This is a genomic window from Streptomyces sp. NPDC004610 (assembly GCF_040609715.1).
Lineage (GTDB): Bacteria > Actinomycetota > Actinomycetes > Streptomycetales > Streptomycetaceae > Streptomyces.
Map to the genome: position 1 here is coordinate 1 of NZ_JBEXLA010000012.1, position 57,671 is coordinate 57,671.

43 protein-coding genes, 1 tRNA gene and 2 pseudogenes (1 of these 46 running past the window's edge) are annotated in these 57,671 nt (G+C 72.0%); 24 read left to right on the plus strand and 22 right to left on the minus strand.

Annotation, left to right across the window (positions count from 1 at the left end; all coding sequences use genetic code 11):
• The first annotated feature begins 419 nt into the window (after positions 1-419).
• Positions 420-1,343, plus strand: a complete 924-nt coding sequence (locus ABZX40_RS15400; protein ID WP_355747909.1) for a radical SAM protein — start codon at positions 420-422, stop codon at positions 1,341-1,343.
• 6 nt (positions 1,344-1,349) lie between these two features.
• The gene (locus ABZX40_RS15405; protein WP_355747912.1) at positions 1,350-2,159 is read left to right on the plus strand and encodes a protein kinase; all 810 of its coding nucleotides are present in this window, start codon (positions 1,350-1,352) and stop codon (positions 2,157-2,159) included.
• A 69-nt stretch (positions 2,160-2,228) separates the two neighbouring features.
• Here the strand turns inward: ABZX40_RS15405 and paaN are convergent, their stop codons facing one another.
• The gene (paaN, locus tag ABZX40_RS15410; protein ID WP_355747915.1) at positions 2,229-3,923 is read right to left on the minus strand and encodes a phenylacetic acid degradation protein PaaN; all 1,695 of its coding nucleotides are present in this window, start codon (positions 3,921-3,923) and stop codon (positions 2,229-2,231) included.
• Positions 3,924-4,107: 184 nt separating this feature from the next.
• On the opposite strand from paaN, the gene ABZX40_RS15415 reads away from it, so the two are divergent.
• The 4 genes from ABZX40_RS15415 to ABZX40_RS15430 all read left to right on the plus strand — a co-directional run bounded on the left by ABZX40_RS15415 (position 4,108) and on the right by ABZX40_RS15430 (position 16,633).
• Positions 4,108-5,625 (plus strand): 3-hydroxyacyl-CoA dehydrogenase, encoded by a 1,518-nt coding sequence (locus tag ABZX40_RS15415; RefSeq protein ID WP_355747918.1) that lies wholly within the window; start codon positions 4,108-4,110, stop codon positions 5,623-5,625.
• Positions 5,622-6,212 (plus strand): TetR/AcrR family transcriptional regulator, encoded by a 591-nt coding sequence (locus tag ABZX40_RS15420; RefSeq protein WP_355747921.1) that lies wholly within the window; start codon positions 5,622-5,624, stop codon positions 6,210-6,212. Before ABZX40_RS15415 ends, ABZX40_RS15420 begins: the two co-directional genes overlap by 4 nt.
• A 153-nt stretch (positions 6,213-6,365) precedes the next feature.
• Entirely contained in the window at positions 6,366-6,506 is a 141-nt protein-coding gene (locus ABZX40_RS15425; RefSeq protein WP_355747924.1) for a hypothetical protein, read from the plus strand.
• Between the two features lie 236 nt (positions 6,507-6,742).
• The gene (locus ABZX40_RS15430) at positions 6,743-16,633 is read left to right on the plus strand and encodes a hypothetical protein (protein WP_356009003.1); all 9,891 of its coding nucleotides are present in this window, start codon (positions 6,743-6,745) and stop codon (positions 16,631-16,633) included.
• Between the two features lie 145 nt (positions 16,634-16,778).
• Here the strand turns inward: ABZX40_RS15430 and ABZX40_RS15435 are convergent, their stop codons facing one another.
• Entirely contained in the window at positions 16,779-17,264 is a 486-nt protein-coding gene (locus tag ABZX40_RS15435; RefSeq protein WP_355748054.1) for an Lrp/AsnC family transcriptional regulator, read from the minus strand.
• A 358-nt stretch (positions 17,265-17,622) separates the two neighbouring features.
• Between ABZX40_RS15435 and ABZX40_RS15440 the strand changes: the two genes are divergently transcribed.
• From ABZX40_RS15440 to ABZX40_RS15460, 5 genes and pseudogenes are all read left to right on the plus strand, one after another.
• The gene (locus ABZX40_RS15440) at positions 17,623-18,759 is read left to right on the plus strand and encodes a thiamine pyrophosphate-dependent dehydrogenase E1 component subunit alpha (protein ID WP_355747930.1); all 1,137 of its coding nucleotides are present in this window, start codon (positions 17,623-17,625) and stop codon (positions 18,757-18,759) included.
• On the plus strand, positions 18,756-19,766 hold the full coding sequence (locus ABZX40_RS15445; protein WP_355747933.1) for an alpha-ketoacid dehydrogenase subunit beta: 1,011 nt from the start codon (positions 18,756-18,758) through the stop codon (positions 19,764-19,766). Before ABZX40_RS15440 ends, ABZX40_RS15445 begins: the two co-directional genes overlap by 4 nt.
• Positions 19,766-21,274, plus strand: a complete 1,509-nt coding sequence (locus ABZX40_RS15450; RefSeq protein ID WP_355747936.1) for a dihydrolipoamide acetyltransferase family protein — start codon at positions 19,766-19,768, stop codon at positions 21,272-21,274. The genes ABZX40_RS15445 and ABZX40_RS15450 overlap by 1 nt, the downstream gene beginning before the upstream one ends.
• 90 nt (positions 21,275-21,364) lie before the next feature.
• Positions 21,365-22,219 (plus strand): annotated as a pseudogene (locus ABZX40_RS15455) (NTP transferase domain-containing protein); the annotation flags it as partial.
• 356 nt (positions 22,220-22,575) lie between these two features.
• The gene (locus tag ABZX40_RS15460; protein WP_355747939.1) at positions 22,576-23,919 is read left to right on the plus strand and encodes a molybdopterin molybdotransferase MoeA; all 1,344 of its coding nucleotides are present in this window, start codon (positions 22,576-22,578) and stop codon (positions 23,917-23,919) included.
• A gap of 98 nt (positions 23,920-24,017) precedes the next feature.
• On the opposite strand, the gene ABZX40_RS15465 is transcribed toward ABZX40_RS15460, so the two are convergent.
• Positions 24,018-25,133 carry a potassium channel family protein gene (locus tag ABZX40_RS15465; protein ID WP_355747942.1) on the minus strand — a complete coding sequence of 372 codons (1,116 nt, stop codon included), beginning with the start codon at positions 25,131-25,133 and terminating at the stop codon, positions 24,018-24,020.
• A gap of 154 nt (positions 25,134-25,287) precedes the next feature.
• On the opposite strand from ABZX40_RS15465, the pseudogene ABZX40_RS15470 reads away from it, so the two are divergent.
• Positions 25,288-25,974, plus strand: a pseudogene (locus ABZX40_RS15470) (NAD(P)-binding protein); the annotation flags it as partial.
• Positions 25,975-25,985: 11 nt separating this feature from the next.
• On the opposite strand, the gene ABZX40_RS15475 reads toward ABZX40_RS15470, so the two are convergent.
• Both ABZX40_RS15475 and ABZX40_RS15480 read right to left on the minus strand, forming a co-directional pair.
• Positions 25,986-26,834: an ABC transporter permease gene (locus ABZX40_RS15475; protein ID WP_355747945.1), complete on the minus strand. Its 849-nt coding sequence runs from the start codon at positions 26,832-26,834 to the stop codon at positions 25,986-25,988.
• Positions 26,831-27,877: an ATP-binding cassette domain-containing protein gene (locus ABZX40_RS15480; RefSeq protein ID WP_355747948.1), complete on the minus strand. Its 1,047-nt coding sequence runs from the start codon at positions 27,875-27,877 to the stop codon at positions 26,831-26,833. The genes ABZX40_RS15475 and ABZX40_RS15480 overlap by 4 nt, the downstream gene beginning before the upstream one ends.
• 515 nt (positions 27,878-28,392) lie before the next feature.
• Here ABZX40_RS15480 and ABZX40_RS15485 point away from each other — a divergent pair.
• Positions 28,393-29,376: an NAD(P)H-quinone oxidoreductase gene (locus ABZX40_RS15485; RefSeq protein WP_355747951.1), complete on the plus strand. Its 984-nt coding sequence runs from the start codon at positions 28,393-28,395 to the stop codon at positions 29,374-29,376.
• A gap of 17 nt (positions 29,377-29,393) precedes the next feature.
• Here ABZX40_RS15485 and ABZX40_RS15490 read toward each other — a convergent pair whose 3' ends face one another.
• Positions 29,394-29,516, minus strand: a complete 123-nt coding sequence (locus ABZX40_RS15490) for a hypothetical protein (protein ID WP_355747953.1) — start codon at positions 29,514-29,516, stop codon at positions 29,394-29,396.
• Between the two features lie 584 nt (positions 29,517-30,100).
• On the opposite strand from ABZX40_RS15490, the gene ABZX40_RS15495 reads away from it, so the two are divergent.
• The gene (locus tag ABZX40_RS15495) at positions 30,101-30,637 is read left to right on the plus strand and encodes a bacterial proteasome activator family protein (RefSeq protein ID WP_355747956.1); all 537 of its coding nucleotides are present in this window, start codon (positions 30,101-30,103) and stop codon (positions 30,635-30,637) included.
• Positions 30,638-30,833: 196 nt separating this feature from the next.
• Here ABZX40_RS15495 and ABZX40_RS15500 read toward each other — a convergent pair whose 3' ends face one another.
• Complete coding sequence (locus tag ABZX40_RS15500; RefSeq protein ID WP_355747959.1) at positions 30,834-32,474, minus strand: protein kinase; 1,641 nt, start codon at positions 32,472-32,474, stop codon at positions 30,834-30,836.
• A gap of 422 nt (positions 32,475-32,896) precedes the next feature.
• On the opposite strand from ABZX40_RS15500, the gene ABZX40_RS15505 reads away from it, so the two are divergent.
• Positions 32,897-34,498 (plus strand): protein kinase, encoded by a 1,602-nt coding sequence (locus ABZX40_RS15505; RefSeq protein ID WP_355748057.1) that lies wholly within the window; start codon positions 32,897-32,899, stop codon positions 34,496-34,498.
• Positions 34,499-34,591: 93 nt separating this feature from the next.
• Here ABZX40_RS15505 and ABZX40_RS15510 read toward each other — a convergent pair whose 3' ends face one another.
• Positions 34,592-35,068 carry a pyridoxamine 5'-phosphate oxidase family protein gene (locus tag ABZX40_RS15510; RefSeq protein WP_355747962.1) on the minus strand — a complete coding sequence of 159 codons (477 nt, stop codon included), beginning with the start codon at positions 35,066-35,068 and terminating at the stop codon, positions 34,592-34,594.
• A gap of 118 nt (positions 35,069-35,186) precedes the next feature.
• Positions 35,187-35,846 carry a response regulator transcription factor gene (locus tag ABZX40_RS15515; protein WP_355747965.1) on the minus strand — a complete coding sequence of 220 codons (660 nt, stop codon included), beginning with the start codon at positions 35,844-35,846 and terminating at the stop codon, positions 35,187-35,189.
• A 320-nt stretch (positions 35,847-36,166) separates the two neighbouring features.
• On the opposite strand from ABZX40_RS15515, the gene pdhA reads away from it, so the two are divergent.
• From pdhA to ABZX40_RS15530, 3 genes are read left to right on the plus strand one after another with little or no spacing between them, the layout of a single operon-like run.
• Positions 36,167-37,345 (plus strand): pyruvate dehydrogenase (acetyl-transferring) E1 component subunit alpha, encoded by a 1,179-nt coding sequence (pdhA, locus tag ABZX40_RS15520; RefSeq protein WP_355747968.1) that lies wholly within the window; start codon positions 36,167-36,169, stop codon positions 37,343-37,345.
• Position 37,346: 1 nt separating this feature from the next.
• Positions 37,347-38,327 carry an alpha-ketoacid dehydrogenase subunit beta gene (locus ABZX40_RS15525; protein WP_355747971.1) on the plus strand — a complete coding sequence of 327 codons (981 nt, stop codon included), beginning with the start codon at positions 37,347-37,349 and terminating at the stop codon, positions 38,325-38,327.
• A gap of 10 nt (positions 38,328-38,337) precedes the next feature.
• Complete coding sequence (locus ABZX40_RS15530; RefSeq protein WP_355747974.1) at positions 38,338-39,690, plus strand: dihydrolipoamide acetyltransferase family protein; 1,353 nt, start codon at positions 38,338-38,340, stop codon at positions 39,688-39,690.
• Positions 39,691-39,769: 79 nt separating this feature from the next.
• Here ABZX40_RS15530 and ABZX40_RS15535 read toward each other — a convergent pair whose 3' ends face one another.
• Both ABZX40_RS15535 and ABZX40_RS15540 read right to left on the minus strand, forming a co-directional pair.
• The gene (locus tag ABZX40_RS15535) at positions 39,770-40,348 is read right to left on the minus strand and encodes a hypothetical protein (RefSeq protein WP_355747977.1); all 579 of its coding nucleotides are present in this window, start codon (positions 40,346-40,348) and stop codon (positions 39,770-39,772) included.
• Between the two features lie 115 nt (positions 40,349-40,463).
• On the minus strand, positions 40,464-40,886 hold the full coding sequence (locus ABZX40_RS15540) for a hypothetical protein (RefSeq protein WP_355747980.1): 423 nt from the start codon (positions 40,884-40,886) through the stop codon (positions 40,464-40,466).
• 635 nt (positions 40,887-41,521) lie between these two features.
• On the opposite strand from ABZX40_RS15540, the gene ABZX40_RS15545 reads away from it, so the two are divergent.
• On the plus strand, positions 41,522-42,865 hold the full coding sequence (locus ABZX40_RS15545; RefSeq protein WP_355747982.1) for a tetratricopeptide repeat protein: 1,344 nt from the start codon (positions 41,522-41,524) through the stop codon (positions 42,863-42,865).
• Between the two features lie 37 nt (positions 42,866-42,902).
• Positions 42,903-43,649 (plus strand): GntR family transcriptional regulator, encoded by a 747-nt coding sequence (locus tag ABZX40_RS15550; RefSeq protein ID WP_355747985.1) that lies wholly within the window; start codon positions 42,903-42,905, stop codon positions 43,647-43,649.
• A gap of 105 nt (positions 43,650-43,754) precedes the next feature.
• Here ABZX40_RS15550 and ABZX40_RS15555 read toward each other — a convergent pair whose 3' ends face one another.
• The 9 genes from ABZX40_RS15555 to ABZX40_RS15595 form a co-directional block, all read right to left on the minus strand.
• Positions 43,755-44,441: a contact-dependent growth inhibition system immunity protein gene (locus tag ABZX40_RS15555; RefSeq protein WP_355747988.1), complete on the minus strand. Its 687-nt coding sequence runs from the start codon at positions 44,439-44,441 to the stop codon at positions 43,755-43,757.
• Between the two features lie 13 nt (positions 44,442-44,454).
• Positions 44,455-44,754, minus strand: coding sequence for an RNase A-like domain-containing protein (locus ABZX40_RS15560; protein WP_355747991.1), 300 nt, complete (start codon positions 44,752-44,754; stop codon positions 44,455-44,457).
• Positions 44,755-44,769: 15 nt separating this feature from the next.
• Positions 44,770-45,333 carry a hypothetical protein gene (locus ABZX40_RS15565; RefSeq protein ID WP_355747994.1) on the minus strand — a complete coding sequence of 188 codons (564 nt, stop codon included), beginning with the start codon at positions 45,331-45,333 and terminating at the stop codon, positions 44,770-44,772.
• A 14-nt stretch (positions 45,334-45,347) separates the two neighbouring features.
• Positions 45,348-47,093, minus strand: coding sequence for an RNase A-like domain-containing protein (locus ABZX40_RS15570; RefSeq protein WP_355747996.1), 1,746 nt, complete (start codon positions 47,091-47,093; stop codon positions 45,348-45,350).
• Complete coding sequence (locus ABZX40_RS15575) at positions 47,093-47,404, minus strand: WXG100 family type VII secretion target (protein WP_355747999.1); 312 nt, start codon at positions 47,402-47,404, stop codon at positions 47,093-47,095. The genes ABZX40_RS15570 and ABZX40_RS15575 overlap by 1 nt, the downstream gene beginning before the upstream one ends.
• A 73-nt stretch (positions 47,405-47,477) precedes the next feature.
• Positions 47,478-47,897, minus strand: a complete 420-nt coding sequence (locus tag ABZX40_RS15580; RefSeq protein ID WP_355748001.1) for a WXG100 family type VII secretion target — start codon at positions 47,895-47,897, stop codon at positions 47,478-47,480.
• 45 nt (positions 47,898-47,942) lie between these two features.
• Positions 47,943-50,381, minus strand: a complete 2,439-nt coding sequence (locus ABZX40_RS15585; protein ID WP_355748003.1) for a hypothetical protein — start codon at positions 50,379-50,381, stop codon at positions 47,943-47,945.
• A gap of 2 nt (positions 50,382-50,383) precedes the next feature.
• Positions 50,384-50,455: transfer RNA gene (locus ABZX40_RS15590), tRNA-Tyr, on the minus strand.
• A 138-nt stretch (positions 50,456-50,593) separates the two neighbouring features.
• Positions 50,594-51,490 (minus strand): D-alanyl-D-alanine carboxypeptidase, encoded by an 897-nt coding sequence (locus ABZX40_RS15595; protein ID WP_355748006.1) that lies wholly within the window; start codon positions 51,488-51,490, stop codon positions 50,594-50,596.
• A 220-nt stretch (positions 51,491-51,710) separates the two neighbouring features.
• On the opposite strand from ABZX40_RS15595, the gene ABZX40_RS15600 reads away from it, so the two are divergent.
• Positions 51,711-52,451: a GntR family transcriptional regulator gene (locus ABZX40_RS15600; RefSeq protein ID WP_355748009.1), complete on the plus strand. Its 741-nt coding sequence runs from the start codon at positions 51,711-51,713 to the stop codon at positions 52,449-52,451.
• An 80-nt stretch (positions 52,452-52,531) separates the two neighbouring features.
• Entirely contained in the window at positions 52,532-53,812 is a 1,281-nt protein-coding gene (locus ABZX40_RS15605) for an MFS transporter (protein WP_355748060.1), read from the plus strand.
• 205 nt (positions 53,813-54,017) lie between these two features.
• Here ABZX40_RS15605 and ABZX40_RS15610 read toward each other — a convergent pair whose 3' ends face one another.
• Positions 54,018-54,842 carry a maleylpyruvate isomerase family mycothiol-dependent enzyme gene (locus ABZX40_RS15610; RefSeq protein WP_355748012.1) on the minus strand — a complete coding sequence of 275 codons (825 nt, stop codon included), beginning with the start codon at positions 54,840-54,842 and terminating at the stop codon, positions 54,018-54,020.
• Between the two features lie 223 nt (positions 54,843-55,065).
• On the opposite strand from ABZX40_RS15610, the gene ABZX40_RS15615 reads away from it, so the two are divergent.
• Positions 55,066-55,860: a carbon-nitrogen family hydrolase gene (locus ABZX40_RS15615; protein WP_355748015.1), complete on the plus strand. Its 795-nt coding sequence runs from the start codon at positions 55,066-55,068 to the stop codon at positions 55,858-55,860.
• Positions 55,861-55,977: 117 nt separating this feature from the next.
• On the opposite strand, the gene ABZX40_RS15620 is transcribed toward ABZX40_RS15615, so the two are convergent.
• Positions 55,978-56,472, minus strand: a complete 495-nt coding sequence (locus ABZX40_RS15620) for an LURP-one-related family protein (RefSeq protein WP_355748018.1) — start codon at positions 56,470-56,472, stop codon at positions 55,978-55,980.
• Between the two features lie 74 nt (positions 56,473-56,546).
• On the opposite strand from ABZX40_RS15620, the gene ABZX40_RS15625 reads away from it, so the two are divergent.
• Positions 56,547-57,671, plus strand: partial view of an NHL domain-containing thioredoxin family protein gene (locus tag ABZX40_RS15625; protein ID WP_355748021.1) — the 5' portion only. Its footprint extends 735 nt past the window's final position; the window shows 1,125 of its 1,860 coding nt (coding positions 1-1,125); its start codon is at positions 56,547-56,549; its stop codon lies off the right edge, out of view.

Here is a 57,671-nt window from a genome sequence, read left to right on the forward strand (position 1 = left end):
AGGCGCTTTCGGGATTTCGCCGCAGCGGTCACCGGACCACTTCTGATCGCCGTGCTGAGCGGGTCCTGCGGATTCGCGCTCTGCATGGTGCTCCGCACCTAAGTTCCCCCCCACGAGTGTTGGCAGCGAGCCCATGAACCAAGGCCGGTGCGCGTCCACCGAACGGCCACACCGGCGAGTCCGGCCCGGTGCCGGACATAGGCATCCCCCCTTGTAGCTCAGTGGTAGAGCGCGAGCACCTCGCACAGCGCCGGCTCCCCGCTTTCGTTGCCGTTCGCAGGGAGCTTCGAGGCTTCGAGGCCCCGGTTCGATTCCGGGCAAAAGGTCTGCCCGCCCTGCAAGGGCACGGTCCAGGAACACCCGAGCGCCACCAGGGCGGGCGCCCGATGCACCACAACTCTGATCAGAGGAGTGAGAGCGTGACCGCACCTTTTCTTGAGGCGCCAGCCGACGGAGACGCCCCAGTGGCGCCCCGGTTCCTTTGGCTGGACCTGACCCGCAACTGCCAGCTCGAATGCACCCATTGCTACAACGCCTCAGGCCCCTCGGGCAGTCACGGCGACATGAGCCGTGAGAACTGGCTGAGCGTCCTGGACCAGGCTGCGGGGTACGGCATCCGACTCGTGCAGATGATCGGAGGCGAGCCGACCATGCACCCGCACTTCGCGGAACTGGTGGGGCACGCGCTCGACGTCGGCCTCAAAGTCGAGGTCTACAGCAATCTCGTCCACGTCGCGGCCGACTGCTGGCGGCTGCTCCAACGTGAAGGCGTGAGCCTCGCCACGTCCTATTACGGGCCTCCGGCCCAGCACAACAGCGTCACGAAACGGCCCAGCCACGCCCGTACGCTCACGAACATCAAGCGGGCCGTTGCGAAGCACATCCCTCTCCGCGCATCCGTAGTCGTCCTGGACCCCTCCGAGACCGGAGCGGAGGCCACGGCGGAGTTGCACGCGCTTGGCGTGACGGACGTCCGCGTGGACCACACCCGGCCGTTCGGCCGGGCAGCCGAGGGGCGGAAGCCGCACATCGGTGGTCTGTGCGGGCGATGCGGCGACGGGCGTGCATCCATCGGACCGGACGGACAGGTCTCCCCCTGTGTCTTCTCCACCTGGATCGGCGTGGGCAACGCCCGGCGCACCCCGCTGGCCGCTATCCTCGGCGGGCCCGAAATGGCGGACGCCCAAGCGGCAATCCGGCAGGGACGGGGGCTGACCCGTTCGATGAGCTGCGGGCCTGACAGCCCGTGCGGCCCCGATGACCAACGGCCTCCCTGCGGGCCCGAAACCGACGACGAGTGCACCCCCGGATACCCGGGAACCGAGTGCAACCCGAGGAACTGAAGGATCATGAGCGCCGAGCCCGAGCCCGAATCCGAGATCAGGGCCCTGATCCGGCCCCACACGGGCGTGGTGCACGACATCCGGCGCACGGTGCGGGGGTTCAGCACGGACCTGACAGCGCGGGTGGACGCCGTGAAGGGGCGCTTCTTCGTCAAGGCGGTGCGGAACCGGCCCGGTGGGCGAGCGGACTCGTTCGCCAGAGAGGCGCTGATCAACCCCTCCGTCCGGCAGTTCTCCCCCCGACTTCTGTGGGAGGCGGAGGACGCTCGTTGGATCGTGCTCGGGTTCGAGTGGGTCGAAGCTCGATCCGCCACTCTGCTGCCGGGCTCGGTGGATCTGCCGGGCGTTGTCGAACTGGTCGATTCCATCGGTGGAATCGACGTGCCCCGTCAGGCCCGGGACTGGGCCGAGACCCGCTGGGACCGCTTCGCCACCAGCGCGGGCGAGGCCGCCTGGTTCCAGGGTGACGCGTTGCTGCACACGGACGTGAACCCGAGCAACCTTCTCGTGGGGGAGCGACGGTTGTGGCTGGTGGACTGGTCCTGGCCGACCAGAGGTGCCGGTTTCATCGATCCGGCGATCCTGGCGCTCCAGCTCATCGCCTCAGGGCACAGCCCGGCCGAAGCCGAGTCGTGGGCGGCCCAGTGCAAGGCCTGGGGCAGGGCCGACCGGAAGGCGATCGATGCCTTCGTGGCCGCTACGGCGCGCATGTACCTCTTCCGCGCCGCCAAGAGCCCTGACGCATCGTGGTTGGCGGCCATGGTGGTGGCGTGCCGAGCCTGGTGCGAGCGCCGAGGCGTGCGTCTCGCTGAGTGACCGGCCTCCTCGCGCCAAGGCCGTGGCCCGGACGTTTCGGATGTCCGGGCCACGGCTGCACCTGCAAGGTCACCCCTCCCGTCGTACCTCGATCACCCGGAACCGGCTCGCCACGAACGCTCCGTCGGACAGTGCGGCGTTCGCCGCCGGGTTTCCGCCGGAGCCGTGGAAGTCGGAGAACGCCGCTGTCTGGTTGACGTACACCCCGCCGGTCAGATTCAGGGACAACTGCGCCGACTCCTCCAGGCAGACGTCCTCGACGGCGCGCTCCACCTCCGCGTCCGTCGTGTACGCCCCGACCGTCATCGCGCCCTTCTCCCGTACGGTCCGCCGCAGCAGTTCCACCGCGTCCGCCGCGGAGTCGACGGCGACGGCGAAGGACACCGGACCGAAGCATTCCTCCAGGTACGGGGCCTCGTCGTCCGGCTTGGTCCCGTCCACCTTGACGATCACCGGGGTGCGGACCACCGCTTCGGGGAAGTCCGGGTTCACCACCTCGCGGGAGGCGAGCGCGACCTCGCCGAGCCCCGCCGCGCCCTCCAGTCGGGCCCGGACGTCCGGGTTGACGAGCGCGCCGAGCAGGGCGTTGGCCCGCGCGTCGTCGCCGAGCAGGCCGGACACCGCGCCCGCGAGATCGGCGACGACCTCGTCGTACGTCTTGGGGCCCTGGTCGGTGGCGATGCCGTCGCGGGGGATGAGGAGGTTCTGCGGGGTGGTGCACATCTGGCCGCTGTAGAGGGAGAGGGAGAACGCCAGGTTGGAGAGCATCCCCTGGTAGTCGCCCGCGGAGTCGATGAGGACCGTGTTGACGCCGGCCTTCTCGGTGTAGACCTGGGCCTGGCGGGCGTGGGTCTCCAGCCAGTCGCCGAACCCGGTGGAGCCGGTGTAGTCGATGATCCGGATCTCGGGGCGGGTGGCGAGGTCCTTGGCGATGCCCTCGCCGGGCCGCTCGGCGGCGAGCGCGACGAGGTTCGGGTCGAATCCGGCCCCGGTGAGCACCTCGCGGGCGACGGCGACCGTCAGCGCGAGCGGCAGCACCGCGCGCGGGTGCGGCTTGACCAGGACGGCGTTGCCGGTGGCGAGGGAGGCGAACAGGCCCGGGAAGCCGTTCCAGGTGGGGAAGGTGTTGCAGCCGATGACCAGGCCGATGCCGCGCGGGGCGGCCGTGAAGGTCTTGGTGAGGGCGAGCGGGTCGCGCTTGCCCTGGGGCTTGGTCCAGTCGGCGCGCGCGGGCGTGCGGGTCTGCTCGGCGTACGCGTACGCGACGGCCTCCAGGCCGCGGTCCTGGGCGTGCGGTCCACCGGCCTGGAAGGCCATCATGAACGCCTGCCCGGAGGTGTGCATCACCGCGTGGGCGAATTCATGGGTGCGGTCGCTGATCCGCTGGAGGATCTCGATCGAGACCAGCGCGCGGACCTCCGGCCCGGCGTCCCGCCAGGCGCGCTGCCCGGCCTTCATCGCGGGCAGCAGCACATCGAGGTCCGCGTGCGGGTAGTCGACCTTGAGATCGATGCCGTACGGGGAGACCTCGTCGCCGACCCAGCCGTCCGTGCCGGGCTGGCCGAGGTCGAGACGGGTGCCGAGCAGGGCGTCGAAGGCGGCATTGCCCGCGGCGGCGTCCAGGCTGCCGTTCTCCCCGTACGCCTTGGGGTGCTCGGGGTGGGGGGACCAGTACGCGCGGGTGCCGATCGCCTCCAGGGCCTGGTCGAGCGTGGCGCGATGGCGGGTGATCAGTTCGTTCGCCGAGAGGGCGGCGGCGGCCATGGGTGACCAACTCCTTGTCTCATGAACTCGCCGGCGAGTTCATGACCTGGGCAGAAGCAAGGACGGAAGCAAGGACGGAAGCAAGGACAGGAAAGGCATGACAGAGCTAGAGTAACCGAACGATCGGTCGGTACAAGGGGGTCCGACGTATCCGTGGACAACCCGGTGCGGGAGGATCGCGCACATGACAGCACTCGACCTCAGCAGCCCCGTGGCCGTCGCGGGCGCCGGCACCATGGGCCAGGGCATCGCCCAGGTCGCCCTGGTCGCGGGCCATCCCGTACGGCTGTACGACGCCGTACCGGGGCGGGCTCGGGACGCGGCCGACGCGATCCTGGCCCGGCTGGACCGGCTCGCCGCGAAGGGCCTGCCGGGCGGCCCGGACCCGGACGCCGTCCGGGCGCGGCTGCGGCCCGTCGAGCGCCTCGCCGAGCTGGCGGACTGCGCGCTGGTCGTGGAAGCCGTCCTGGAGGACCTGGACACCAAACGGGACCTGCTGAGGGCCCTGGAGGACATCGTCGCCGAGGACTGCCTCCTCGCCACCAACACCTCCTCCCTCTCCGTCACCGCCCTCGGCGGCGCCCTGCGCGCCCCCGGCCGCCTGGTCGGCCTGCACTTCTTCAACCCGGCGCCGGTGCTGCCGCTGGTCGAGGTGGTCTCCGGCTCCGCCACCGACGTGTCGTCCGCCACCCGCGCCTACGAGACGGCCCGCGCCTGGGGGAAAACCCCGGTGGCCTGCGCCGACACCCCCGGCTTCATCGTCAACCGCATCGCCCGGCCCTTCTACGCCGAGGCCTTCGCCGTCTACGAGGCCCAGGGCGCCGACCCGGCCACCCTGGACGCGGTGCTGCGCGAGAGCGGCGGTTTCCGGATGGGCGCCTTCGAGCTGACCGACCTGATCGGCCAGGACGTCAACGAATCCGTCACCCACTCGGTCTGGACCGCCTTCTTCCAGGACCCCCGCTTCACCCCCTCCCTCGCCCAGCGCCGACTCGTGGAGTCCGGCCGCCTCGGCCGCAAGACCGGCCAGGGCTGGTACGACCACCGCGAGGACGCCGAGCCCGCCGAACCGCACACCGCGGAGCCCTCCGCGCCGCCCGCGTACGTCGTCGCCGAGGGCGATCTCGGCCCGGCCGCCGAGCTGCTCGCGCTGATCCGCGAGGCGGGCATCCCGGTCCGCACCGAGGACGAGGACCACGGCACCCGGCTGGTCCTGCCCGGCGGCGGCCAGCTCGCCCTGGCCGACGGCCAGACCTCGGTCGAGTTCCGGGACGTCGTCTACTTCGATCTGGCGCTGGACTACCGCAGGGCGACCCGGATCGCCCTCTCCGCCTCCCAGGACACCACCACCCAGACCCTCGCCGAGGCCACCGGCCTCTTCCAGGCGCTCGGCAAGAAGGTCAGCGTCCTCGGGGACGTCCCCGGCATGATCGTCGCCCGCACGGTCGCCCGGATCGTGGACCTCGCCCATGACGCCGTCGCCAAGGGCGTCGCCACCGAGGAGGACATCGACACCGCGATGCGCCTCGGCGTGAGCTACCCCCTCGGCCCGTTCGAATGGAGCCGCCGCCTGGGCCGCAACTGGGCGTACGCCCTCCTGGACGACCTCCATCTGCGCGATCCGTCCGGCCGCTACGCGCCGTCCCTCGCGCTCTACCGCCACGCCTATGCCACCGACAAGCGGGAGGGCAGCACCTCATGACCACGGCCAAGCGCGACACCTACACCCCGGAGACCCTCCTCTCGGTCGCCGTCCAGGTCTTCATCGAACGCGGCTACGACGGCACCTCCATGGAGCATCTGTCCCGCGCGGCGGGCATCAGCAAGTCGTCCATCTACCACCATGTCTCCGGCAAGGAGGAACTCCTGCGCCGCGCCGTGAGCCGCGCCCTGGACGGTCTCTTCGCCATCCTGGAGGAGCCCCCCGCGCGCGAGGGCCGCTCCGCCGACCGCCTGGAACACGTCGTGCGCCGCATGGTCGAGGTCCTCATCACCGAACTCCCCTACGTCACCCTGCTGCTGCGCGTCCGTGGCAACACCGACACCGAACGCTGGGCCCTGGAGCGCCGCCGCGACTTCGACCACCAGGTGGCCGAACTCCTCAAGGCCGCCGCCGCCGACGGCGACGTACGCGGTGACATCGAGGTCCGTCTCGCCACCCGGCTGGTCTTCGGCATGGTCAACTCCATCGTGGAGTGGTACCGCCCGGCTCCGCGCGGCGCCGACGCGCAAGAGGTGGCCGAGGCGGTCTCGCGGCTGGTGTTCGAGGGGCTGCGCCGGCAGCACTGAGGAACTTGAGGAACTTGAGGAACCGGCCATCGGGCGGGTGCGGCAAGGGCGGCTGTGATGCAGGACATTGACAGCCGTCCGGCCCCGCGGTTTGACTGTCCGCCCCAGTCGGCCCCCCGAGGGCGCCGGCGGCCACAGCGACGGAGACGCCTCGTGCACGCAGTTCCCGGACCGGCGGTACGCCGGTCGCAGGGCTGCCCGACGGCGCCCGCGCATCTGCTGAGTCTGTTCGCCGCCGACCGGGCCGTCGATCTGCTGCGCGTGAACAGCGCGCTCTGTACCGCGCGGGGCTGAGCCCGCGGCCGGGGACCGACACCAGGTCCCGGCCGGCCCCCGCCTCCCCGGCCCGCGCCGGGTGAAGCGCGTGCGCGACGCGTTCCGAGCGCCGCCGTCCCCAGCCCCGTCCCGGTACCGCCACTCCAGCGGCCTCGGCCCGGGGCGCCCCGTCCCGGCCTGAGACGCACCCTTCCCGACGGAAGCGAGCGAGGGCGGTTCTGCCGCCGGAACTCCTCCTGATCGGGACTGACGCCATGCCCTCGGACGACCTCAACAACCTGTTCTTCGTGCTCACGGGCCAGCGGATGCCCGCGGCCGACCCCGCGCTGATGCGGGAGTACCTGGTGCTGCCCCAGCGTGAGCTGGAGGAACGGCTCGGGCAGGTCGAGGAACTCCTCGTCCGGGTCACCCAGTCGGTGTCGGACCAGACCAACGGCGCCTTCGGCGAGGCGTATCTGCGGGCCATGCAGTCCCTGGCGTCCCCGGAGGGGCTGACGGTGCTGGCGGGACTGCGGGACGCGGCCCGCGAACTCGGCGACATGGCCCAGGAGTCGGCCTACCAGGTCGAGTACACCAACCTGATGATCCTCCTCCAGCTGGGCATGTTCCTCGTCGAGTTCGCCCTGACCTTCGTCATGGCGATCTGGAACCCCACGGGCGCGCTGCTGCGGCAGGCGTTCCTGCGGGCGATCTACCGGGCGATCCTGAAGAGCCTGGTGGCCCGGGTGGTGGCGTCGATCCTCCTCCAGCAGGTCGTCCAGGTGGGCCTCGCGGCGGCGATGGACCGGCTGGCCCAGTGGATGCTGGCCCGCCAGGGCAAGCACACGACCCAGGGCGACACCTACCTCTTCCAGGCGATCGGGTTCGGCGCGTTCGCGGGGCTGGTGGCGGTGCCGATGCAGTTCGCCGCGTCCTGGCTGGCGCAGAGCCTGAACAAGGCGCTCAACCGCAACCTCCGGGAATCGCTGACCGGCCTGGTGGACGAGGCACTCAGCCACCGCCTCGGCAAGAGCCCGGTGCCGGTCCCGGTGGCTGTGGGGGGCAAGGGTTCTGTGGATGTGCCGGGCAACGGCTTTGTGGATGTGCCGGGCATGGGCTCCGTGGGCGGGCCGGGCAAGGGTTCCGTGGACGGGCTGGGCAACGGTTTCGTGGTTGGGCCGGACACGGTGTTCGCCCGTGACCTCGGTGGCCGGGTGACCGACACGGTGGGGCTGCTGGCCCGCGGCACGCCGCCCGATGCCATCGGCGACGCGTTCGTCCGGGACCTGGGCGAGATCTTCCAGCGGCGGTTCGGCGACGAACTGGGCGACGGCCCGGCCACAGCCCTGGGGGAGGGGTGGGCGTCCGCCCTCCTCACCCACGCCGGACGCGACGGCCTCGGCGACGCGCTGCGCCGGGCACTCGACGGGGGCCTGCCCGCGTCGTACGGGAGCGGTGTCACCCGGGCGCTGTCGACCGGGGTGGCCGAGCTGCTCGGCCGGGGCAGGGCGGCCAAGTTCCTGGACTTCGTCGTCCAGGGCGTGGTCGGCGACGGTCTGACGGGGGTGGGCGCGGAGATGCTCTACAACGGGCTCGTGCTCCGCCAGTTCAGTGTGAGCGGGGGTGGGTTCCTGTCCTCGATCACGAGCGAGCGCACGGCGTCGGCGCTGGATCTGAAGGCTAGTTGGCTGGCGGGGAAGGTGCGGATGTCGTTCGGGGGGGTGTTTTCTATGCCGGTGTCGGAGTCGGTGCCGATGTCGACGCCGATGGGGGGTTCGGGGGCGGGGGCGGGGGCGGGTCCGGTTTCCGCTCCGGCTCCGGATCCGGCTCCGACGTCGACTCCGGTTCCGGTCTCGGTTTCGACTTCGACTCCGGTTCCGGTTCCGGTCTCGGTTTCGACTCCGGTGCTGACCTCGGCTTCGATCCCGGTTCCGGCCCCTGCCCCGGGGGCGCCGACTTTGGCTCCCGCGCCGGGGCCGATTCCGACCTGGGCTTCGGACTCGATTCCGGCTTCGATCCCGACTTCGGCCTCGACTTCGATGCCGACCTCGCTTCCGACCTCGACCTCGATCCCGGCCCCGGTGCAGATCTTGCCTCCCACCCCGGCTCCGATCCCGATCCCCACCTCGACCTCGACCTCGATTCCGACCCCCACCTCCACCCCCACCCCGCCCTCGACCCCCACCTCCACCCAGACCCCCACCCCGCCCTCGACCCCCGCTTCGACCCCGGCCCCGCCATCCGGTGGGAGTACCGCGCCCGCAGCCGGGCCCAGGCCCACCGTGCCCGTGCCCGCACCCGTGAACACCGGGCCCGGAAAGGCCGACGGCATCGATGTCGGCGCCCTCCGCCCCGGGGGCGTGGACGACGGGGAAGCGGGTGGGGACGGCGGCCCGCTGACCCCGGTGGTGAGCACGGCCGCCGGTGACGACGGGCCGCTCCTCGACGACCGGCGACTGATCACCGCCGTGAACGCCGCCGCGCACAGCGCCCGTACGGAATTCGACGCCCACCCCTCCCTCGCCCCCACCCCCACCCCCACCCCCACCGCATCCCCTGTCTCCACCCCCACCCCCACCCCCACCCCCCTCATCCTCATCAACTGCGTGATCCTCGTGGAGCACCTCGCCCGCCAGCTCTACCCCGCCAACACCCTCGACCTCTTCCAGCGCCCCGACCGCGCCCCCGGCGGCACCGGCATCCGGCCCACCGTGACCCTGGACGACACCGACCTGGGCACCGCCCGCGCCGACCGGCGTCTCGCCGCCGGGCCCGGCTGGACCACCGTCACCTCCTGGAGCACCGTCGGGGAGGCCCTCGCCGTCGCCGGTCCCGGCTCGACCGCGCTGATCCTCACCCAGAGCACCACCGGCCTCGGCCACGCCTACGCCGCCCACCAGACCGACACCGGCACCCGCTGGGTCGAGATGCAGTCCGACGGCGGCCCCCGTGTCGACATCCGGCCCCCCGACTGGCCCCCGGCAGACACCCGCGTGGTCGTGATCGGCCCCGACGGCTCCGTCCTGCCCCAGGCCCTGCCGAGCGCCCCCCGCCCCGTCACCACCGTCGACGCCGTCACCGACCCCCCGGCCACCCGCGCCTACGGTGCCCTGCCCCCCTCCGCCCGCACCGGGCCCGGCGTGCTCCACTCCCTGCGCACCGAACTCCGCTCCCTGCTGGACGACCGCCCCGACGACCCGTCGGCCACCGGCCACCGCCTCCCCGAAGCGACCGTCCTCGCCGTCGACCGGGCCGCCGAGCGCCTCGATCTGGTCGCCGCCCTCGGACTCGCCCTCCCCAACGGCGATCTCACCCCGCTGCGCACCGCCGCCGCCCAGGCCGCCGTCCCTCACCCGGACCCGTCCCCGGAGACGGTCCGGCGGCTCGAAACCGAGGCCGTGTCCGTGACCGACCTCGCCGATCAGCGTCTGCGCGGGTTCCGCCGGGAGAACCTCCCCCTCGCCGAGGTCTACGGCATCACCCCGCACCACCGTTTCACCCCGCAGGACGCCGCCGCCGTGGCCCGCCTGGAGACCCTGTCGGCGCCCCCTGCGGAAACGATTCCCGCGCCCCCTCCCCAGACGGCCCCCGCGCCGCACCCTCCGGAGACGACCGCCGCTGCCGACCGCCGCCGCAACCTCCTCGCCCTGGCCGAGAGCGTCGGCATCGGCACCAGGACCGGTGCCGTGGTCGACGCGGTCCTCCCGCACGCCCGGCTGTCCCGGCTGCTCGCCCTCGGCAGCCTCGCCTTCGAACTGCACGGCCGCGCCTTCGGCACCAGGCACCTCGCCGTGCTGCACACCCTCACCGACCCCCTCCCCTCCGCCCACCCGCGCCCCCGCGACCTCCAGACCCTCGTCCGGGGCTATCTCGGACCCGCCGATCACGCCCCCGTCACCCGGGCCGACGCCCAGGCCCTGACCGCGCTGGTCGCGGACCGGCCCGACGGCGGCGGACGGCTGACCCCGGCCCGGCTGCGCGTCCTGTGGGAGACGGCCGCCGAGACCGCCCGGACCGACGCGGCGGCCACCGCCGGGGCGGCGGCACTCGCGGTCGAGGGGGCGGAGCCCTTCGCGGCCCTGTCCGAGCGGGCCACCCGTGAACACGCCGATCTCCGCACGACCCTCGGTGAACTCCGGGCCCTGGCCGGGCAGCCCTGGCGTCCCGGCCAGCACGACCGGACGGTACGGCTGCGCGGGATGTCGGCCCGGCTGCACCACCGGGTGGAGGACTTCCACACCGCGCGCGCCGAGGAACTCCACGCCTCGGCCCGCCCCCGGCTCGACACGGCCCACGACCGGCTCCCCACCGACCGCCGCGCGGAACTGAACGCCCTCGCCGACCGTTGGGACACGGCCACCCATCTGCGGACCACCCCGGCCACCGCGTCCACCGTCCACGACCTCCTCGTCCTCACCACCGAACTCGACACCCTCACCACCGATCCCGAGCCCGAGCCCGAGCCGCAGCCCGCACCGAAGTCGGCCGAGCCCTCCACCCGCCGCCTCCCCGGCCGGGTCCTGCACACCCTGCGGCACACCCCCGAACAGCCCCTCCCCTGGGGCGAGTGGGGCCGGGTGGCCCGCGTCGGACAGCTGTCGCTCGACGCCCACGACGAGTTCGCCGCCTGGGGAACCGCCCCCCTGCCCGAGCCCCTCCGCGAACCCGCCCGGACCGCTCTGGGCGCGGCCCTCGGCACCCTGGGCGCGGTGGCGGCCGGCCGCCTCCTGGCCTCGCCCGAAGGGCTCCCGGTCACGCTCCCCGGCCTCCGTCACCCGGTGACCTTCCGGCTCCGGATCGATGGCCTGGACGGCGATTCCGGCACGCACTACCGGCGCCCCGAGGACATCGGGTCGGCCCAGACCGGGGCGCGTCCCTCCCAGGCCCTGGATCTGCCCCAGATCATGAACCCGTCGACGTTCGACGGCTTCGCCGACCACCGTTCCGTCTCCCTGCCGCTCGGCCCGGTCGGCACGGCCACCGGCAACCCGCGCCTGCCGGGCTTCGCCCTCGGCCCCACCCTCTCCGCGAACGGCTCCCGGAGCCACGGCGGTTACACGGGCGCGGTCATCCAGTCCGTACGGCAGGTCTGGCACCAGCAGTTCGCGTACTTCGAGGCGACGGAGACCACCTGGACGGTCTCGTACCCGAACCCCAACCCCACTCCGGACCCCAACTCCAACCCCTCCCCGAACCCCGAAGACCTCATCCGCACCGCCGCCCTCCCCGCCCCCGCCCTCCTCGCCTTCCCGGAAGACGAATCCCCCCTCACCACGCCGGACGGCCCCGACTGGACCACCGAGGTCCGCCCACCGCTGACCCCGCCCTCCTCCGCCCCGGCCGCCTTCCACGAGGTGCTGGGCCGCGTCACCACCATCACCGAGGCCCTCTCGCTCGACGGTGGCCCCCGCCCCGCCGCGGCCCGGATCCTGGAACGGTTCCCGGCCGCCGGACCCACCCTCGTCACCGCCGTACAGGACCTGTTCTCGGACGAGTCCCTGTACCAGGTGCACGAGCACGTACTCGGCGCCGGATACACATCCGCGGTCTTCCCGGTCACCGGAACTGGTACCGGAACCGGTACTGGTACCGGCGACTCCGGAGGGGACTGGGCCGCCTTCCGGCTGCGGGCCCGGCTGACCTCGGCGCAGCACATCGACCTCACCTCCGGCTATGTCCAGCAGGACGCCCGGCATCTGTTCTGGTCCGGCGAGTCCGAGGGCGTCGGCAGCGGTGTCTCGCTGGGGCTGTCGGGCGGTCTGACGCCGCCGAGCGCCACCACCGCCTCCGGAACCGTCATCGGCGGGGGAGTACGAGGCTCGCTCAGCGGCTCGCTGTCGACCGCCCGCTCGATCTCCGCCTCACGCGGCGGTGGGGACTGGCGGTATGTCGCCTATCCCAGTGACACCCATGTCTACCGGCTCCGGTTGGACCTCACCACCGAGGTCCGCTCGTCCGTCGGCACCGCCGCCGGTACGGTGACCGACACCCTGACGGCGTATGTACGCGTACCCGAGCGCGACAGCGCCCGCTTCGAAGCGGAACTGTCCGCCGCAGCAGCCACCACCACCATCACCTCCGAACCGACCGCCCCCGCCCCTCTCCCCAACCCTGACCCCCACCACCTCCCCCCACCCGGCGTTCTCCACGGACTGAGCCGCGGCACCTCCGTCGTGGATCTGCTCGCCGGTGCCGACCGGCTGGTCCCCAGGGCCCTGGAGGAGATCGACCGGGCGCTGCTCGACCCCCGCCTCGCGGCGGTGGTGGCCCCGCTGCCCGCCCTCACCCGGCACACCCTGGAGCGCGAACTCGGCCAGCGTTTCTCCCTGACGGCCCTGCTGCCGTACACCAGCCAGGCCATCAGCGACCGGACCGGCTTCCGGCGCGGCTATCCGGTCGTCGGCGGCGATCTGTGGATCGACGTCCGGCTCACCATGGCCCCCGCCGGACCCTGGAGCACCGACCGCATCCCCTGGGCCCGGATCGACCATTACCCCATCTCCTACAGCGACCTGGGCGCCCGCGAGCGGGTCGCGGCGCAGTTCGGCGGCGGCCTCGGCGGCAGTCTGACGGTCCGGCCCCCCGGACTCGCCCTGCGCAGTGCGGGCCTCTCCGGCCAGTACGGCGGCTCCCTCGCCGGCAGCTCCGCCCTGACCGTGCGCGCGGGCGCCTGGGCGTCGCTGGGGTTCGTCTACGAGGGCCCGGCGCTGGCGATGACCGTCCCGGCGGTGTACCGGCTCCAGGTCGCGGTGGACTTCGTACCCCGGCAGCCCCATGGCACCGCGTACCGGCTGGGCCGCCAGGTCCTGGACCGGGTCGGCGACACCCTGACGCGCCGCGCCACCCCGCAGGCCCCGGACCGTACCGTCCACCGCACGGCCGAACTCCCCGGCCTGATGCGCCACGTCATCGCCGAGGGCCTGTCCCCCAGAAGCGCCCCACCGGCCCACCCCTTGACCCCGGCCACCCCCACCACCCTCGGTTCCGCGGTGACCCGCCGACTCCCTCCGCTCTCCCCGGGCGGCCCCGCCCCTCTCTCCCCGCCCCCCTCCTGGTCCCGGCTGGCGGGGGAGACGCCGGAGGTGCTGCGCCCCGACGATCTGCCGGTCGAGATCCTCGGGATCCCCGCGCTGCGCGCCACCGCCGAGGCCCTGCTCACCGGCGCCGGAATCGCGCCGCGCAGCGCGGCCGACGGTCTCGACTCCCTCAACGAGGACGATCTCATCGGCCGTTCGATGTGGGGCGGCGGACCGGTGGCGCACACCTTCACCGTCGTCCAGGCGGGCACGTTCGGGGACCGTCACGCGGTGGTCACCGTGGTGGGGCAGCCGTACTCCCTCGCCGCCGAACCGGGCCGGGTGGAGCTGCGGCAGAGCGACATCATGGACTCCGAGCCCGCCCTCGTCCTCGGCGGTACGCGGAGCGTCTCGCACTCGGCGTCGGGCCGGCTCGGCGATCTGGCCGGGCGGGAGGCGTCCGGCGGTCTGTCGGGGAACCGCACCCTGCGCAGTGTCCAGAGCACGGCCATCGAGTCCCACGAGGTCCTCACCGGCCGCTGGATATCCCATGAGCCCCGCCCCTACACCCCGCACCGCGGGCACATGCTGTGGACGACGACCGTCCGCACCTGGCAGGGCAACATGGCCGGGAACTGGTCGGCGGCCGAGCACCGTGCGCAGACCCTGGTCGAGGGCGGGGTCGTCGTCCTGCGCCCGGAGGCACGGCAGCCGTCGCAGCAGCCGCCGCCCGGCGTCCCCGAGCGGCTGGCCCCGTCCGAGGTCCCCTTGATGGCGGCGGGGGACACCCTGGAGTGGTCGGACCCCCCTGCGCACCCCTCGGGCGAGGGCCTGAACCCCGTCCTGGCGATGGTCCGCGACGTACTGGCGGCGGTGGACAGCCGCCTCCTGCACACCCAGTGGCACACGGCCCCCACCCAACTCACCCAACTCACCCAACCCACCCAACCCACCGGCCCCCGCCGCACCGGACTGCCGTCCGCCCTGCACACCATCCTCGGCCACGACGCGCTCCTCGCCCACCGGGACACCCTCCTCGGCCCCGGCCTCGTCCTGCACCTGTCCCACTCCCTCCCCGGCGTCACCGCGCAGTTCAGCCTCGTCCTGCGCGCCGCGCCGCCCCCCGGCGACGAGGGCTACACCTACCGGGGCACGACCGACGCCGAGGTCTCCACGTACCGCCTGCACACCCGCCGCAGTGTGCGCTCCGGCACGACGACGCTCGGCTACGGGGCGGGGGCGAGCGCGTCCACGTCGGCGATCCCCGCGACCACCGAGGTGAGCAGCTACGCCGGGGCGGGCTTCGACGGCAGCCGCTACCGGTCGCAGCAGTGGGGCGCCGGGGACATCCTGCGGCTGCGGGACGTGACGGGGGTGATCGGCGGCAGCCACCGCTACGAGGGACGGCTGCGGATCACGGCGACGCTGTACCGCGACTACGTCCCCGGCAAGGCGCTGCACGCCCTCACCCTCGGCCTGGCCGGACCCGCCCTCGCCCTGGGCCGGAGCCTGCGCCTGACCCTGGAGCCCGGCACGACGACCCCCACCACGGCCTCCGCCCATATCGACCTGCTGGACGGAGTCCTGATCCCGGCCGCCCTCCACTCCCCCCGCTCCCTCCCCACAACCATCCCCACAACCATCCCCACAACCATCCCCACAACCATCCCCACAACCACCCCCACCCGGACAGCGGTCCGAGTGGACACCCCGCACCACCCCGGCGGGCACCCCACCGACGCGGCCACCCTCACCCGCGAGAACCTGCGCCTCCTGCCCGTGACCCGCGCGCACATCCTGAACCGCGGTGTCCTCCCGGCCGGGGTGGACGCCCAGGCCCTCCGCCACCTCTTCGACCACTCCCTGACGGCCCTCACCACCCCCGGCGACGCCCCCGCGGCCGTCTCCGAACTCCTCACGGCGGCCGGACTCCCCTTCGAGGCGTACGCGGCGGTGCTCGGCCGCCACCAGGTGATGGCGGGCTTCCACCTCACCCTCGACGACGGCCACACCTTCCCGGACCTGATCCGCGACAACGGCCCGCTGACCACCCTCCGCGGTGACCTCCACGTCCGGCACCGCTTCTACGACCCGGTCCCCCTCGGCTGGATCCGGGCCCGCCACACCGCCGAGACCCTCCGGATGACCGAGCACGTCCTGTCCTACGGCTCCGGCGACGACGGCACGCTCTCCGTGAACGGCGGCCCCAGCTTCAGCACCGGCACCCGCTCCGTCCCCCTCACCCCCGGTGCCGCGCTGGGCCAGAACCACGACCATGGCGGCGGGGCGTCCGAACGCCTGGTCCAGCCGGTCGCCGTCCGCCGGGAGAGCGCCTACCTCCGCGTCGGCGCGGGCCTCCTGACGACGATCCGCGTGGACGCCGCCCAACGCCAGGGCCCGCTGGCCCACTCGCCCGGGACCACGCACCTCACCTACCGCCTGGACGGCGCGGCGGAACTCCTCATCGACCCGGAAACCGCCCTCACCCTGGGCGTCCCCCTCCCCGCCACCGGCATCCCCACCCCCCACGGCCGCTACTTCCCCCACCTCCCCGACGGCCCGGCCACCCCCGCCGACCTCACCCGCCTGCGCGCCGCGCACGCCCTGCCCCGGTACGGCGACTGGTCCCCCGTGGCCGCGGACTACGACCCCCGCACCGACCGCGTCACCCTCACGGCCGCCGCACAGGACCCCGCGTCCGGCCACTGGCGCCCGACGCCCCTGACCCTGGACCCGGAGCAACTGGCGGCGGCACTGGGCACCGACGACGGCGACGACCGTCCCGTCATCCTGGTGGCCGGCGGCGTCTCCCCCGCCTTCGCCGCGGCCCTCGCCCGAGCCCTGGGCCGCGATGTGCTGTCGACAACGGCGGGCATCCGCCAGGACACCGACCTCCACGCCCTCACCCCGGACGGCCTCCCGGCCCCCTGGACCCACTACCGCCCGGACGGCACCACCACCACCCACCACGGCGACTCCCTGACGGAGGTGATGGAGCACCGGCTCGCCCCACCCCACCGGGGCCACCGCACGCCCCCGCCACCGGGCACGACGACCCCGAACCCACCCGTGTGGTGGCGTTCTCCGACCCCGGCGTCCGGCACCGCGGACCACATCGAGGCGATCCTGACGGGGGCGGTGTCCCACTGAGGGCGCGGGGCACGATGCAGCCCGTCAGAGAGGCGACCTCCACTGGATCGGACAGTATCTGCGGGGTCTGGCCGGGGCCGGGGGCAGACTTGGCCATGGCCTCGAACTGCCTTTGGAACCGGAGGCCGGTGCCCTGCTGCCGCCCTCACCCCGGCGGCTCCAGGTTCTCCTCCTCGAACACCAGCAGCGTCCGCGTGCTCAGGATCTCCGGGAGGGCGTGCAGACGGGTGAAGACCAGTTCCCGCAGCGCCCGGTTGTCGGCGACATGGACCAGGAGCAGGACGTCGAAGTCCCCGCCGACCAGGGACATGTGTGCCGCGCCGGGCAGCTCGCGCAGCTGCTCGCGGACCGTGCGCCAGGAGTTCTGGACGATCTTCAGGGTGATGTACGCCGAGGTGCCCTGCCCGGCGCGGCCATGGTCGACCCGGGCGCCGAAGCCGCGGATCACCCCGTCCTCCACCAGACGGTTGATACGGGCGTACGCGTTCGCGCGCGAGACATGGACCCGCTCGGCCACCGACCGTATCGAGGCGCGGCCGTCCGCCTGGAGCATCCGCAGGATGTCCTGATCGATGGCGTCCAGCGGGCGCGGCGGCGGAATCTCCGCGTCCGGCGCGGGCACGGCGGCCATCGGGAGATCGCCCGGAAGGTCGCCGTTCTCCGGGCCTTCGGCCATTTGTTCAGATGACATCTGCCCCCGCCTCCGTCAGGTGGACGTACTGCGTCCATCTCAGGCTGTGGAGAACCGTTTGTCCACAGCCTGCGGTCGTCCGTAGCCAAAATGTGCCGACTACCGAACAATCGGTAGGGGAGGCGCCCCGCTCCCCGCGACGCGCCCCGCGCCGCTCCCCACAACGGCCCCACTCCCGGTCCACTCCCGGTCCACTCCCGGTCGACTCCGGCTCCATCCCGGCTCCATCCGCGCCCCACGCCCCACGCCCGCTTCACTCCCGCCCCACCCACGCCCCACCCACGAGGAGGTGCCGCACATGACGGTCATGGAGCAGCGGGATGCCTACCGGCCCGCACCGCCGCCCGCCTGGCAGCCGCGCACGGACCCCGCCCCCCTGCTGCCCGACCCCGAACCCCACCGCGTCCTCGGCACCCCTCGGGCCGCCGGGACCGACCCCGCCCTGCTGCGCCGCCTCTACACCGAGACGGTCAAGGGCCGCCGGTACAACGCGCAGGCCACCGCCCTCACCAAGCAGGGCCGGCTCGCCGTCTACCCGTCCAGCACCGGTCAGGAGGCGTGCGAGATCGCCGCCGCGCTGGTTCTCCAGGAGCGCGACTGGCTCTTCCCGAGCTACCGCGACACCCTCGCCGTCATCGCCCGCGGAGTGGACCCCGTAGCGGCCCTCACCCTGCTGCGCGGCGACTGGCACACCGGCTACGACCCCCGCGCCCACCGGGTCGCCCCGCTCTCCACCCCCCTCGCCACCCAGCTCCCGCACGCGGTGGGCCTCGCCCACGCCGCCCGCCTCAAGGGGGACGACGTGGTCGCCCTCGCCCTGGTCGGCGACGGCGGCACCAGCGAGGGCGACTTCCACGAGGCGCTGAACTTCGCCGCCGTCTGGCGCGCGCCGGTCGTCTTCCTGGTCCAGAACAACGGCTTCGCGATCTCCGTCCCGCTCGCCAAGCAGACCGCCGCCCCCTCCCTCGCCCACAAGGCCGTCGGGTACGGCATGCCGGGCCGCCTGGTCGACGGCAACGACGCCGCCGCCGTCCACGAGGTGCTCACCGACGCCGTACGCCGCGCCCGCGAGGGCGGTGGGCCCACGCTGGTCGAGGCGATCACGTACCGCATGGAGGCGCACACCAACGCCGACGACGCCACCCGCTACCGGGGCGACGCCGAGATCGAGGCGTGGCGCGACCACGACCCGGTGCTGCTGCTGGAGCGCGAGCTGGAGGCGCGCGGGCTGCTCGACGAGGCAGGGAAGACCGCCGCGCGGGACGCCGCCGAGGCCCTCGCCGCCGATCTGCGGGCCCGGATGAACGCGGACGTGGTCCTCGACCCCATGGATCTGTTCGCCCATGTGTATGCCGAGCCCACCCCGCAATTGCGCGAGCAGGAGGCCCTTCTGCGCGCCGAACTCGCCGCCGACCAGGAAGGGGCGCCGCGATGACCACGGTGGCACCGGCCGTGAAACCGGCCACCATGGCCCAGGCCCTCACCCGCGCCCTGCGCGACGCCCTCGCCGAGGACCCGTCCGTCCATGTCCTCGGCGAGGACGTCGGCACGCTCGGCGGGGTCTTCCGGGTCACCGACGGGCTCGCCAAGGAGTTCGGCGACGACCGCGTCACCGACACCCCCCTCGCCGAGGCCGGCATCCTCGGCACCGCCGTCGGCATGGCCATGTACGGACTGCGGCCGGTCGTGGAGATGCAGTTCGACGCGTTCGCCTACCCGGCCTTCGAGCAACTCCTCAGCCATGTCGCCAAGATGCGCAACCGCACCCGCGGCGCCCAGCCCCTCCCCCTCACCATCCGCATCCCCTACGGCGGCGGCATCGGCGGCGTCGAGCACCACAGCGACTCCTCCGAGGCGTACTACATCGCCACCCCCGGCCTGCATGTCGTCACCCCCGCCACCGTCGCCGACGCCTACGGGCTGCTGCGCGCCGCCATCGCCTCCGACGACCCGGTGGTCTTCCTGGAACCCAAGCGGCTGTACTGGTCGAAGGACTCCTGGAACCCGGAGGAGCCGCGAACCGTTGAGCCGATAGGCCGCGCGGTGGTGCGGCGCTCCGGCCGGAGCGCCACGCTCATCACGTACGGCCCGTCGCTCCCCGTGTGCCTCGAAGCCGCCGAGGCCGCCCGGGAGGAGGGGTGGGACCTCGAAGTGGTCGATCTGCGCACCCTGGTGCCGTTCGACGACGACACGGTCTGCGCCTCGGTGCGGCGGACCGGGCGAGCGGTCGTGGTCCATGAGTCGGGCGGGTTCGGCGGACCGGGCGGAGAGATCGCGGCCCGGGTCACCGAGCGCTGCTTCCACCGTCTGGAGGCGCCGGTGCTGCGGGTCGCCGGGTTCGACATCCCCTATCCGCCGCCGATGCTGGAGCGGCACCACCTGCCCGGCGTCGACCGGATCCTGGACGCCGTGGCGCGTCTGCAATGGGAGGCCGAGAGCTGATGGCACAGGTGCTGGAGTTCAAGCTCCCCGACCTCGGCGAGGGGCTCACCGAGGCGGAGATCGTGCGCTGGCTGGTGGAGGTCGGCGAGGTCGTCGCCGTCGACCAGCCGGTGGTCGAGGTCGAGACGGCCAAGGCGATGGTCGAGGTGCCCTGCCCCTACGGCGGCGTGGTCACGGCCCGCTTCGGCGAGGAGGGCACGGAACTGCCGGTGGGCGCCCCGCTGATCATGGTGGCGGTGGGAGCGGAGGGCTCCGCCGGGGGGCCGGAAGCGTCATCGTCGGGATCCGATGTGTCGTCGGCGGCGCTGGAAGCGTCTTCGGCGGAACGGGAAGTGAGGTCGGGGGCACCGGAAGCGTCTTCGGCGGAACGGGAAGTGGGGCTGGCGGCGCCGCAAGCGTCCTCGGCCGCGCCGCGAGCGGGGTCGGGGCCCGAGTCCGAGCCCACCCCGCCGCCCGCCACCGCCAACGGCACCCGCCCCTCCCCGGACGCCACCCCCTCCCAGGGCTCCGGAAACGTCCTGGTCGGATACGGCACCGCCGATGCCCCCGCCCGTCGCCGCCGGGTCCGCCCGCAGGCGCGTACCGCCGTGGCCGCCCCGCCCCGCCCCGAGGCGCCCCCGGCCGAGGGTCCCGTCCCGGTGATCTCCCCGCTGGTCCGCCGCCTCGCCCGGGAACACGGCCTGGATCTGCACGAGCTGACCGGCTCGGGCCCGGACGGCCTGATCCTGCGCGCCGACGTGGAGTACGCGGCCCGCGTCGCGCAGATCCACGCCCGTACCGCCCAGGTGACGGCACCGCCGGTCCCCGCCCCCGCGGCCGACGTCTCCCGCGTCCCCCTCAAGGGCGTCCGGGGTGCCGTCGCCGACAAGCTGTCCCGCAGCCGCCGGGAGATACCGGACGCCACCTGCTGGGTGGACGCCGACGCGACCGAGCTGATGCGGGCGCGCACGGCGATGAACACGGCGGCGGGACCCAGGATCTCGGTGCTCGCCCTGCTGGCCCGGATCAGCGTCGCCGCCCTGGCCCGTTTCCCCGAGCTGAACGCGACGGTGGACATGGCCGCCCGGGAGATCGTCCGGCTGGACCGGGTGCATCTCGGGTTCGCCGCCCAGACCGACCGGGGGCTGGTGGTCCCGGTCGTCAAGGACGCGCAGACCCGGGACGCGGAGGGGCTGACCGCCGAGTTCGCCCGGCTGACGGAGACGGCCCGCGCGGGCACCCTGACCCCCGGCGACCTCACCGGCGGCACCTTCACCCTCAACAACTACGGCGTCTTCGGCGTCGACGGCTCCACGCCGATCATCAACCACCCCGAGGCCGCGATGCTCGGCGTCGGCCGTATCGTCCCCAAGCCCTGGGTGCACGAGGGCGAGCTGGCGGTCCGCCAGGTCGTGCAGCTCTCCCTCACCTTCGACCACCGGGTCTGCGACGGCGCCACGGCGGGCGGCTTCCTCCGCTTCGTCGCGGACTGCGTGGAACAACCGGCGGTACTGCTCCGCACGCTCTGACCCGGAACGCCCTGACCCCGCACTCCGTGAACCGAGACGGGTGGTGTCCGTGTCGTTCCCTGTGATCACCCTGGGCCGCATACTCGGGGAGTGACCACAGCGGAGCGTTCCGGTGACGCGTACGACGCCGTCGTACTGGCCGGTGGTGCCGCCCGCCGCCTCGGGGGCGCGGACAAACCGGGCGTGCGGGTCGGCGGCCGGGCCCTGCTCGACCGGGTGCTCGCCGCCTGCGCCGGTGCCGGGACCACCGTCGTCGTCGCCGATCCCCGGCCCACCGCCCGCCCGGTGTCCTGGGCCCGCGAGGACCCGCCCGGCGGCGGCCCGCTCGCCGCGCTCGGCGCCGGACTGCGGCACACCTCCGCCGACCGGCTGCTCGTCCTCTCCGCCGATCTGCCGTTCCTCCAGGACACGACCGTGGGGCGGCTGCTGGACGCCCTGACCGGCTCCCGCGCCGACGCGGCGCTGCTGACCGACCCCGACGGCCGGGACCAGCCGCTGGTCGCCGCCTACCGGGCCGCCCCGCTGCGCCGCGCCCTCACCGACCTGGCCGCCGGACATGACGGCACCCTCACCGGCCTTCCCCTGCGCCGCCTCACCAGCGCACTGCACCTCACCCGGATCGCCGACCCGGTCGCGTCCTTCGACTGCGACACCTGGGACGACATCGCCGCCGCCAGAGCACGCATCAGGGAGCATGGGCACGTGCTGGAAGAATGGATCTCCGCGGTCAAGGACGAACTCGGCATCGATCTGGACGTCGACTTCCGCGCCCTGCTGGACGTGGCGCGCGACGCCGCCCATGGTGTGGCCCGGCCCGCGGCGCCGCTGACCACCTTCCTCGTCGGCTATGCCGCCGCGCGGGCCGGCGGCGGCCCCGAAGCCGTCGCCGAAGCCTCCCGCAGGGCCACCGCCCTCGCCCTGCGCTGGGCGGAGGAGAACACGACCCCCGAGGCCACGGCGAAGCCGGACTCCCCCAGGGCCACGGCCAAGCCGGACTCCCCCGGGGCCACGGCCACGCCGGTCCCCGCCGAGCCGGTCCCGGCTGCCGGTGACTCCGTCACGCCGGACCGCGCCGAGCCGGTCCCCGTCGCCGGTGACCCCGTCACGCCGGTCCCCGCCGAGCCGGTCCCCGTCGCCGGTGACCCCGTCACGCCGGACCCCGCCGAGCCGGACCCCGTCGCCGGTGACCCCGTCACGCCGGACCCCGCCGAACCAGACCCCGCCGCTGACCCCGTCACGCCACACCCCGCCGAACCACACCCCGCCGCCGCTGACCCCGGTACCGCGCGCGGCGGTGCCGGATGACCGCCCCCGCCGACGACTTCGACGTCGAGGAGGTGCTCGCCCTCGTGCGGCACGCCGGTGACCCCCGCCCGAGCCCCCCGCCCCGGCCCGCCTCCCCGCGCACCCCCACCGCCCAGGGAACCCCCCGCCACCGGGCCACCCCCTGGCCCGAGGCCCGTGAGACCGCCGCCCGCGCCGCCCGCCCCGGCCCCGGCGCCCCCCGCCGCGCCCCCACCCCCGTCCCCCTGGACACCGCCCTCGGCCGCACCCTCGCCACCCCCCTAGCCGCCCTCACCGACCTGCCCTCCTTCGACACCTCCGCCATGGACGGCTGGGCGGTCGCCGGACCGGGGCCCTGGGCGGTCCGCGCGGACGGCGTGCTGGCCGGGCACGCCCCCGCCGCGCCGCTCGCCGACGGCGAGGCCGTCCGGATCGCCACCGGCGCCCGGGTCCCGCCCGACGCCACCGCCGTCCTGCGCAGCGAGCACGGCCGCCTCGACGACAACGGGCGGCTCCACCCCACCCATGAGATGAGCCACGGCCAGGACATCCGCCCGCGCGGCCAGGAGTGCCGCAGCGGCGACCAACTGCTGCCGCCCGGCACCCTCGTCACCCCGGCCGTGCTCGGCCTCGCCGCGGCGGCCGGGTACGACACCCTCACCGCCGTCCCCCGCCCCCGCGCCGAGGTGCTGATCCTCGGCGACGAACTCCTCACCGAGGGCCTCCCGCACGACGGGCTGATCCGGGACGCGCTCGGCCCGCTGCTGCCGCCCTGGCTGCGCGCGCTCGGCGCGGAGGTCACCGCGGTCCGCCGTCTCGGCGACGACGCCGACGCCCTGCACCAGGCCGTCACCACCAGCGACGCCGAGCTGATCGTCACCACCGGCGGCACCGCCGCGGGCCCGCTCGACTTCGTCCACCCCGCCCTGGAGCGGATCGGCGCCGAACTCCTCGTGGACGGGGTGCGGGTCCGCCCCGGGCACCCCATGCTGCTCGCCCGGATCGGCCCCGGCCGGCATCTGGTCGGCCTGCCCGGCAACCCGCTCGCCGCCGTCTCCGGGCTGCTCACCCTCGCCGAACCGCTGCTGCGCACCCTGGCGGCCCGCCCGGCGCCGGAGCCGTACCGTCTGCCGCTCCAGGACGCCGTGCAGGGGCACCCCGACGACACCCGGCTGGTGCCGGTGCTGCTGCGCGGGGAGACGGCCGTGCCGCTGCGCTATCACGGTCCGGCGATGCTGCGCGGTATCGCGGCGGCCGACGCGCTGGCCGTCGTACGGCCGGGTGGGGCGGGGGCCGGGCAGGAGACGGAACTGCTGGATCTGCCCTGGACGGGCTCGGGCATCGCCGCGTGTTTCACGTGAAACATCCCCAGATCCGGCTCCGGCTCCGGATCCAGATCCAGATCCGGAGTCGGATCCAGAGCCGGAGCCGGAGCCAGTTATGACCCGCCCCGTGGGGGCTACTCCACCGCCGGCACCGGCCTGCTCACCGTGATCACCCGGTCCCCCGGCCGCAGCGCCGACAGCCGCTGATCGGTGTAGTCGAGGACCTGCTTACCGCGTACGGCGGCGACCACCAGGTCCGCGCACTCACGCGGGGAGCGGCCGATCTCGTCCTCCCGCACGGCCCGTTCGATCAGATCCAGGCCGCTGCCGAGGGTCATCAGATCCTCCAGCAGCCGGGCCACCGACGGGCTGATCATCGACACCCCGAGCAGCCGCCCGGCGGAACTGGAGCTGGTGACCACGGTGTCGGCGCCGCTCTGCTGGATCAGCGGTACGTTCTCGTCCTCGCGCACGGCGACCACGATGGTGGCCCGCTTGTTGAGCTGGCGGGCGGTCAGGGTGATCAGGGTGGCCGTCTCGTCGCGCTGCGGGGCGATGATCACCTGCGCCGCGGTCTGCACCTCGGCCTTGCGCAGGGTGTCGGTCCGGGTGGCGTCGCCGGTGACGGAGACCAGCCCGTCGTCCGCCGCGGCGCCGGTCGCCTTGCGCTGGACGTCCACGACGACGATCTGCTCCCGGGGGATGCCCTGGCCGGTGAGGGTCTGCACGGCGTGCCGGCCCTTGGTGCCGTAGCCGATGACCACGACATGGTCGCGGGTGCGGGAGCGCCAGCGGTGGATGCGGACCTGCTGACGGGTGCGCTCGGCGAGCACCTCCAGGGTGGTGCCGACCAGGATGATCAGGAACATCACCCGCAAGGGGGTGATGACAAAGATGTTGGTGAGCCGGGCCGCGTCGCTGACGGGGGTGATGTCGCCGTAGCCGGTGGTGGAGAGGGTGACGGTGGCGTAGTAGGCGGCGTCGAGGAGATCGACCGAGCCGTCGGAGTTGTCGGTGTAGCCGTCGGCGTCGACATAGACGATCAGCACGGTCAGCCCGAGCACCAGCATGGCGAGGGCGAGCCTGCGCAGCACCTGCTGGAGGGGCGGGCTGGCGCCCAGGGTCGGCATCATGATGGAACGGCCGGCCTCGGCGTCGTCGCGCGCCTCGACCCGGGAGCGCGACCACAGGCTGCGGAAGATCGACAGCCCTGTCCGGTGGACGCCGGGTCGCTCGTCCTCCCCGCTCATCGTGTGCCCCCTGTGACGGTGTGCGTCGCCGTGATCGTTGCGGTCGGCACCATGGTGCTGGACGCTACCCCACGGTCCGGGCGGCGGCGCGCGGCGGTGGGGGAGCGGGACAGTAGGTTCATGGGCATGGATCCAGGGCGTTCGGAGGCTTGTCGTGCGTGATCACGTGGTAGTCGTCGGCTTCGGTACCAAGGGGCGATCGGCGATCCGCGCGGTGTGCGCGGCCGGGGTGCCCAAGGACCGGGTGGTGGTGATCGACCCCAGCGGCAAGGCCATCGCGGCGGCCCAGACCGAGGGCTACGAGGGGGTCGCCGGGGACGCCACCCGCAGCGCGGTGCTGCTGAAGGCGGAGGTGCAGCGGGCCGGGAAGATCATCGTGGCCCCGCAGCAGGACGACACGGCCGTCCTGGTCACCCTCACCGCCCGGCAGCTGAACGCCCAGGCGAAGATCGTCGCCTCGGTGCGCGAGGAGGAGAACGCGCCACTGCTGAAGCACTCCGGCGCCGACGAGGTGATCACCAGCGCGGGCGCGGCGGGCCGGCTGCTGGGCCTGTCGGTGCTCAGCCCGGCCGCCGGGCTGGTCATGGAGGACCTGATGCGGCAGGGCAGCGGACTGGACATCGTGGAACGCCCGGTCACCCGCGCGGAGACCGGGCGCCGGCCGCGCGAGATCGACGACCTGGTGGTGAGCGTCGTCCGCGGCCACCGGGTGCTCGCCTATGACGACGAGGCGGTCGGGGCGCTGGAGCTGACCGACCGGGTGATCACCATCGTCCGCACCGAGCCGACCACCGACGAGGCCCCCGGGTGGATGACCCGGGGGCCCGAACGGCGTCCGTGACGCGCAGGGCGCTACTTGCGGTTGTAGAGCCGCATGGTGACCGGACCGAAGATCAGCACCAGCACGGCGGCCCAGCCCAGTGACCAGGCGATGTCGGCGCCCGGCCACTCGCCGCCCATCAGCCCGCGCACCGCCGAGGCCAGATGGGTCACCGGGCTGTTGTTGACGAACGCCTGGAGCCAGCCCGGCATGGTGTGCGGGTCGACGAAGACATTGGAGAGGAACGTCAGCGGGAAGATCACCATCATGCTGACGCCCATCACGGACTTCTCGCTGCGCAGCATCAGACCGAACATGGTCCAGATCCACGAGAACGCGAACGAGAAGACGATCAGCAGCGCCACCCCGGCGAGGACGCCGAGCACCCCGCCGTCCGGCCGGTAGCCGATGATCATGCCGACGACCAGCATCACCACCGACGCCATCAGATAGCGCAGGGCGTCACCGAGGAGATAGCCGACCATCACCGCGGGCCGCCAGATCGGCAGCGAGCGGAACCGGTCGAAGACCCCCTTCTCGATGTCCGTGTTGACCGCGACACCCGTGTACATGGTGATCATCACGACCGACATCACCAGGATGCCGGGCAGCAGAAACTGGATGTACTCCCGTGGCGAGGACGCCAGCGCCCCGCCGAACAGGTACGTGTACATCAGCACCAGCATGATCGGGAACGCGGTGACATCGAAGAGCTGCTCGGGGACGTGCTTGATCTTGAGGATCGCGCGCCAGCCGAAGGTCAGCGACGCCGACCAGGCGCTGGGCCGCGGTGGCCGCTCCTTGGCGACCAGCAGATGCGCCAGCGACTCCGCGCTGACCGGCGCCAGATCCTTGGTTTCCGTGGTCGTCGCGGTGCTCATACCGCCACCCCGCCTTCCGTTGTGGCGACCTTGGGGGAGACGCCGCTGCCGTCATCGTCGTTGCCGTGGGTCTGGGTGTCGTGCCCGGTCAGGGCGAGGAAGACCTCGTCCAGGCTGGGCTGGCCGAGGGCGAAGTTGTCGACCGTGATCCCGCTGCGGGCCAGCTCGGCCAGCGCCCGGGAGGCCCGCTCGGCGGCGCCCTGACCGTTGCCCGCGTCGCCGACCCGGGCGGTCAGCGCCACCGGGTCGGGTTCGAGCTGCACCTCCGCGTCCAGCGCGATCCGCAGGATCTGCTGCGCCTCGGACCGCCGGGCCGCGTCCCGCAGCCGCAGATGCACCGAACCGGCGCCGACCGACGCCTTCAGCTCGCCCTTGGTGCCCTCGGCGATCACCTTGCCCCGGTCGATCACCGCGATCCGGGACGCCAGCTGATCGGCCTCGTCCAGATACTGCGTGGTCAGCAGCACGGTGGTGCCATGGGCGACGACCGCGCGGACGATGTCCCAGACCTGGTTGCGGCTGCGCGGGTCGAGCCCGGTGGTCGGCTCGTCGAGGAAGAGCAGATCGGGCGTGTTGAGGATGGAGGCTGCGATGTCGATCCGGCGCCGCATACCGCCGGAGTAGTTCTTGACCTGCCGTCCGGCCGCCTCGGTCAGTCCGAACGCCTCCAGGAGCTGGGCGCCGCGCGCCTGGGCGGCCTTCTTGCCGTGCCCGAGGAGCCGGCCCAGCAGCACCAGGTTCTCGGCGCCGGTCAGATCCTCGTCGACGGAGGCGTACTGCCCGGTCAGGCTGACCCGCGCACGGACCGCGTCGGCCTCCCGGACGACGTCCCGGCCGAAGACCTGGGCCCGTCCGCCGTCGGGCCGCAGCAGGGTGGCGAGCATTTTCACGGTGGTGGTCTTACCGGCGCCGTTCGGGCCGAGGACGCCGTAGACCGTGCCGGTGGGCACCGCGAGGTCGACACCGTCGACGGCCCTGGTCTCGCCGAACGTCTTCACCAGGCCGGCGGTCTCGATCGCGAGGCCGGAGGTCGGCTGGCTCATGGTGGGTTGTCCTTCCGGAGGTCCTTTCACGGACTTGGGTTGCGCATGGGAAGACCTTTACCGTGGCTCAGACTCATCGGTCTCGCACAGTCTTTTTCGCCGGGACCCGACCAAAGGCCGAGGGGCGGGCGGAGGACGTAGTCCGGGGACGGGTCGGGGACGTAGGCCCGGAGGACCAGCGGGCGTGCGTGGGACGCGAGGGCGTCCCGGGGGACCGGAGGGCGCCCGAGGGACGGCGTAGGGCGTCGGCAGGCGGGGGGATCGGAGCGCGTCTCGCAGACCGGAGCGCGTCCGAGGGACCGCGGAGGGGGTCCGAGGGACCGCAGAGGGCGTCCGCAGGCGGGGGATCGGAGCGCGTCCCGCAGAACCGGAGGGCGTCGCGCAGGACCGGAGGGCGTCCCGGGGGACCGCAGCTCGTCCCGCGCAGGACCGGAGGGCGTCCCCGGACCAGGGGAGTTCCCGGACCGAGCAGGCGTCCGGGGGACCGGCGGGCGTCCGGGGGGTAGCGTCCCCCCATGCATGCGATCACGATTTCCGAACCCGGTGGGCCCGAGGCGCTCGTATGGGGCGAGGTCTCCGATCCGGTGCCCGGCGAGGGCGAGGTCCTGGTGGATGTCGTCGCCAGCGCCGTCAACCGTGCCGACATCCTCCAGCGCCAGGGCTTCTACAACCCCCCGCCCGGCGCCTCCCCCCACCCCGGCCTGGAGTGTTCCGGCCGGATCTCCGCACTCGGCCCCGGTGTCTCCGGGTGGTCGGTCGGCGACGAGGTGTGCGCGCTGCTCGCGGGCGGCGGCTACGCCGGGAAGACCGCCGTCCCGGTCGGCCAGCTGCTGCCCGTACCGGCGGGCGTCTCCCTCGTCCAGGCCGCCGCGCTCCCCGAGGTGACCTGCACGGTCTGGTCCAACGTCTTCATGCTGGCCCGGCTCCGGCCCGGCGAGACCCTGCTCGTGCACGGCGGCTCCAGCGGGATCGGCACCATGGCGATCCAGCTCGCCAAGGCCGTCGGCGCCCGGGTCGCCGTCACCGCCGGGACCCCGGAGAAACTGGCGCGCTGCGCCGAGCTCGGCGCCGACATCCTGATCAACTACCGCGAACAGGACTTCGTCGAGGAGATCGCGAAGGCCACGGACGGGACGGGCGCCGATGTCATCCTCGACAACATGGGCGCGAAGTACCTCGACCGCAACATCCGCGCCCTCGCCGTCAACGGCCGCCTCGCGATCATCGGCCTCCAGGGCGGGATCAAGGCCGAACTGAACCTCTCCGCGCTCCTCGGCAAACGCGCCGCGATCAGCGCGACCTCCCTGCGGGCCCGCCCGCTGGACGAGAAGGCCGCGATCGTGGCCGCCGTACGCGAGCATGTCTGGCCGCTCGTGGAGAACGGGCAGGTGCGCCCCGTGGTCGACCGCGAGCTGCCGATGAACGAGGCCCCGGCCGCGCACCGCCTGCTGGAAGCGAGCACCCATATCGGCAAGGTCCTGCTGGTCACCCCGGTGTAGTCCGGAACCCGCCGGGCTCACCCCCGGCGCAGCCGCAGCCCCAGAAAGGCGAGACCGAGCCCGATCCCGATCAGCATCAGCCCGCTCCCCAACGGCAGGATCCGCACCACGGGCCCGGTCCGCCGCCCGGTCTCCGCCACGTCGGCCCCATCGAGCGCTCCCTCACCGACCTGCCCGGGGCCGGTGGGGGCGGCGGAGGGGCCCCCGGAGGAGCCCGGGGGATCCGAAAAACCCGGAGAGGCGGGGGAGGCGGGGGCCGCCGGGGCAGTCGGGGAGGCCGGGGAGGCCGGAGAAGCTGTCGGAATAGGTGGAGCCGACGGAGTAGGCGGAGCCGTCGGCGGAGTCGCCGGGCTGGAGACCCCCTCCCGCCCAGGCCGCTGCCGTCCCTCCCCGGGACCGCTCCCGGCCCGGCTCTCCTCCCCCGAGGGCGAGACCGACACCGGGTTCCGCCCCGGACCACCGACCCCGGACGCCCCGCCCTGCGCGTGGGAAACCCCGGCTCCCGCCCCCAGTACCCCCGCCGCGCACAGCGCCACCGCCCCGAGCCCCACCCTCACCCGGGACCCGACCGTTGGCCTGGACGGCGCGGGACGTGTCACGGGACAAGCGTCACATCCCCGGCCCGGACCGGCATTTCCCCGGCGTCCGGGCGGGCGAAGCGAGGGATCGGCCTGCGCGGGGGGCAGGGCGGTGATGGGGTGGGGGTGTGCGAGAGAATGACGGCATGGAGATGCCGAGGAACGAAAGGTCGCCGGAGAACAACCAGCGGATCCTGGTCGTAGGCCAGGACGGCATGGCTCTGGGCGGCGGCGGAGATGACGACGAATCCCGCGAGATCCCGGTCACCGAGATGGTCGAGCAGCCGGCGAAGGTCATGCGCATCGGAAGCATGATCAAGCAGTTGCTCGAAGAGGTGAGGGCGGCTCCCCTGGACGAGGCCAGCCGGGTGCGGCTGAAGGAGATCCACGCCAGCTCGGTCAAGGAGCTGGAGGACGGGCTCGCGCCGGAGCTGGTCGAGGAGCTGGAGCGGCTGTCCCTGCCCTTCACCGACGAGGGCACCCCGTCCGACGCGGAACTGCGGATCGCGCAGGCGCAGCTGGTGGGCTGGCTGGAGGGTCTCTTCCACGGGATCCAGACGACGCTGTTCGCCCAGCAGATGGCCGCGCGGGCCCAGCTGGAGCAGATGCGCCGGGCACTCCCGCCGGGCGTGGGCCCCGAGGGCCCCGGCGAGGACCCGCGCACGGGAGGCCCGTACCTCTAGAACACCCCCCGACCACCCAAGGGCCCGGCACACAGCGCCGGGCCTTTCCGATGTCCGGGGGCGGGACGCACCCGCGTGATGTCTGGACGGGATGCATCCGCGCCCTACGACCGGGCGACCCCGCCCCACGCCCCCGGACAGCGCCGGTCCACGCCCCCTGAGCCACCCCACCTCACACCCAGCCCCCCGCGGAGCGTCACGCCGGGTTCCCCGTCGACACGCTCAGCTGGATCTCCGGCATGTCCTGCGGGTCCACATCCGTGCCCGGCGCCGGGAACTGCTTCATGACCGCGCCCTCGCCGTAGGTGTTCTCGTCGACGCTTTCGAGCTGCTGGCCCCAGCCCGCGGCCTGGAGGCACTGCTTGACCGAGTCGATGTACTTGTAACGGAAGTCCGGCATCCGGATCTTGTCCGGGTCGTTGTACGCCTCTTCCGGCTCCGTGCACTGGGTCGTCTCGATCGTCTTGGCCGTGTCCGGCCCCCGGTAGCCCGGCTCCTGCTCCGCCGAGGCCGAGGCGCTCGCCCCGCCGCCGCCCGCCCCGTCGTCCCCGCTACCGCCGTCGCCGCGCATCGCCAGGACCGCGATCAGTCCGCCGATCGCCAGCAGCGCGACCACCACCGAGCCGATGATCACCGGCCGGTTCCCCCGACCGCCGCCCCCGCCGCCCGGCTGCTGCGGGCTGATCGAGTACGGGGGTGTCGCGGACGACGTCCCCCCGTAGCCCGCCGCCGGCGTCTGGTAGCCGGCCTGCTGCGGGGGATAGCCGTACGCCGGAGCGGCACCGTACGGCTGATGATGCTGCTGGGGCGGGACCGGCTGGTACGGCGTCTGGACCGCACCCTGCGGCGCTCCCGGCCCGCCGCCGACCTGCCCCACCGGCGGGAACACCGCGGAGCCGACCCCCGCCCCGCTCTGCGCCGGGGCGCCCGGCACGATGCTGGGCGGCGCGGCGTGGAAGGACCCCGCGACCCGCAGGCACTCGTCCCGCATGGACTCGGCGGTGGGGAAACGCTCGTTCGGGTTCTTCTTCAGCGCCCGCGTGATCAGCGCGTCCACGGCCGGGGGCAGCGCGCGATTGATGGCGGAGGCCGTCACCGGCTCCTCCTGCACATGCGCGTACGCGATGGCCAGCGGCGAGTCCGCCTCGAACGGCAGCCGCCCGGTGACCAGCTGGAACAGCATGATGCCGACGGAGTAGAGATCGGAGCGCGCGTCCACCCCGCGGCCGAGCGCCTGCTCGGGGGAGAGGTACTGCGGGGTGCCGACCACCATCCCGGTCTGGGTCATCGACGTCACCCCGGACTGCATGGCGCGCGCGATGCCGAAGTCCATCACCTTCACCACACCGCGCTTGGTGACCATCACATTGCCCGGCTTGATGTCCCGGTGCACCAGCCCCATCTCATGGCTGATCTCCAGCGCCGCCAGCACATCCGCGGTCACCTTCAGCGCGTGGTCCGCCGACATCGCCCCGAACCGCCGCACATCCTCGTCCAGCACGGACCCCAGCGGACGCCCCTCGACGTACTCCATGACGATGTACGGGGTCGTCATCCCGTCGACCTCGTCCTCGCCGGTGTCGAAGACCGAGACGATATTGGTGTGCGTGAGCTTCGCCACCGCCTGGGCCTCGCGCCGGAACCGCTCCCTGAACGCCTGTTCGCGACCGAGATCCGTGTGCAGTGTCTTGATCGCGACCTGTCGGTCGAGCACCGCGTCATAGGCGAGATGCACCGAGGCCATACCGCCCTGGCCGAGCAAGTCGCGCAGTTGATAACGTCCGCCGGCGAGCGCCCGCCCCGCGTACCCGCCCTGTGCGCCGTCCTGCTGGCTCATCGTTCCGCGTCCCCCATCGGCACAGGCGACAGCGGCTGTGCCCCCGCGCTTCACCGGTGATCGAATGTGTTAATCCCGGCCAAGTCTGCCCCAGGCCACTGACACGTCAAGCGCGGTGCCCGTTCCGTGACCGTACGCGAAAGAAGCGTCGCGGAAGCGTTACCGCCCGCTGACCGCGAGCGCACAGGATTTGCACGACGATATGGCCGCAGGGTTTCATGACCGGTCCCGCCGGGACAGGCCGAGGCGGGGCCCGGACGGGGCCCAGGCGTACGGCGGCACCGCGCGGACCCGTTCCCCGGGCCGCCGTGGGCCGGTTCGGGCCACCCGTCTCGCACCTTTGGCTCCCCGGGAGGCTGTAGCGTGGCCGACGGAGACCGTGACAACACCGCGCGTTCCGCGGGCAGAAACGACGGCGAGGACTGATGGCACAGCAGCGCGCTCAGGGCCCGTCCGACCCCGAGGCGGCTGGCGGCGGTATGTCAGACGCGCCGGACCTGTGGGGTAACGGCGGGCTGGTCGGCGATGGCCGGTACCGGCTGACCGGCAGACTCGGCCGGGGCGGTATGGCCGAGGTGTTCGCGGCCGAGGACGTACGCCTCGGGCGCACGGTCGCCGTGAAGCTGCTGCGTTCCGATCTCGCCGAGGACCCGGTGTCCAAGGCCCGCTTCACACGCGAGGCGCAGTCGGTCGCCGGGCTCAACCATCACGCCATCGTCGCCGTGTACGACTCCGGCGAGGACATGATGGGCGGCCAGAGCGTGCCGTACATCGTGATGGAGCTGGTCGAGGGCCGCACGATCCGCGATCTGCTGCTGAACGCGGAGGCCCCGGGGCCCGAGCAGGCGCTGATCATCGTCTCCGGGGTGCTGGAGGCGCTCGCCTACTCCCACCAGCACGGCATCGTGCACCGGGACATCAAGCCCGCCAACGTGATCATCACCCACACCGGCGCGGTGAAGGTGATGGACTTCGGCATCGCCCGCGCCCTGCACGGCGCGTCCACGACGATGACCCAGACCGGCATGGTCATGGGCACGCCCCAGTACCTCTCCCCCGAGCAGGCGCTCGGCAAGGCCGTCGACCACCGCTCCGACCTCTACGCGACGGGCTGTCTCCTCTACGAACTGCTCGCCCTGCGCCCGCCGTTCATCGGCGAGACCCCGCTGTCGGTGGTCTACCAGCATGTCCAGGACATCCCGACGCCGCCCTCCGAGGTCTCCGACGCCTCCCCGCCGGAGCTGGACGGCCTCGCCATGCGCGCGCTCGCCAAGGAGCCGGACGACCGTTTCCAGACCGCCGAGGAGATGCGCGGCCTGGTCCAGTACGGCCTCCAGATGCTGTACGACCAGGGCGGCCACACCGGCACCTGGAACACCGGCCCGGTGGAGGCCCACGACGGCCGGCACACCCCGCCGATGGGCACCGCGGGCACCGCGGTGCTGCCGCACCCCAACGACGGCACCTCGCAGATCCCGCAGCCGATCATCCCGCCGTACGGCGGCGGCGGCCGGGACGACGGCGGCTTCGAGGGCAACGGCAACCGCGGACGCGGCTCCGGCAAGCTGTGGATACTCGCGGTGCTCGGTGTGATCGCGATCGTCGCGGGCGTCGCCCTGGCGCTGAACAACGGCAACACCTCGGGCGGCGGCGGAGGCTCCAGCCCGTCGCCCACCACCTCGCGCAGCGTCGAGGAGGAGACGTCGTCCAGCCCGTCGCCCACCGACGAGGAGACCCGGCAGCCGACGGACACGAACACCCAGGAGAACAACGGCGGCGGTGGCAACGACTGGGACTACACCCCGTCCCAGCAGCCGTCGACCACCCCGTCCCAGGAACCGTCGAACGAGCCGACGGACACGGAGCCGACCGATACGGAGCCGACGGACACCGCGACGTCGGACCCGGGGAGCCCGGACCCCGGCAGCCCGGACCCGGGGAGCCCCGACCCCGGCAGCCCGGACCCGGGAACGGACGGCGGAATCGGCGGCCTCCCCGGCGGGTCCGAGGGCGGCACCGGCTGACAGGCCGGGCGGCTCCGGCGACTGAATCACGCGCGCGTGGCACCCGGAAACGGGCTCCACGCGCGCGTGCCTCGTTCCTGGGCCCGCCCGCAGCTACCGGTGCGCGTTCTCCCGCGCTCTGCCGGCGGGGCCGAGCCGCGCCCGCAGTCCGTCGTCCGTCGAATGGACCGTCGCGAACTGCGGGGTCACCCGCAGATAGACCGGGGCGTAGGGCTCGCCGTCCACGACGCGGGGGGCGGGGCCCAGCCGGGTGAGTTCGCCGGGCGTCGGCTCCGCGGCCTCGCAGGCGCCGACGATCTGCACCGACCAGTGCCCGTCCGGCGCGTCCGGTACCGGCGTCCCGAGCGGCCCCAGGCTGTCGGCGCCGTACGCGACGATCTGGCCCTCGCACGCCTGCGGGTAGCCGCCCCGGCCGGGCAGCCGCAGCAGCACCCGGCCGTCGCTCACGATGTGCCGCGCGGGCACCAGGAAGGGCAGCGCCCGCATACTGGCCGCGACCCGGCCGTAGGCGATACGGCCGAGGAGGTCGGTGGCGAGGGAGAGATCGGCCGGCGTGTCGTCGGTGGGCATGCCCACCACTGTGCGTGAGCACGCGGTGCGCCGATAGGGGCGGCGGCCCCGAGGGGGACGGGACGTAAGTCCCGAAGCCCCCGAAGCCCCCGAAGCCCCCTGCACCTACGGACTGCGCCTACGACCGCTCCGCCTGCATCCGCGCCACATACGCCGCCGCCTGGGAACGCCGCTGCATGCCCAGCTTGGAGAGCAGGCTGGAGACATAGTTCTTGATCGTTTTCTCGGCGAGATGGAGTTCCTCGCCGATCTGCCGGTTGGTGAGGCCCTCCCCGATCAGATCGAGGATCCTGCGCTCCTGGTCGGTGAGGCGGGTGAGCCGCTCGTCGCCCTTGGCGCCGCCCCCGTCGCGCAGCCGCTCCAGGACGCGCGCGGTGGCCACCGGGTCCAGCAGCGACCGCCCGGCCGCCACGTCCCGCACCGCGGTCAGCAGCTCGCTGCCCCGGATGGCCTTGAGGACATACCCGGAGGCACCGGCCATGATCGCGTCGAAGAGCGCCTCGTCGTCGGCGTACGAGGTGAGCATCAGGGCGTTGATCGAGCGGTCCGCGGAGCGGATCTCCCGGCAGACCTCGACCCCGCTGCCGTCCGGGAGGCGTACGTCCAGCACCGCCACATCGGGGCGGGTGGCCGGAATCCGGGCCAGGGCCTCGGCGGCGGTACCGGCCTCGCCGACCACCTCGATGTCCTGCTCCACGGCGAGCAGCTCATGCACGCCACGCCGGACCACCTCATGGTCGTCAAGGAGGAATACCCTGATTTTTCCGTCTTCGCGCACGCGGTCAGTCTCACATACGAACCCTTCCCGCGCCCGGGGTGCGCGGGATAACGTGCCGTTGTTCCGGCCCCCTGCGACGCTGTGACCAGGAATTGTTCCCGGCTGACCGGATTTACTTGGAAATCCAAGCAAAATCCCTGGTCAGATGGGGTTTCCCAGAAATGTGGAGCACTGGGTAACGTGATGGTCGCGGGGTGCTCGCCGGGGCACCTGTCACGCCGATTTCCGACCGGCCGCACACCACCCCGTGCACCGCAGGAAATGGGTGAGCCGCACGGCACCCGGCGAACCCGGGAAGCCGGACCGACGGAGGAGCACACGTGACCGTGGAGAGCACTGCCGCGCGCAAGCCGCGACGCAGCGCCGGTACCAAGAGCACGGCCGGTAAGCGATCGTCCCGGACGACACCGGGAGCCACCGAGCCCGAGCTGGTGCAGTTGCTGACACCCGAGGGCAAACGCGTCAAAAACGCCACGTACGACAAGTACGTCGCCGATCTCACCCCCGAAGCCCTGCGCGGTCTGTACCGCGACATGGTGCTCACCCGCCGGTTCGACGCCGAGGCGACCACCCTCCAGCGCCAGGGCGAGCTGGGGCTGTGGGCGTCGCTGCTGGGCCAGGAGGCCGCCCAGATCGGCTCCGGCCGGGCGCTGCGCGACGACGACTATGTCTTCCCGACCTACCGCGAACACGGCGTGGCCTGGTGCCGCGGGGTCGACCCGACCAACCTGCTCGGCATGTTCCGCGGCGTCAACAACGGCGGCTGGGACCCGAACAGCAACAACTTCCACCTCTACACCATCGTCATCGGCTCCCAGGCGCTGCACGCCACCGGCTACGCCATGGGCATCGCCAAGGACGGCGCCGACTCCGCCGTGATCGCCTACTTCGGCGACGGCGCCTCCAGCCAGGGCGATGTAGCCGAGTCCTTCACCTTCTCCGCTGTCTACAACGCGCCCGTGGTCTTCTTCTGCCAGAACAACCAGTGGGCGATCTCCGAGCCCACCGAGAAGCAGACCCGCGTCCCGCTCTACCAGCGCGCGCAGGGCTACGGCTTCCCCGGTGTCCGGGTCGACGGCAACGACGTCCTCGCCACCCTCGCGGTCACCAAGTGGGCGCTGGAGCGGGCGCGCGAGGGCGAGGGCCCGACGCTGGTCGAGGCGTACACGTACCGGATGGGCGCGCACACCACCAACGACGACCCGACCCGCTACCGCCACGACGACGAGCGGGCGGCGTGGGAGGCGAAGGACCCGATCCTGCGCCTGCGCCGCCACCTGGAGTCCTCAAACCACACCGAAGAGGGATTTTTCACGGAACTGGAGGCGGAGAGCGAGGCGTTGGGCAGACGAGTACGCGAAGTGATCCGGACCATGCCCGACCCGGACCACTTCGCCCTCTTCGAGCATGTCTACGCGGACGGGCACGCGCTCGTCGACGAGGAGCGCGCCCAGTTCGCCGCGTACCAGGCGTCGTTCAGCGATGTGGAGGGGGTCTGAGATGACGGTCGAGAAGCTGGCGGTGGCCAGGGCGATCAACGCGTCGCTGCGGCGCGCGCTGGAGTCGGACCCCAAGGTCCTCATCATGGGCGAGGACGTCGGCAAGCTGGGCGGGGTCTTCCGGGTCACCGACGGCCTCCAGAAGGACTTCGGGGAGAGCCGGGTCATCGACACGCCCCTCGCCGAGTCCGGCATCGTCGGCACAGCCATCGGCCTGGCCCTGCGCGGCTACCGCCCGGTGGTGGAGATCCAGTTCGACGGTTTCGTCTTCCCGGCGTACGACCAGATCGTCACCCAGCTCGCCAAGATGCACGCGCGGGCCCTGGGCAAGATCAAACTCCCGGTCGTCATCCGCATCCCCTACGGCGGTGGCATCGGCGCGGTCGAGCACCACTCGGAGTCCCCCGAGTCCCTGTTCGCGCACATCGCGGGCCTGAAGGTGGTCTCCCCCTCCAACTCCTCCGACGCGTACTGGATGCTCCAGCAGGCCATCCAGAGCGACGACCCGGTGATCTTCTTCGAGCCGAAGCGGCGCTACTGGGACAAGGCCGAGGTCAACACCGAGGCCATCCCCGGCCCGCTGCACAAGGCCCAGGTGGTGCGCCCCGGCACCGATCTGACGCTGGCCGCCTACGGTCCGATGGTCAAGCTCTGCCAGGAGGTCGCGGACGCGGCGGCCGAGGAGGGCAAGTCCCTGGAGATCCTGGACCTGCGCTCGATCTCCCCCTTGGACTTCGACGCGATCCAGACCTCGGTGGAGCGGACCCGCCGCCTGGTGGTGGTCCATGAGGCACCGGTGTTCTTCGGCTCCGGCGCGGAGATCGCCGCCCGGATCACCGAGCGCTGCTTCTACCACCTGGAGGCGCCGGTGCTGCGCGTGGGCGGCTACCACGCCCCGTATCCGCCGGCCCGTCTGGAGGAGGAGTACCTGCCGGGCCTGGACCGGGTGCTCGACGCCGTCGACCGCGCCTTGGCGTACTGAGGAGAGGGTCGTGACGACGATGACCGAAGGGTCCGTACGCGAGTTCAAGATGCCCGATGTGGGCGAGGGGCTCACCGAGGCCGAGATCCTCAAGTGGTTCGTCCAGCCCGGGGACACGGTGACGGACGGCCAGGTGGTCTGCGAGGTGGAGACCGCGAAGGCGGCGGTGGAACTCCCCATCCCCTACGACGGAGTGGTCGCCGCCCTGCACTTCGCCGAGGGCACGACGGTGGATGTGGGCACGCCGATCATCGCGGTCCAGGTGGGGGAGGCTCCGCCCGGACCGGAACCGACGCCCTCGGCGACTCCGGACCAGCCGGAGGAACGTCAGGCGGTCCTGGTCGGCTATGGAGTGGCGGCGTCCTCGACGCGGAGGCGCCCGCGCAAGCAGGATCCTGCGGAGCCGGCGGGACCGGCCGCACAGCCCGAGCTGAACGGCCACGGCACCCCGCCCCCGACCTCGCGCCCCCTGGCCAAGCCGCCGGTGCGGAAGCTGGCGAAGGACCTGGGCGTGGACCTGGCGTCGGTGACTCCGTCGGGCCCGGACGGAATCATCACGCGCGAGGACGTCCACGCGGCGGCGACACCACCGCTCCCACAGCCGGAGGCATCCGCCCCTGAGCCTTCCGCACCGGAGACGACCTCCCCCGCGCTGTCGTCGCCCTTGGAGACCCGTATCCCGGTCAAGGGCGTCCGTAAGGCGACGGCGGCGGCGATGGTGGGCTCGGCGTTCACGGCACCGCATGTCACGGAGTTCGTGACGGTGGATGTGACGCGCACGATGCGGCTGGTGGCGGACCTGAAGGAGGACAAGGACTTCGCGGGCCTGCGGGTGAACCCGCTGCTCCTGATCTCGAAGGCCCTCCTGGTCGCGATCAGACGGAACCCGGAGATCAACGCGTCCTGGGACGAGACGAACCAGGAGATCGTGGTCAAGCACTACGTCAACCTGGGCATCGCCGCGGCCACCCCGCGCGGCCTGCTCGTCCCGAACATCAAGGACGCCCACGCCAAGACCCTGCCGCAACTGGCCCAGTCCCTGGCCGACCTGGTCGCCACGGCCCGCGAGGGCAAGACCACCCCGGCGGCGATGCAGGGCGGCACGGTCACCATCACCAACGTCGGCGTCTTCGGCGTCGACACCGGGACGCCCATTCTGAACCCCGGTGAGTCGGCGATCCTCGCGGTCGGCGCGATCAAGCTCCAGCCGTGGGTCCACAAGGGCAAGGTCAAGCCCCGCCAGGTCACCACGCTGGCGCTCAGCTTCGACCACCGTTTGGTGGACGGCGAGTTGGGCTCCAAGGTCCTGGCGGACACGGCGGCGGTGCTGGAGCGGCCGAGGCGGTTGATTAGCTGGTCGTAGGTGGGAAGGGGGAAGGGTGCCTGTCCGAAAGGACCGGTCACCTTTCCCCCGCCCCTCGCCTCCGCCCCTCGTCTCGGGCTCAGTCCTCCCAGAACGACCAGAAGACGCCTACTTCCGCGTCGGAGACAGCCACGAGGCCGCAGTCCGTGGTGTGGACGGAGAGGCACTCCCACTGCTGGTCGGGATTCAGCAGATCCGCATCCGGATTGCCCTTCGCATCGGCCGCGTTGGTGAAGAATCTGGCATCCCGGCCGAACCGTGCGGTGATCTCCGCGGAACTACGGAACAGCCCCTCCCGGCGCTCCCTGAATCCGGGGATGCGGGCGGCCTGGAAGAACTCTCCCTGGAGCGCGACCAGCAGCTGCCCCGCGGACACCGGTCCGATCTCGTGGAGACTGGCGCCGAGTTGCTCATCGCTCCAGGACATGAACGGCGCGTTCGTGCCGCTGCGGTTCTCGTTCACCTCGGGGGCGTGATTGACCGAGTGCCAGCCTCGGGGGTCGGTGACCTTGAGCGTCATGACGGCGCGGGCGTCCGCACGCCAGTCGTCGTGCTGACGGGGTCCGGTCCGGGCGAAGGTCCAGCCGCCGCCGAACAGGTCGATCACGGCGGACTTCCAGGACGCCGGGTCGGATGGGTGCGGCTTGGGGTGATTCACGGTTCGCCCTGATTCCTCGCTTCTCGTAGGAGTCCTACCCGGGGACGGTATCGCTCGGTAGGGAAGTGGAGTTGGCGCCGCCCCCTCCGCCCAGGGTCGCGGAGGGGCGCGGCTGTTACGGCGTGCCGCGTGGGTCGCCCTCAGCGGCGGGTTCGTATCCGTCCGCCGCCGCCCGGTCGGGGTCGGTGTACTCGAAGGTGTGGCAGCCCTGGTGATCCTCGTAGAGCATGCAGGCCACGTCCTTCGGGGTGGGGCCGCTGACGGCGTTGCAGTCCGGCAGGACGGCCACGCGTTCGGGTGGGCCGCCGTCGGGCCATTCCGCCCAGACCTCCCCGTGGCTGGCGTCGTCCAGTTCCCAGGTGAGATCGAGGTGGGGACCCGTGTCGTGCGCCTCCAACTGACAGCGCAGGTCGACGCCGACCGACACCCGGGGGTCACTGGTGTCGGGGATGTGCGCGAGCATCAGGGCGACCAGGTCGACCGGCATCCGGGCGGGTGCGCCGCAGCGTCGGCGGTTCGGTTCGTGGTGCGGGGGCATCGCGTCATGCCTCCCGTCCGGCGGAGCCGGTTACGTCGGGCTGCGGGTGATGGCCGGTCCGGCAGCGGGGGCAGCGGCATGGCGGCCAGCGGTCCGAGACCAGCATCAGGGGCCCGGGAACCTCCCGGAACACACGCCGTACCACGGGACCCTTCCGTCTGCCGTCCGGGCCGACCCGGTACGTCTCGATGGTCATGCGCGAGTCGCCCGGCGTGGGGCGGACACCGACGTTCACCGGGCCCCGCCCTCGCTGACGATCAGGTACGGGCGGATCAGGGCTGTACCGGCCCCGTCCAGGGGCTCGTGCAGCCCGTAGGGCGACCGGGGCACGCGGGGCCGTGCGGCGGCGCAGGGGAGGGGTGCGTACGGGCATCGCGCGGGGGCCGAAGGGGCCGGACGGGCGGACGCCCGCCGCTTCCCCGAACCGGGCAGTAAGACGCCCAGCAGTCCGGCCAGGAGCATGCGGATAGGCTTCACCATGTTGACCTGCTCTCCAGGTTGACCACGCCCCCGGACCGGTCGCACGGTCGCGGGGGTCTTGCGTACTCAAGGCAACCGGACGGCTACACAGCGCGGTACCGTTGAACCCGCGGCGTTTATTAAGGGCGTTAAGCGTGGGGAAGCGGGGCGTATCCATGGCTGGCCGGCAACCGAACGAGGCTCTTAGGCAACTGCACGAGGCAGCGGGGTGGACGCTCCGGCGGTTCGGCCAAGAGGTCAACAAGATTGCTACGGAGCGCGGGAATCCGACCCGGTATCAGGCCCCGTCCGTGCATCAGTGGTTAGGCGGGCACATGCCCAGGGCGAATGTCCGGCTTCTGATTCTCGAAGCGCTTTCCCGCCGTCTCAAGCGTCCGGTGACCCATGCCGAGGCCGGCTTCCCCGCCCCCGCCGACAACGGTGAGGCCAGCGCTGTCGAAGGACTGCTGGATCTCAGCAGACAGGACATGGATCCCTCGCGGCGCAGCATCATAGGAGCGGGCGCGTCTCTCTTCTCCGTGGCGCTGGCCATTCCGGGATGGCAGGACGTCGTAGGGCGAATGGAGGCCGTCCAGAGCGGACGAACTCAGCGGATCGGCATGCGGGAAGTCGAATCCGTGGTCACCATGACAGACCGGCTCTCGCACATCGATGATCAATTGGGCGGCCGATGCACACGGCCTTTGGCCGCCGCGTTCCTGGCCAACACCGTCGCCCCCTATATGAGGGCGGACGCATCGGTTGAAGTGCGGAAGGCCATGATGACCGCCGCGTCTTTCCTGTGCTATCTCACCGGCTGGATGGCGGTGGACGAGGGCGCGCACGGCACCGCGCAGCGCTACTACGTCAAGGGGCTGCAACTCGCAGGCGCCAGCGGCGACCACCTGACCTACTGTCACATTCTGCGTGGGATGTCGGTGCAGTCGGTCGACCTCGGCCATGGTCCGACGGCGGTGAAACTGGCTGATGCCGCCAGTGCGGCGTCCCCCAGGGCAGGCCACAGAATGGCCGCCTTTATCGCGGGCCAGCAGGCTCATTCCTATGCTGTCGCCGGTGAGCGCTCCCAAGCTCTCCGGAGCCTCCAGGAGACCGAGGTCGCACTCGGTAAGGCGGACAGCCCTTTGGGCACCTTCGGCGGCTACAACGCGGCTACGCTCGCCTATACCGCGGCGCAAGTCCGATATGCGCTGCGGGACGTATCCGGGAGTGTGAAGTCGCTAGAACTCTGTTTCCGTTTGCGTAACCCCAAGTTCGATTCCCGGCGCGGCGATCTGCGGTTCGGTGCGATGCTGGCCGAGCGTCAACTGGAAATCGGTCATCTGGATGCCGCATGCGCCACCTGGGGAAAGGTGGTGGACGGCTATCCGACCATCCAATCCGGGAAAGTCGACCACCACGTCCGAGCGATGTTCCGACTGATCCGCCCGCACCTCAAGAACGCGTCCGCGCGAGATCTCCACGAGCGCGCCAGGCTGGTGGCGCCGTCGCTGGCAGCCTGAGCCACTGCTCCAAGGGCCGTACCTGCTGGGAGACGCCATGCCCGACGCCAGTCATCCGTACATGCAAGTCGCCGAGCGCATCCGGCGTCGCATCCTCGACGGTGCGCTCGGGGAAGGGGAGAAGCTGCCGCCCGTGCGGGAGTTGGCCAAGCAGGAGGGCGTGTCCGTCGCCACCCTCGGCCGTTCCCTCGATCAGCTCCAGGTCGAGGGGTACATCACCACCTCCCGCCGGGGAACCTTCGTCGCCAACGCGCCCGAGGTCGCCCCCTCCGGCTACGACCGGATCACCCGGGTTCTGCGTACCGGATCGGTGCTCGCCGAGGGCGAGACGATGATCGTGACGAAAGCGGAGCTGATCCGGCCGCCCCAGTACGTCGCCGAGATCTTCGACCTGGATGAGGGCGCCCAGGTCGTCCACCGCGAGTGGCACACCGGTAAGGGACCGCAACGTACCGGCCTCTTCGTGACCTGGTACCCGGCTCACTTCGCCGCCGCGGTCCCCGAGTTGCTGTCCACGTCCCGCGTGTCCTCTCCCGGACTGCTTCTGAAGATCCAGCAGGCCACCGGTAGGCGCGTGGTGGCTGGACGCGACGACCTGCACGGCAGGGACGCCGACGCCCGCGAGGCGGGCTTCCTCGGGTTGCGCGTCGGGTCCCCCATCCTGGCCGGCGCCCATCGGCTCTGGGATGACCAAGGCGCCATCGAGTATGGGGAATGGTGCCTGCCCTACCGGCTGGCCGTCGGCTACGAGTACGGCTTCGAGGCTGCTCCGGACGCGCCCTGATGCCGAAGGCGGCGCGCAGGCCCTCCACCTCCCAGGTGCGCGGTGATCCGCCCGCGCCTCAAGGACGGCCGCACGTCAGCTCCACGAGGGCGAGGGCGCTCTGCTTCATGCCTTCGTCCGGTCAGTGGGATGAGGCCCTTGGTTGCCGAGCCGGTCGGCGGCCAGCGAGAGCCAGGCTCCGGCGCCGTAGGGGGCCGGAGGGTCGACCTCCAGGCCGAGTTCGGCGAGAGCCAGGGCGTGGTCGGGGTCGGTGAGGTCGAGGGCGAGGAATTCGTGCAGCTCGCCGATGAGGCGGGCGACGAACTGGGGGTCGGTGGAGTCCCGGTAGTCGTCGAGGGCCTCGTCATGGTCGCCGAACTCGTCGGGCATGTCCTGGGAGAACCAGCCGCCGAGGAACTGCCCCAGCTCCGGGAAGCGGGCGTGCCACTCCCAGCGGGTCGCGGGCACGGCCGGGGGCGGAGCCTCGCCGTTGTCCACGCTGTGCCGGATGTGGTCGGCCAGACAGCGCAGCCACTGCTGGATGTCGGCCTCGGGCAAGCCCACGTCCGGGATGGCGTAGAACTCCCCGAGCCGCAGGCGCAGCCGACCCGGCGGATGGTCGGCGTATTCACGCAACTGCCGTTCGGCGAGGGCGAGCGCCCAGGGGCGGCTGTGCCAGGTGTGCCGCAGATAGGCGGTCAGCGCACGGCTGGGCAGCGCCTGTGTGTCGTCCGCGGGACACCCGGCGTACGCGCGCATGACCTGGTCCAGCTCGCCGTAGCGACGGTCGTGTTCGAGGGGGCTCAGCGGCACGAAGATCGGCTCTCTAGAGGTAGATGGGGAAGGTGGACAGGATGACGAAACCGTGCGGCCGGTCCGTGTCCCGCTTCAGCACCACCCGGGCGGCCCGTACGTCGACCGGCTCCCGCCCGGCGAGCATCATCGCCTGAAGCAGCACCTGGCCGACCGGCTCGGACCGCGAGGGCCAGGACGCCTCGACGGTCAGGCGCGAACGCGTCGACTGCGCCAGCCAGCGGTGGATCACCTGCTCATTGGCGGTGACGACCTGCTGGGTTGCCCACTGGGCGGTGGCGTGGTCGGGATAGGTGGAGGTTCTGGTGCGCATGAGGGACGGGCTCCGTCATCTGGGGTCGAAGGTCCAGAAGACTCCGACCTCTTCCGGAGAGACGACGACGAATCCGAAGTCGCCGGAGTACTCGGTGAAAGGCCACCAACCGCGGATGCGACGGGCGGCGAGATCCAGGGTAAGCGAGTCACCTACTCCTCTGACGTTGGTATAACAGCTGACCTCGTCCCCGTATCGGTCCAGTAGGAGGTGGGTGTCCGCGACTCTGCGCGCGGCTTCTTCCGGAGACGGACTGATGTGCCACTCCCAGTCGTAAGACATGATTTCCAGGATATGGGCCGCATCCTCCCTTGTGATTTCCCACAGATGCTCGGCCACCGTGTCGCGGGAGAGCGGGCGGAAGGGGAAAGACGCATTTCCCAGCGCCCGTCCTTCTTTATTGAACTCCCAGTCGAGTACCCGCCAGCCGCGAGGGTCTTCGGCCTCCCGATTCAGCACGGCGAGCACGTCGCTCTGCCAGTCTGGATATCTCCTCGGGCCGGTTGCCACAAGTGAGTACACATCATCCAGGAGTCGCACGGCGGCCGACTCCCAAGCGGTCTTGGTCGGCTTGCGCATTTCTGCTCCCGAAGTCATCGCGCCGGCATGGAGGTCAGCACCACAAAGGGCGGATCGAGGCTGGGGTCGTACCGCAGACGAGTATTGATTTGTGTGGTGTCGACAGGTATGGCGTTCATGCCGCCTTCTTTGTATCCGGTCAGTGGGTTCTGTGGGTCATAGGGCTGCTTCGTGATAATAGTGCCAGTGATCTCGCCAGGAGGGCCGGGGCCGATGAATATATTTACTGGATCGTCCTCTGGTGGCGGGCCATCGAGCCAGGCTCTGATCTCGGCAGAATGCTGATCGATGTTGTACTGCGTGTATCGCTGAGCGCTTTCCAGATCCGTGAAACTGGAGGCCCCTGCGATCACGGGTTTGTTGTGAGGCCAGGACGGTGTCGGTGGCTGGGATTGGTCTCGAAGACGCTGGGCCAGTTGCTCCGGGGTCTTTCCGGCGTGTTTGTCCAGAGTGTGGCCGTCCAGCATCCATTCACTGCTGGCCAGATCCACTCGATAGGTGCTGTTACCCGTGCCCTGCGGGTCGGTCCACTGGTGCTCGGTCCTGAATTCGTTGAGAGCTCGGGCGCCGAACGCCGCCGCGCGGGCCTCCTCCGCACGGAAGGCCGGGGCGCTCAGCCTGGCCTCCTCCAGATCGGGTTTCAGCGCACGGAACTGCGGGGTCAGCGTATTGACCTCGGTGTTGTAGGCATCGACGACCGCGTTCAGCGCGGCCGTGTTGAGATTGAGCGTGATCGACGCGCCCAACTCGGCTCCAGAGGTGACGAGCCCTCCGAAGAACTTGCCGACAGCCTTGGCCCCCTCCTTGAGGTCGCCCAGGTCCACCCCGTCGCTGAGATTGATGTCCCCCACGGCCTCGCGTACCGCGTCCTGGTAGATGTCCCAGACCTTCCCGTTCAGCCGTACCGCGGCTTCGGCGAAGGACCGGAGTAGATCGCTGATCTTCATGGCGCTGTCGAAGAGGACAGCCATGACGGGCTGGGTGGCGGTCGAGCTGGTGCCGCTGTCGTGCCGCCACTGGTAGGTGGCGCCGGAGTTCTCCTTCGCCCAGGCCGTGGTGCCCCACAGCGAGCTGCAGAACTGCCGCATGGCGTTGTACCACTCGCTGTTGCTCTGCTGGGTGATGCCGTTCATCAGACCGGTGAGCCCGCTCTCCGTCATGGAGAGCGAAACGGTTGTGTTCGCCCATGCCTGGGAGAGGGTGTTCAGATAGTGCTGCTGCGGGAAGGGGTAGACCTCGGCGACCTTTCCCCAGCGGAAGGCGTGCTCCAGCAGAGGCCGGATGATGTGCCACATCACATCGGGGACGAATTCCAGCAAGGAACGGATGAAATCGTCCCCACCATCATTGTCGCCCCATCGCAGATCCGGCACCGGGCCGTAGGACGGGGCCTTCTCGATAACCTGCGGCGGTGGCTGTACCACGGGCTGCGCGGTGGTACCGGAGGCGCTGTTGGCGGCCTCGGCCCGCGAGAAGTTGTTGGCGGTGGTGGCGAAACCGACGGCCGCGCCACCGATGCCTTCCACGGATTTCGCCCACACCTCAAGAAAGAGGCCGCCGACCTCGACATACGCGGTGGCGAATCCCTGCGCCGCCGTTCCGTGGCCGCCCGCGTCCGGGTGACTCCGCAGATCAGTGAGCAGATCCTTGGCGCCGGTGTCGAAAGGCTTTTGCTGCGCCGCGAAGCCCCCGGCCACCTGATGCAACTGCGAAGGCGTCACATCGATCGTCCCGCCCGCCGGCGGAGGCGGGCTGCCCATCAGGCGGCTCCCCAGCCTCGCAGGACGGCCTGGTTCGCGGACGCGTAGTTGGCGTGGCCGTTGGTGACGAACTCCTGGAGCCACCGCTGGGCCGCCTGGAGATCCTGCGCCGAGCGGTCCCACGCGTCCAGCTTGTCGACGAAGACGTCACGGGCCTCCCCCTGCCATGACAGCACGACCGGCACCGTGCGCTCGTAGAGGTCCTCCAGCCTGCCGTTGAGCTGTCTGAGGATGTCCTCCAGTTCGGTCGTGAGTTCCTGGAGCGTCGCGAAGGAGACGCCTATGTGATCGTCGACGGGTCCGGTCGACATGGGTGGGTACCCCCGGGATCGAGTTCGAGTTCGAGTTCGAGTTCGGTGCGGGCGGGCGGGCGGCGCGGTGTGGTCAGAACGAGTCGAGGCTGCTGCGGGGTGCCGACGACTCCGTGCCCGCTTCGGGATTCGGTGTCGACAGCTTGTCGACCTCGCTGCCGATGTCCACCTGGATCGCCCGCATCCGCCGGACCACTTCCTGTTCGTCCGCGGTGAATCCGTCCCGGCTGAGCCGAACCGCCTCCTCCAGTTGCCGCATCACCTCACGGATGCGGACGGCGTCCTCGGCGGCGGCCCGATGGAAGGTGCGGTACGCGGTCGCCGCCGGGCCCTGCCAGCCCGCCTCGACCCGGTCGACCAGCGTGTCCATGCGCCGGACCTGACGGTCCAGATGACTCTGCATGGCGTCCAGGTCACGGGCGAGCCGGGTCAGATCCTCACCCGACACCGCCAGATCGACGCCACGCCCCTGCCCCGCCGCTGTCTCGCTCACACTTCACGCCCCGTCGACCGGTGATCGTCTTGCCACCGCCACCCTCTACGAACGGGAGTGCGGATGCCAGGCCCTTCCCAGCCAGTGCCCGTTCGTGCTCCACCCCACCAGGCTTCGCCCCCCGCCCCCGTCCGGGGTTCCGTCGTTCAGGGTCTGGTGGAGGCCGATGAGGGCCGGGGTCAGGTGGGGGGAGGAGCGGGCCGAGGTCTCCCACAGGCGGTCCATGGTCTCGGTCTGTTCGGCCGGGGTGGAGAGGGAGAGGAAGTAGATCATCTGGCGCCAGGCGTACGCCGTGTCCTTGATCGTGGGGAGCGGACGCGGGTTGCCGGGCAGGCGGGACGCCAGACGGCAGGCGCGGAGGAAGGCGCGGTGGGCCAGGTCGGGCCAGCCGTCGGGTGGGGTGGCGCCCGCGCGGGCGGTCAGGACGGCCAGATTGTGCGTGGTGAGGATCTGCGCCTGCTCGATGATCTTTCCGTTGTCCGCCACCGACCAGGAGCCGGAACGGGAGTGGGAGCGGGAGCGGGAGCGTGGGGGGCGCTCGCCGTGCAGGTTGCCCAAGGTGCCGCCCCGCGTCTCCTCCGCCCTCGCGCGGCACAGGTCCGCGAACGCCGGGGATGTCGTCGCGCGCCTGAGGACGCGCGTGGTCGCCGCCTCCTCGATCGCGGTGTTGCGCAGCGCCCGGTAGTCGATCGCGTAGTAGCGCTCGTAGAGGGTGCCCCGGAGCTGTTCCGCCGCGATCCGCGCCGCCACCATGAACTTCGGGCTGAACGCGCCCATGAAGATGTCCGCCGCCAGTTCCTCCGTCAGCGGGGCGCCGAGGTCGGCCTCGCGGGCCAGTACCGACAGCTCGCGGATCAGCGGGTTGGGGAGGAGCGTGCCGGGGAAGGCGCCGACGGCCAGTCCGGCGAGGCGGCGGAGAGCCGTCGCGGGGATGTCCGTGTCCGGGGAGGAGCCGGGTCCGCCGCCCGAGCGTTCCGCCCGTTCCGGCGCCACCGCGCCCACCCACGGCAACTCCGCCACCCGCACCTGGCGTTCCAGGTTGAGCAGCAGCAGGGAGCGGCGGTTGCGGAAGGCGCGGTACGTGGCGGCGGACAGCGCGCGCAGCGCCGGGTCCGGGTACGCCTGTGCCGTGGTCGCCGCGACGAGTTGGGGGACCAGCTCCGCCAGCGCCTCCGCCGACGGCACCACCCCCCGCTCCACCAGCGTCTCCAGCGGAGCGCTCAGCGCCGACTCCACCGGGCGCCGCAGCGGCGCCGGGATCGGGGCGGCGGGCGGCAGTCCGGTCGCCGCCGCCTCCCGGTCGGTCACCGGGGTGAGCAGCGCCTCCGGGTCCGCGACGCCCGCCTCGGCGGGGAGCGCCGAGAGCCGCTCGACCAGCAGCGCCGCCAGGTCATGGTGGGACGGCAGCGCCGCCTGGGCCGCCTGCTCCTGGCGCAGGGCGGTGTGCCGCGGCGAGCCCGGTTCGCCCCGGCGGCGCACCATCGCCGCGACGGTGGCCCGCAGCAGACCCAGTTCCCGCGGCGGCACCCGGCGCCCCTCGGCCGCCTTCTCCAGCGCCGTCCGCAGGATCCACAGGTTCTCGCCGCGCCTGCGGTGCTTGGCGCAGAGGGTGTGACGGTCCGCCAGTTCGCGGTAGCGGGCCAGCAGGAGCGCCGCCCGGCGCCGCCAGTCCGCGTCCGGCTGCCGGGCCGGCACCTCGCCGTCCTCGGCGCTCTCCAGCCAGTGCGCCAGCAGTTCATCGGCGAACGGCGCCCAGACGGTGACGGCCTCGCGCTGGGTGTCGACGGCCGTACTCGGCCGACGGCCCGCCAGCGACCGGGCCGCCTCCCCCGCCGTCGACCGGTGCACGGCACGGGGATCGGGCGCCGCCCGCTGTACCGGACGGGGCGTGAAACGCAGCCGCTCCGCGAACGGGGCCAGCTCCGCCACCAGGTCCAGCGCCGCGTCCGTACGGCCCGCCCGCGCCAGCCACGCCACCGTCAGCAGCGCGGCCTCCTCCGGTACGGCGACCTCGTAGCGCCCGCTGTCCAGCAGCGCGCCGAGGTCGGTGAGCCCGGCCTCGGTCAGGAAGTACGTGAACAGCGCCCCGCGCTCCGCCGGTACCCCCGCCCGCGCCGCGGCCTGGGCCTCGTACGGCTGGAGGGGGCCGCCCGCGCTCGGCGTGCCCGAGGCGAAGCCGCCGCGCAGCACCTCCGGGGTGACCCAGGCGGGCAGCCCGGTGACCGGGGTGCGGGAGCCGATGAGCAGCCTGCCGTTCGCCATTCCGGCCAGCACCGACCGCCAGGCGCGGCCCTTCTCCTCGGCGCGATGGCGGGTGGCGGCGTCGGGGTGGGTGTGGGCGGTCCGCAGCGCGGCGGCCAACTGGGCGTAGCCATAACCGGGGTTCACGCCGAAGGCGTTCTCAGCGCTGCCGGTGCCGGTGCCGGTGCTCGCGGCCTTCTCGGCGCTCCCGGCGTTCTCGTCGGTGTCGTCGGTCTCGTTCATAGCCGGCGTGGCGGGTTCTGCCCCCGCGCCCTCCGGGTCTACAGCCCGGTGCTCTTCTGCTGAGCTACACGCCGTCAGGTCCGACGCTAGGGGCCGGAAGGGTGGGCCGACAATCGTATTTCTGATGCAGGGGGGCGCCCCTGGTAGGCGTCGGGGACCCGTCGCGCTGCTGACGGGTCCCCGCACTTCGCGCCTGACCGGTGTCGTTCAGGTCAGAGCACCGCGAAGCCGTAGTTGAGCAGCTTCTTCGCGTCCGACTCGCGCTGCGCGGCGGACGTGGAGGTCAGGACCGTACCGATGACGGTCTTGCCGTTGCGGGTCGCCGCGAAGACCAGGCAGTACTTGGCCTGGGTGCCGGAGCCGGTCTTCACCCCGATCGTGCCGCTGTAGTTGCTGAGCAGGGTGTTGGTGTTGGTCCACGTGTAGTCGCGGTAGCCGCCGCTCTTCGTGGTCACCCGCTGCTTGGTGGACTTGGTCTTCACGACCGTGCGGAAGGTGCTGCTCTTCATCACATTGCTGGCGAGCTTGGTCAGATCGCGCGGCGTGGAGTAGTTCGAGCCGTTGCTGATGCCGTCGAACGAGTCGAACTTGGTGTTGGTCATGCCGAGCTGCTTGGCCGTGGTGTTCATCTTGCCGATGAACGACTTCACCCGCGCCGCCCGCGTCGAGCCGCTGCCGAACTTGTCGGCGAGCGCGTACGCCGCGTCGCAGCCTGACGGCAGCATCAGCCCGTAGAGCAGCTGACGCACGGTCACCTTGTCGCCGACGATCAGCCGGGCCGAGGAGGCGTTCTTGGAGACGATGTAGTCGCTGTACGCCTTCTGGACGGTGACCTTGGCGTCCAGGTTCAGGTTCGGCTGGGCGAGCACCACCTTGGCGGTCATGATCTTCGTCGTGGAGCCCGTGGCGGCCTTGGTGTCGGCGGCCTTGGTGTAGAGCGTCTTGCCGTTCGCGTTGTTCATCACGTAGCCGCCCTTGGCCACGATCGAGGGCTTGGTGACGGCCTGAGCGGGGGCCGCGGAGAAGGCGGCGGCTGCGAGCATCGCGCCGGAGGTCACGCTGACCGCGGCGGCTCGGCGAAGCCGGGTGCCCTGAATGCCGGTTTTCAAGTGAAGTACCCCGATGAAGTTGAATTCCCCTATTTTGCGGCCACCAAGGGATGGGGGGAAGGAAAAGGGCCGCACAGGTGTGACTCGTGAGAAGGGTCAACAGTTGTGCGCCGGATGAAGAAAATCTGAGCGGGTTGGGCGCGGTGCGCGGGCTCGATACCGGGGTCCGCATGTTGGACGGGGCTCCCTGATGCGTACGTGTTGTATCTATCCTGTCGGCATGCCGTCGTCCACCGCCGTGCACGAAGAGCACCAGGAACGCCAAGAGCACCAGGAACGCGAGGAACACCAGGAACGCCAAGAGAAGGCTCCGCCGCGCAGGATCAAGCAACCTCCCGCCGCCGACCGGGTCTACACCCACGTCAAGGACGGCGTCCTGGAGCGGCGCTACGAGGGTGGCGCGCTGCTCACCGAGGGCGAACTGGCCGAGGCCGTAGGGGTGTCCCGCACCCCGGTGCGCGAGGCGCTGCTCCGGCTGGAGGCCGAGGGGCTGATCAGGCTCTACCCCAAGAAGGGCGCCCTGGTGCTGCCGGTCTCCGCGCAGGAGATCGCGGACGTCGTGGAGACCCGGCTGCTGGTCGAGGAACACGCCGCCCGCAAGGCGGTGCCCGCCCCGCCGGGGCTCATCGAGCGGCTCGCCGAACTCCTCGACCGGCAGCGGGCGCAGGCCGAGGCCGGGGACTTCACCGCCGCCGCCGTCACCGACCGCTGCTTCCACGCCGAGATCGTCCGCAGCGGCGGCAACGAGATCCTCTCCCGGCTCTACGACCAACTCCGAGACCGCCAGCTCCGGATGGGCGTCGCCGTCATGCACTCCCACCCCGACCGGATCGCCAAGACCCTCACCGAGCACGCCGAGATACTGGACGCGCTGCGCTCCGGCGACGCCGAGGCGGCCGTCGCCGTGGTCCACCGGCATGTCGGCTGGTTCTCCCACCTGGCCCGGGGTGAGGTGCGGTGAGCGCCGGCTCGGGTCCACCGAAGAAGGGCGCCGGCTCCGGTCCGTCCAAGGGGGACCCGGGCCCCTCCGGCGGCGGCTTCCTGCCCGGTGACCCCCCGGGCGGACGCCGGGCCGTCGCCGTCTGGTGCACCGGCGTCGCCGTCTACTTCGTCGCCGTCATCTTCCGTACGTCCCTGGGGGTGGCCGGGCTCGACGCCGCCGACCGGTTCGACGTCAACGCCTCGGCGCTGTCCACCTTCTCCATACTCCAGCTCCTGGTCTACGCCGGGATGCAGATACCCGTCGGCCTGCTGGTCGACCGGCTCGGCACCAAGAAGGTGCTGGCCATCGGCGCGGTCCTGTTCACCGCCGGACAGCTCGGCTTCGCCTTCTCCCCCTCCTACGGCACGGCCCTCGCCTCCCGCGCCCTGCTCGGCTGCGGTGACGCCATGACCTTCATCAGCGTGCTGCGGCTCGGCACCCGCTGGTTCCCCGCCCGCCGCGGGCCCCTGATAGCGCAGCTCGCCGGACTGGTCGGCATGGCCGGCAATCTGGTCTCCACCCTCGCCCTCGCCCCGCTGCTGGACGGCATCGGCTGGACCGCCGCGTTCGCCGGCAGCGCGGTCGCCGGAGTCGTCGTCCTCGTCCTGCTGCTGCTCTTCCTCAAGGACCACCCCGAGGGCCACGACCCCGAACCCGCCCCGCATCTGGGCGCCGCCTATGTCCGCCGCCAGATCGCCGCGTCCTGGCGGGAGCCCGGCACCCGGCTGGGCCTGTGGGTGCACTTCACCTCCCAGTTCCCGGCGATGATCTTCCTGCTGCTGTGGGGGCTGCCGTTCCTGGTGGAGGCACAGGGGCTGAGCCGCGGCTCGGCGGGCGCCCTGCTCACCCTGGTCGTGCTCTCCAACATGGCCGTCGGCCTCGTCTACGGCCAGATCGTCGCCCGGCACCACGGCGCCCGGCTGCCGCTCGCCCTCGGTACGGTCGGCGCGACGGCCGTCCTCTGGGCCGTCACCCTGGTCTGGCCCGGCGCCCACGCCCCGCTGTGGCTGCTGATCACGCTGTGCGCGGTGCTCGGCGCGTGCGGACCGGCGTCGATGATCGGCTTCGACTTCTCCCGTCCGGCGAATCCGCCCGAACGTCAGGGCACCGCCTCCGGCATCACCAACATGGGCGGTTTCGTCGCCTCGATGACGACGCTGTTCGCGGTCGGGGTGCTGCTCGACGCCTCCGGCGGGAACTACGGCATCGCGTTCTCCGCGGTGTTCGTGCTCCAGGCGCTGGGGGTGAGCCAGATGCTGCGGCTGCGGCGGCGGGTGGCGCGGATCGAGCGTGAGCGGCTGGTCGCCAGCCGGGTGTCCTCGGTGCACGTCCCCGTCTAGGCGGACCCGGGACCCGGGTACCCGGATGCGGTTCTGGGGGCTGCCGCCCCCAGATCCCCGCTGCGGCCCGGAACGGGCCTCGTCCTCGTCGCTCTCGTCCTCGTCGTTCTCGTCGCTCTCGTTCTTGTCCTCGTCCTCGATCGTCGGACAAGACCGGCGACGGTGACTCCTACTTCGTCACCTACTTGGTCACCTGCTTCGTCACCTACTTCGTCACCGTGAAGTGCCGCAGGATCGCCGCCGTCAGCTTCGGGTCGCCCTCCAGCTTCAGTCGGTCGGCGACCGAGTCCACCGTGACCCGGCCGCAGGCCAGCCGGACATAGGTCTCCCAGTCGAGCCCGAGGGTGGCGGCGGGGCCGAGCGCGGGCGCGGTCTCCAGGGTGCCCCGGCCCTGGATGTCGACCCGGATCGTGCGCAGGAACTCGATCGGGCCGTTCACATCGAAGACGATCGCCGAGCTGCGCGGGGCGTCCGCCTTCCCGGCGACGATCTCGGGCAGCGCGTCGAGCAGCACGTCCCGGGCGACATGGGCGCCCGGCGAGTCGAGGTTGCCGGGGGCGCCGAGGGTGGTGCGCAGATCCTGCTCGTGCACCCACATGCTGAAGGCGTGCTCACGCATCGACTCCTCCAGCGTCAGGTCCGCGCCGAGCGGGCCGCGCACCTTGGTGCCGGGGTCGCGGGACTCGTTGCGCAGCTGGCGGTTGCGGCGGATGACCGTGTACTCCAGCTCGGAGGTCATCTCCGGGGAGGTGTGGTGCCGACGGACATCGACCTGCATCTCCATATAGCGCTGGTGGTCGTTGGTGACATGGAAGAGGTCGCGCGGCAGGGTGTGGATCGGCCGCGGGTCACCCAGCATCTCGTTGTTGAGGCCGATGACATGGGACACGATGTCCCGGACGGACCAGCCGGGGCAGGGGGTCCGGCGGTTCCAGTCGGCCTCCACGAGCGGCTGCACCAGCTCGGATATCGCATCGATGGAGTGCGTCCAGGCGTCGGCGTAGGGCTGGAGGGTGGGATGCAGACTCACGGAACGGGACCCCTCGGCGGTCGTGGCACGGGCAGGTTGTGGCGGCATTGCCAGTGGGAGGTGGCTGTCGGCGGCGTCTCGGTGTCTCGGTCTCCGTCGGTCCGTCGCTGGGCTCGAACCGGGGAGGACCCCCAAGTTACGCTGCTGGGAGGCAGCCCGGCAGTGCTTTCGTGTGACGATCGTAGGCCCGTGTGGACGGCTCGAATGCCAGGACGGTGGTAGTGTGCGCGCCTCTCTCCTCCAGATCGCTATAGACGAGGGCGAATCGGTCGATTCTCGTAGGGAACGGGTCGCCGCGCTGGTCAGAGCGGAGGCGGGGACCGCGGATCTCGTGGTGCTGCCGGAGCTGTGGACCACCGGGGCGTTCGCCTTCGAGGCGTTCGGCCGGGCGGCCGAGCCGCTGACCGGGCCGACGCACGAGGCGATGGCGAAGGCGGCGGCGGACGCGGGGGTGTGGCTGCACGCGGGATCGATCCCCGAGCGGGCCGCCGACGGGACGCTCTACAACACCTCTCTTGTCTTCTCCCCCTCGGGAGAGCGGGCCGCGGCCTACCGCAAGATCCATCGCTTCGGGTTCGACAAGGGCGAGGCCGTGCTGATGGGGGCCGGGCGGGAACTGGTGACCGTACGGCTGCCGGAGACCGTGATCGGGCTGGCTACCTGCTATGACCTCCGTTTTCCTGAGCTGTTCCGCGGGCTGGTCGACGCCGGGGCCGAGACGCTGGTGATCCCCGCGGGCTGGCCGGAGCGGCGGCGGGGGCACTGGACGCTGCTGGCGCAGGCACGGGCGGTGGAGAACCAGGCGTTCGTCCTCGCGTGTGGAACGGCCGGGACGCACGCGGGGGTTCCCCAGGCCGGTCACTCGATCGTGGTCGGCCCGTGGGGGGAGGTCCTGGCGGAGGCGGGAGCGGGAGAAGAGGTGCTCCGGGTGGAGTTCGACCCGGCGAAGGTGGCCCGCACCCGCGAGCAGTTCCCGGCGCTGAAGGACCGGGTCCTGGGCCTGGAGCCCCCGGGCTGACCGGCCCGGCGACAGCGACAGCGACGGCGAGGGCGACAGCGACGGTGACAGCGACCGTGACCAGCTACCGCCGTACGCCCCGGGCGGGCGCTCCCCATCCCCCTCACCCCTCATCCCTCACCCCTCCCCCCGCTCCTTGTCCGCCAGCTGGATGACGCACACGGTCACCGCGATCAGCAGTGCCGGATCGGCGTCCTCCCGGACCACGTCCACCCCGTAGGTCTCCCGGACGTGCAGAAAGCGGCGGGAGATGACGGCGAGCAGCTCACCGTCGTACTCGATGGCGAACTCGCGGTCGAGGATCTTGCCGCTGACGTCGAGTTCCGTGCCGTCGGCCAGGGCGACCCGGTAGTGGTTGCGCAGCAGGGAGAGGCGTTTGCGGCGGATGCGGGCCAGGGGCTCGCCGTCGCGCTCGATGACCATGGTGTCCCGCAGCGCGAACATCTTCTGGCGGATGTCGATCAGCACCCGCCCCTGCGGATCCTTCAGCTCGAAGGTGTCCCGCAGCCGCAGCGCCTTCCCGTCGACCAGGAACGCCTTGTGGCCCCGGTCGTCCTCGATCCAGTAGTCGTCGCCGATACCGAGCAGCCGTTCGCGTACGAGGAATCTCATGCGGGACGGGTTCCCCCGCGGCCCCCGTCCACCGCTGTGACCCCCCGTTCACACCCGAATGGCAAGCTTGAAGGATGAACGACGCCGCCGCTCCGGAGCACACTCCCCACCCCGCCCCCCGCCGAAGGGCCCGGGTCCGGGCGCCCGAGCTGATCGGCGAGGGCGGCTGGCTGAACACCGGCGGTACCGCCTACACCCTCGCCGACCTGCGCGGACGTATCGTCATCCTGGATTTCTGGACGTTCTGCTGCGTCAACTGCCTGCATGTCCTGGACGAGCTGCGGGAGCTGGAGGAGAAGCACCCGGACACGGTGGTGGTGATCGGGGTGCACTCACCGAAGTTCGTGCACGAGGCGGACCACGCGGCCGTGGTGGACGCCGTCGAGCGGTACGGCGTCGCCCACCCGGTGCTGGACGATCCGCGGCTCGCGACCTGGAAGCAGTACGCGGTCCGGGCCTGGCCGACGCTGGTGGTGATCGACCCGGAGGGGTACGTCGTCGCCCAGCACGCCGGTGAGGGGCATGTGCACGCCATCGAGCGGCTGGTCGCGGAGCTGGAGACCGAGCATGCCGCCAGGGGCACCCTGCGGCGCGGCGACGGCCCGTACATCGCCCCCGAGCCGGAGCCGACGGTGCTGCGGTTCCCCGGCAAGGCGCTGCCGCTGCCCGGCGGAACGTTCCTGGTCAGCGACACGACCCGGCATCAGCTGGTGGAGCTGGCGGCGGACGGGGAGAGCGTGCTGCGCCGGATCGGCGCGGGCGGGCGCGGCCTGGCCGACGGTCCCGCCGACCGCGCCCGCTTCCAGGAGCCGCAGGGCCTCGCCCTCCTCCCGGACGGCACGGTCGCCGTCGCCGACACCGTCAATCACGCGCTGCGCCGCTTCGACCCGGCGACCGGCGCCACGACGACCCTGGCCGGGACCGGCGCCCAGTGGATGCAGGGCGACGCCGTCTCCGGCCCGGCCCGCGAGGTCCCTCTCTCCTCGCCCTGGGACGTGGCCTGGTGGCAGGACCGGCTGTGGATCGCGATGGCGGGCGTGCACCAGCTGTGGGCGTACGACCCGGACACCGCGACGGTGGAGGTCACCGCCGGGACGACCAACGAGGGGCTGCTCGACGGGCCCGGCGCCGAGGCGTGGTTCGCCCAGCCGTCGGGGCTCGCGGCGACCCCGGACCGCCTCTGGCTGGCCGACGCCGAG

What these genes read in the sequence shown, in the direction of transcription:
- ABZX40_RS15585 (WP_355748003.1), bottom strand. Translation starts at nt 50,381, where the DNA reads ATGAACGAGACCGACGACACCGACGAGAACGCCGGGAGCGCCGAGAAG.
- ABZX40_RS15445 (WP_355747933.1), top strand. Translation starts at nt 18,756, where the DNA reads ATGACCACGGTGGCACCGGCCGTGAAACCGGCCACCATGGCCCAGGCC.
- ABZX40_RS15540 (WP_355747980.1), bottom strand. Translation starts at nt 40,886, where the DNA reads ATGCCCCCGCACCACGAACCGAACCGCCGACGCTGCGGCGCACCCGCC.
- ABZX40_RS15485 (WP_355747951.1), top strand. Translation starts at nt 28,393, where the DNA reads ATGCATGCGATCACGATTTCCGAACCCGGTGGGCCCGAGGCGCTCGTA.
- ABZX40_RS15465 (WP_355747942.1), bottom strand. Translation starts at nt 25,133, where the DNA reads ATGAGCGGGGAGGACGAGCGACCCGGCGTCCACCGGACAGGGCTGTCG.
- ABZX40_RS15440 (WP_355747930.1), top strand. Translation starts at nt 17,623, where the DNA reads ATGACGGTCATGGAGCAGCGGGATGCCTACCGGCCCGCACCGCCGCCC.
- ABZX40_RS15430 (WP_356009003.1), top strand. Translation starts at nt 6,743, where the DNA reads ATGCCCTCGGACGACCTCAACAACCTGTTCTTCGTGCTCACGGGCCAG.
- ABZX40_RS15450 (WP_355747936.1), top strand. Translation starts at nt 19,766, where the DNA reads ATGGCACAGGTGCTGGAGTTCAAGCTCCCCGACCTCGGCGAGGGGCTC.
- ABZX40_RS15420 (WP_355747921.1), top strand. Translation starts at nt 5,622, where the DNA reads ATGACCACGGCCAAGCGCGACACCTACACCCCGGAGACCCTCCTCTCG.
- ABZX40_RS15435 (WP_355748054.1), bottom strand. Translation starts at nt 17,264, where the DNA reads ATGGCCGCCGTGCCCGCGCCGGACGCGGAGATTCCGCCGCCGCGCCCG.
- ABZX40_RS15480 (WP_355747948.1), bottom strand. Translation starts at nt 27,877, where the DNA reads ATGAGCCAGCCGACCTCCGGCCTCGCGATCGAGACCGCCGGCCTGGTG.
- ABZX40_RS15560 (WP_355747991.1), bottom strand. Translation starts at nt 44,754, where the DNA reads ATGCGCACCAGAACCTCCACCTATCCCGACCACGCCACCGCCCAGTGG.
- ABZX40_RS15550 (WP_355747985.1), top strand. Translation starts at nt 42,903, where the DNA reads ATGCCCGACGCCAGTCATCCGTACATGCAAGTCGCCGAGCGCATCCGG.
- paaN (WP_355747915.1), bottom strand. Translation starts at nt 3,923, where the DNA reads ATGGCCGCCGCCGCCCTCTCGGCGAACGAACTGATCACCCGCCATCGC.
- ABZX40_RS15495 (WP_355747956.1), top strand. Translation starts at nt 30,101, where the DNA reads ATGGAGATGCCGAGGAACGAAAGGTCGCCGGAGAACAACCAGCGGATC.
- ABZX40_RS15570 (WP_355747996.1), bottom strand. Translation starts at nt 47,093, where the DNA reads ATGGGCAGCCCGCCTCCGCCGGCGGGCGGGACGATCGATGTGACGCCT.
- ABZX40_RS15500 (WP_355747959.1), bottom strand. Translation starts at nt 32,474, where the DNA reads ATGAGCCAGCAGGACGGCGCACAGGGCGGGTACGCGGGGCGGGCGCTC.
- ABZX40_RS15620 (WP_355748018.1), bottom strand. Translation starts at nt 56,472, where the DNA reads ATGAGATTCCTCGTACGCGAACGGCTGCTCGGTATCGGCGACGACTAC.
- ABZX40_RS15415 (WP_355747918.1), top strand. Translation starts at nt 4,108, where the DNA reads ATGACAGCACTCGACCTCAGCAGCCCCGTGGCCGTCGCGGGCGCCGGC.
- ABZX40_RS15405 (WP_355747912.1), top strand. Translation starts at nt 1,350, where the DNA reads ATGAGCGCCGAGCCCGAGCCCGAATCCGAGATCAGGGCCCTGATCCGG.
- ABZX40_RS15475 (WP_355747945.1), bottom strand. Translation starts at nt 26,834, where the DNA reads ATGAGCACCGCGACGACCACGGAAACCAAGGATCTGGCGCCGGTCAGC.
- ABZX40_RS15600 (WP_355748009.1), top strand. Translation starts at nt 51,711, where the DNA reads ATGCCGTCGTCCACCGCCGTGCACGAAGAGCACCAGGAACGCCAAGAG.
- ABZX40_RS15460 (WP_355747939.1), top strand. Translation starts at nt 22,576, where the DNA reads ATGACCGCCCCCGCCGACGACTTCGACGTCGAGGAGGTGCTCGCCCTC.
- ABZX40_RS15525 (WP_355747971.1), top strand. Translation starts at nt 37,347, where the DNA reads ATGACGGTCGAGAAGCTGGCGGTGGCCAGGGCGATCAACGCGTCGCTG.
- ABZX40_RS15545 (WP_355747982.1), top strand. Translation starts at nt 41,522, where the DNA reads ATGGCTGGCCGGCAACCGAACGAGGCTCTTAGGCAACTGCACGAGGCA.
- ABZX40_RS15510 (WP_355747962.1), bottom strand. Translation starts at nt 35,068, where the DNA reads ATGCCCACCGACGACACGCCGGCCGATCTCTCCCTCGCCACCGACCTC.
- ABZX40_RS15575 (WP_355747999.1), bottom strand. Translation starts at nt 47,404, where the DNA reads ATGTCGACCGGACCCGTCGACGATCACATAGGCGTCTCCTTCGCGACG.
- ABZX40_RS15565 (WP_355747994.1), bottom strand. Translation starts at nt 45,333, where the DNA reads ATGCGCAAGCCGACCAAGACCGCTTGGGAGTCGGCCGCCGTGCGACTC.